Raw genomic sequence first — 56,733 nt, 5'->3', positions numbered from 1 at the left:
GAACACGCCATGTCTTATAAGTGCGATGTTTGTAGCAAGGGTCCACAGGTCATTAACAAGGTCAGCCACTCGAACATCAAGACCAAGCGGCGGCAGCTGCCGAACCTGCAGCGAGTGCACGCCCTCGTCGCCGGAGTCGCGACGCACCTTCGAGTCTGCACCCGCTGCCTCCGGAGCGGCAAGATCACCAAGGCGGCGTAGCACGCCGCGCCCCGAGCGGGCCTCCTGACCAAGCAAGGGTTCAGCATGGGCTTGTTTAGCAGCTCCCAGGGCTCGAACCTTCGGGCCACCACCAAGATGGTGGAGGCCGTGATCAGCGAGCTCGGGCTCTCGCCGGAAGGCAACCGACTGCAGACCGAAACCGGCGAGCCGGCGTGGGGCCTGATGAGGGGCTCCGCCGAGGTCTTCATCTTCCTGCACCAGGGACCATCCGGCGACGAGGGGAACCACCTGCGCGTCGTCTCGCCCGTGCTCACGCTTCCTGCCGACACCGCGGCGCAGCTCCGTCTCCTTCGACGGCTGCTTCAGCTGAACGCCACAGAGCTCTCGGGCGTCGCCTTTGGCCTGAAGGGCGAGACCGTAGTCCTGACCGCCGACCGAACCACGGTGGACCTCGACCCGTCGGAGGTGAAGGACATCGTCCTTCGCATCGGGTACTACGCGGACCACTACGACGATGCCCTCGTGACGGAGTTCGGCGGCCAGCGGCACGCCGGTTGAAAGCCCCCCGGGGGGATGCCTCACTCCACGGCCGCGATGGCATCGATCTCGACGCGCGCCCCCTTCGGTAGACCGGCCACCTGAATCGTGGTGCGTGCCGGCGGCGTCCCTTCGAAGAACGTGGCGTAGGCCGCGTTCACCGCGGCGAAGTCGGCCAGGTCCGTGAGGTAGATCGTCGTGCGCACCACCTGCGCGAGACGGCTGCCGGCAGCGCCGAGCACTGCCTCGAGATTCCGCATGACGCGCCCCACCTCCTGCTCCAGCGTCCCCTTCAGGAGCTCCCCCGTCACGGGGTCGAGGGGGATCTGTCCCGAGCAGAAGACCAGGTTCCCGCAGCGGATGGCCTGGGAATAGGGGCCGATGGCCGCCGGAGCGGCGGGGCTTTGAATGGACTGCCGGCTCATGTCTGCTCCATGGCCTCCCCGTAGGGCGGGCCGTAAGAGGGGTCACCCCGCGACGAGGAGCGCGCCGGTGGCGAGCGCCGCGTACGCGAGAAAGGCGATGCACTCGTAGCCGAGAATATCCTTGAACTCGAGACGCGCCACCGCAAGGAGCGGAATCGCCCAGAAGGGCTGGATCAGGTTGGATCCCATGTCCCCGTAGGCGTAGGCCATGGCCAACCGCTCGACGGGCACGTCGAGCTCCCGCGCCGCGCGCAGGAGGTAGGGCGCTTCGATGGCCCACTTGGATCCGCCCGACGGAACGAAGTAGTTGAGCACCGTCGAGTACCAGAAGGTCAGCAGCGGCAGTGTGCGCCGACTGGCCACGCGCGTGAAGGCTCTCGCGATCCTCTGCGCCAGGGCGGTCCCCTTGATGATGCCGAACATGCCCGCGTAGAGCGGGAACTGCAGCACGATGCCGTGAAGGGGTTCGCTCGCCTTGACCGCCGCGTGCCCGAGCGCCGCCGGTCGTCCGTGCAGCAGGATCCCGAGGGCGAGAAAGGCGAAGTTCACCACGTCCAGGTTCACCGCGGAGAGCCCTCCTCCGGCGCGTAGATGCAGGACCAGCCATGCGAGCCCGAGGGCCCCCAGGATCCCATTCACCAGGAACGAGTGCTCCAGCCGTTCGGCCGGCGTAGGCCGCGCGGGGCGAGGGGGCGCATCGAACGCGGCCAGTCGCTCGGCGGCCTCGGCGTCGGCGCGGACCCGATCCTCGGGACGCGGATGGAGTGCACCGGCGAGCAGCGTGAGCGCCAGGGTGACCCCCGCTGTGAAGAGGAGATTGAAGGGGCTCAGCAAGGTGCGTTGGATCGGGATCACCTCGTCGAGGAGCCCCTGCTGGATCATGAAGTTCTGCGGCGTAGCGAGGAGCAGGGGCACGGACCCGCTCAGGCCTGCGTGCCAGGTCGCGCCGAGGCCGAAGTACGAGACGGCGACGAGGAGGCGGTAGTCGGCTCCCGGGTGCCGGCGCGCCATGAAGCCCACGAGCACGGCGCCCGCGATGAGGCCCATCCCCCAATGGATCCAAGCCACCACCATAGCGATGAGGGCGAGCGCCATCACGGCGCCGGTGTCGCTGCGTGGAATGGACGCCAGGCGATCCAGGAGAGCCCGCACAGGAGCCGCGACCGCGACGACGTAGCCCGAGAACACGACCAGGCACATCTGCATGCCGAAGGAGAGGAGGGTCCAGAACCCGTCCCCCCAGGCCCGGGTCACCTCGAGCGGTGAGGCCTCCCCCCAGGCGATCCCGAGCACGAAAGCCAGGACGGTGAGCAGGACAGCGATCGTGAAGGCGCTCGGGACCCACCGGGAGGCGAGCCGCGTGAAGAAGAGAGCCAGCCGGGCAATCACGGCGCGACTATACCATTCGCTTCCGCCTGCCGACGCCGCCCCCGCGCCCATGTCGCGCGAGCCCCGAAGGGGTTGCATTGCCGCCTAGCGCATGCTAATAGCCTGCTCCGCGTTGGGCGCATAACTCAGCGGGAGAGTGCCATCCTCACACGGTGGAAGTCGCAGGTTCAAATCCTGCTGCGCCCACTCCTAAGGATCACGGTGCGCCGGGTCGGTTGGCCCGGCGTTTCCTTTTTCGGATGGGCGCGGCGAGGGCTCCAGGCTCGCCAGACGCTCCAGGTAGGCCTTCACGGCCGCCCTCCCCCAAGCCCTCTGCGCCGCACACTGCGCCGAACGTTCGAGGCCCTGCCGGAGGATCCGCTCGCTGCCCGGCACCGCCTGCGTCCGGAAGAAACGCGCCGCGGTCGCGCTGTCCGCCTCGGAACACAGGTAGCCCACGACACCCGGGAGACGCGCCGCCGAGCGTCCTCCGAACGCCGGCAACCGCCCCACGAGCCCACGTAGATTTCTCTGCACGAAACGCATGGCCTGCGAGCGGCTTTCCGCCCGCTCGAAGGGCGGCGAGAGCAGATACCACATATCCTGCACCTTTACCTGGTCGGTGAGCACCAGCGAGAGCGCCTGATCCAGGGCGCTCCCCTGCGGCAGGCTGCCGAGCGCGCCCAGGACCGCCGCCCGCTCGGTGGAGGAGACGGCAACACCCAGGCGCCGCGTCAACTCCTCGAGGGGCAGGTGTCCCTCGGCCGCCGCGACCTCGAGGACCATGGGAAGCAGGTCGGGCGGCAACGGCCTGGCGCCGCGCAGGTGGCCCTGCGCCATCGCCCGAACACCGTCGAGGACCCACGCCGAGCGACCGTCGCGTGCCAGCGCACGCAGCACGGCGGGTCGCAGGATCGCGTCGTCCTCACTCTCCCCGCGCCGGGGAGCGAGGCCCAGCCGCCTGCCCTGCGCTTCGAGCACCCGTCGCACATAGGCCGCATACGCTGGATCCGGGCCCCCGTCTCGATACCGCTCGCGAATGCGACGCAACACCCCGAGCTGCTCTTCGACCACGGCCCGCGCCGAGTCGCCTTCGAAGGCGGCGACGGTGTCCAGCAGCGCCGCCGGTCGAAGGCTCCCGGCCGACACCATGGCCGCCGCGTGATTCAGGATGCTCCCCCGCAGGGCGGGGCTCAGGAACCGGCGCCCGTGCCGCGCCAGCGCGACGAGCGCCCCCTCCGCGAGCCCCCAGCGGTAGTAGCCCTTCTCGCCGGCATTGGGGTGGATCCACGCCGGACAGGCGCGGGCCTCCTTCAGCGGCACGACGGACACGGCCCGGTCGAGCAGCACGCACTGCGTGGTCAAGCGCTCCCCGGCCGGGTACATCACGCACACGGGGATCTTCCATGGCTCGCCCCCCGGGAAGCCCTCCGGGATCCACGCCCCGAGCGGCCGATGTCGGCGCTGTTCGAGCCGCACCTCGGCTCTGCCCTTTTCGCAACGCAGGGTCGCGTTGACCTCCGGGACCCCGGGACGATCGAGGAAGCTGCTCGCCACCGCACCGACCTCTCGACCCGATTCCCGATCCAGCGCCGCAAAGAGATCCTTCGCCGTCGCGTTCTCCCACATGTGCCGGCACATGTACCCCTGAACGGCCCGCTGAAAGGTGCCGCTCCCGAGCCACTGCTCGAGCATGCCGAGCACCGCCGCTCCCTTGCCGTAGGTGATGCCGTCGAAGGCACCCTCGGCCTCTACGACGCTGCGTATCGTCTGACGCACGGGGCGCGCGGCGGCGAGGGTGTCCGTGTCGAAGACCCAGCCGCGCCACTCGAGAAACTCGTCGGCCGCTCGATAGGACGGCCGCCACGCCTCGACCGTTCGCACGCCCATCCAGGTCGCGAACGCCTCGTTGAGCCAGAGGTCATCCCACCAGGCCAAGGTCACCAGATTCCCGAACCATTGGTGCGCGAGCTCGTGCGCGATCGTCCCGGCCACTCGACGGAGCCGCGCCACCGAGGTGGCCCGTGGATCCACGAGCAGCGCCTCTTCCCGGAAGGTGACGAGCCCCGGGTTCTCCATGGCGCCGGAGGCGAATTCCACCAGGAACGCGAGATCCAGCTTTCCGTAAGGGTACGGCAGCCCGAAATACGCCTCGAGGCGAGGCAGGAGCTCGCGGGCCATGCCGAGTCCGATGACCACCTCGGCCCCACGTCCCGGAGGCACGACACCGCGGATCGGCACCGGTCCCGCCGGGCCCGCGACGAGCTCGAGCTCCCCTGCCACGAACGCGACCAGGTAGGTCGGCATGGGGCGCGAGGGAGCGAACGCGATCTCGTCCCAGGAGCCGCGCGTCCGACGCGACGCCTCGGCCGTGTTGCTCACGGCGGTCATCCCCCGCGGCACGCTCACCGTGACCTCGAAGGGCACCTTGAAGCCCGGCTCGTCGAAGCAGGGAAAAGCCTTGCGCGCGTCCGCCGCCTCGAACTGCGTGTAGGCGAACCAGCGGGATCCGGAGCGCGCTCGGTAGAGTCCCGCGAGCCGACGATCGAAGCGCCCCCGGAAGCGGAGCTGGATCCGCGCGGTCCCCGTCCGGAGCGGAGCGGCGAGGCGCAGCATCCGCTCCCCCGCCGCGGGCTCCGCCCGGGGATCCTGGGCCGCCTCGACGAGCACCTGTTGCCGCCGGCCGCCCTGCTCGACGACGCCGTCCAGGGCGAGCTCCCGCGCGTGAAGGTGGATCCGATCCGTCCCCGCCATCACGCGCACGTCGATGGCGACCTCACCGGTGAACGACTCCTCGCGCGGGTCGATCCGCCAGTGCACCCGATAGCGAGCCGGGACCACGTCGCGCGGTAGCCTTCCCGGGGCCGGCCGCGCGAGCGACGCGGGCGAGGGACTCGCGAGCGCGGTGGTTGAAGGCGCGACGCCGTTCGGCGCTCCCGGGGGTCGGCCGCAGGCCAGCGAGCCAGCCGCCAGGGCGAGGATCCCGACTCGCATCGCGCATCGCATGAGGCGCGCACCATAGCTTTGCCGCGCGAGATCGACAAGATCCCCTCCTCGCGTTGACACGCCGCGCGCGATCCGCTACTTCGCAAGGATGTCCCGCACCTCGGATCCCCCGCGCATCTACTTCGTCGGTAGTCACGCCACGGGCAAGACCACGATGACCCGGTGGGTCAGTCAGGCCTACGGCTTGCCCATGATCACCGAGGTCGCGCGGGCCGTCCTCGCCGAGCTGGAGACGACGCTCGAGGCGCTGCGCACGGACATCGAGCTCGTGAATCGCTATCAGACGCGCGTCTTCGAGCGACAGATCGAGGTCGAGCGGCTACAGGTGGGCGGGTTCGTCTCGGACCGGGCGTTCGACAACCTGGCCTACACCGCCGAACACGCTACCGTCCTCGCCGACCTCATGTCCTCCGATCGCCTGCGCTCCTACATGGACTGGGTCGGTGGCGGCATCGTGTTCTTTCTGCGCCCCGATCCCTGCATGCTCCGCCACGACGGCGTTCGCGCGTCGGTGGAGTGGGACAGCGTCGTGCGCATCGACGGCATGATCAAGCTGATGCTCGAACAGCACCGCGTGCGCTACCTGCCCATCGACACCCCCAACATGCAGGAGCGCGTGCGCGCCGTCGAGTTCGTCCTCGGGCGGGCAGAGGAGATCTCCCAAAGCGACGTGGATCGAAGCCGGCAGCTCGTCCTCGCCTCGGTACGCCCCTCCTAGATCCTCAGCAGAGGCAGAGGAGCTCGCTCTGCGGCCGAGCACCGAGCTCCGGTCCCCCCTTCCCGAGGTAGACGTTGACCTCGGAACGAACGCCGAAATCGTCGAGGTAGATGGCCGGCTTCAAGGAAAAGCAGAGGCCCTCCTCGAGGCACCGCGTATCGTGCGTCTCGAGGTCGTCGATGTTCGCTCCGTCGCCATGGCCGTGCAGGTCGCCGATGTTGTGGCCGCTGCGATGGGGGAAACAGGGTCCGTACCCGGCCCCGTCCACCACCTCTCGGATGGCCCGGTCTACCTCCCAGCCGAGGGGTCCGAGGCCCGTGGCCCGGTCGTAGCGCTCCGTGATGAAGCGCAGCCCAGCGTCCCGGGCGCGAACGACGATCCCGAAAACCTCCGTCACGGCCGACGGAGGAGACGCCCCGGTGTAGATCGTCCACGTCAGGTCGGCGTACGCACAAACGGGGCGGTCGTGGCGGGCCAGCAGGTCCAGCAGCACCACCTGATCCGGCCCCACGGGAGTCGGCCGGTCCTGGGACGGGAGGTAGTGCGGATCGGCCGCGTTCCGACCGACCGCTACCGTCGGCGGATAGTCCGTCACCAGGCCTTCGGCCGCGAACCTCTGCATCAGGAACTGCTGCAGCTCGAACTCCGTCACCGGGCGGTCGGCGGCGATGCGCTCGCGCACCAGGCCCACGGCCAGGCCCTTGATCCGGTCCAGCTCGGTGGCGACCTGACGGTGCGCCTCCGCCTGCGCCGGGGAGAGCCGGCAGAGGAAGTGCTGGACGAGCTCGGCCGAAGGGAGCACCTCCAGCCCGAGCCGGCGAAGCCACTCGAGCGTCCCGGCGTCGATCCGCGACAGGGAGGGGATCGCCCCGTCGGGGAAGTACTCCATCGCTACCCTGCGAACCCCGCCGCGAATCAGGCGCTCGAGGTGGGCGGACAGATCGCGCCAGCCGGTGTAGGTGAGGTGCTTGCCGGGCAGCGGGGGAAGCGCGCCGCTGTCGATTCGGTGGCAGAGCACCGTGGGCACCCCCTCCGCCGGGATCAGATAGAAGAGCCGTCGACTGAGCATGAGCGCGTCGAGCCCGAGCGCGTGCCGCGCCGTCGGGTTCGACCCGGCGAAGTCGTACAAGAGCCAACCATCCAGCCCCGCCCTCCGGAGCCGTTCCTGCACCGCGCCCACCGATTCGATCAGCACCATGGCCCGGGAGCATACCGCGCCCTCCCCGTCGGTCAACGTCGGCACCGTCCGGCGCCAGAGGGCGACGCGCAACCCTCTCCACGCATTGACAGTCTCGCCGCGAGCCTGCTACAGAGCCATTCTTCCTCGGCGGAGCGCTCCGGCCCATGCAGCTGCGAACCTTCAGCTACATCGACATCCTGCAACCGCAGTTCACCGGCTTCATGCAAACGGTGTGTCCCGGCTTCCAGCCGCTTGAGAACCAAGCGGCCCTGTTCGTCGAAATCGCCCCGGGCATTGCCATCAACGCGCTGACCGACGTGGCCCTCAAACGGACCCAGGCCATCCCCGGCATGTTGATCGTCGAGCGCGCCTACGGCCTGCTGGAACTTCACCACTTCGATCAGGGGCAGGTCCGCGAGGCCGGCCGAGCGATCCTCGAACACCTCGGACTCACCGAGGAGCAGCGCCTCAAGCCGAAGATCGTGTCGAGCGAGATCATCACGGGCCTCGAGGGCTACCAGTCACAGCTCATCAACCGCATGCGGCACGGCAACATGATCGGGGAGAACGAGGCGCTGTACATCCTCGAGGTGCAGCCCGCGGGATACGCGGCAATCGCCACCAACGAAGCCGAGAAGGCGGCCGCCATCAACGTCCTTGAGTTTCTCTCGTTCGGTGCCAACGGGCGCGTCTGGCTCGGAGGATCCGAGGAGAACATCCGCGAGGCAGCGAAGGCGGCGGAACGGGCGCTTCGCGAGCTCCCCGGCCAGGGCTAGCGGGCCGCTGCGCCTCACCTCCGCCGCAGCACCGACTCGCCGTCGCACGACGTTCCGACCACCGCCACGCCGCAGCCGCCACAATTGCGTCGCTGGCGGCGGTGCGTTACCATCGCCTCATCATATTCGCCGCTTAAGGTACTAGCGTGGAGGTCTCGCGGATCATGGCTCGTCCCTCTCTGCTCCTGGTGTCTGCCGCGCTGCTCGCGCTCGTCGGCCAGGCTCACGCGAATCCGACGCCCTCGGATCTCGAGCTCGCCAAGAAGCACTTCGAGCTCGGGCGCATCTATTACGACCAGGCGGCCTACGACCGAGCCCTCACCGAGTTCAAGGAAGCGTACCGGCTGAGCAAGAAGCCGGCCCTCCTCTACAACATCGGCAAGTGTCACGAGTCTCTCGGCCAGCTGAAGGACGCAATAACCCAGTACGAGAAGTACCTCGCCGAAACGGGGCAGGAGGACGCGAACCTGAAGGCCCGGGTGGCCAATCTCCGCTCGCGACTCGAGGCACAGGAGAAGGCCTCGCCGAAGGCGGGTCCCACGCCGCGGCCCCAACCGGAGCCGACGCCTCCAAAGGCTGATCCCACTGCTGGGCCGACCCCGGATCCGTCGGCGCCGGTCCCCTCGACGCCGGGGCAGCCCGAGGCCCCACCGAGCGGACCGGCGGAACGACCGAGCCGGTGGATGTGGTGGACCGGATGGGCGCTCGCCGGCGCGGGCGTCGCGCTCGTGGGAACGGGCATCGGCCTCGGTCTGGCATCGAAGAGCAAGGCGAGCACCGTCGAGGACGCCTACCGCATCGGTCGCTACGAATGGTCCGCTATTCAGCCCATCGAGCAGGACGGCAAGCGCCTCCAGTCGGCAATGATCGGCACCGTGATCGTCGGTGCCCTCGCAGCCGCCGGCGGAGTAACACTCCTCCTGCTGAGCCCGAGGGCCACCAGCCGCTCCGTCAGCCTCGCTCCGCTGCTCGGCCCCGACGCGTTCGGGGTAGCGAGCAGCCTCTCCTTCTAGCGCGCCCGGAGGGCCATCATGCGTAGCCCAGCCGCACCCTTGCTCCTCGTGACTCTGCTGTTCGCCGGCGGGCCCTGGTCCTGCTACAAACCGGACCTCTCCGGCACGGGCGGCTTCAAGTGCTCCGACGGCACCTGCCCTGAGGGCTACGTCTGCTCGGCACAGAAGACCTGCGTGAAGGGCAGCGCGCCGCCCAAGACCGACGGCGCTGCCGTGGATGGAATGAAACGCGACGGCGCCGGTTCGGATCAGCGCGCGCCCGACCGAGGTGTGGGGGACGGCGCCGCTCCGCCGCGGTGCACCCTCGGAGCCACGGCGCTCGTCACGCCCGACTACGTTCAAGGCGGCGAGCCCGCCTTCGGACTCGGGTACGACGAGCCCAACGGGCAGGTGGTCGTCGTCTACGGCACGGCCGGCACCCCCGCCGCGCTCTCCATGGCCGTCACGAACAAGGGGCAGTGGCAGGCCCCGATCGCCTTTGGCGCCGCGGCGGGGAATTTCATGTCCGTGTCGTCGAACAGGGGATCCGTAGTCGTGGGCTTCCAGGACGGCGCGAACCAGCGGAACGCGCGGGTCTTCTTCTCGGCCACCAAGATGTTCCACGACCTGGACGGCGCGCCGGGTTCCGGCGCGTTCGTCACCCTCCACTCGGCCGGCAACAAGGACGAGGTCGGGGCGCTCTATCAGTCGCAGGTGCCGAGCGCGCCGGGCTCGACGACGATGATGCCGGGCCTCAAGCTGCAGGTGTTCTCGCGCACCGGCCAGCCCGCGCCGAACCCGTCAGGTGGTCAGCCCGTTCCTACGCCCGCGGGCGTCAAGGTCTTCGGCCCGATGGCGGCGCTCGCGCTCGAAGCCGGCGCCACTCCCGCCGCACACGTCGCCTATCTCGGGTTCACCGGCCCGGCCCCAGCCGGCGGGGCCGTGTACTACGACCTCCGACCGATGAACGGCAACTGGGCCGGCTCCCGGCGCCTGGCCGTCGTGGACAAGGTTCCGCTCGACCATCAGGGCATTGGGTTGGCGCTTCGAGCTGGCCATCAGGGCTTGCAGGCGGCTCAGCTCGTGTTCCCCGTGTGGGACGACAAGGCGTCGAACACCCTCCTGGCGTTTCAGCCCGCGGCCGGAACCGCCGCGCCGGTGGAATTCCCCGGCCCGACCCCCAGCCAAGGCGCGCAGCGTCCTACGCTGGTGACCCAGGGGCAGTCCCAGGTCATCGCCTACGTGCGCGGCGGGGACGGGGCCGTCGTGGTCAGCGGCCGGCGCAGCGTCGGAGATCCCTGGGAAGCGCCCCTCCTCGCCCACCTGGACCCTGCGAACCGCGCGGAGCGCGTAGCTCTCGTATCCGGCGGCACCGCGGGCACCACCGCCCTCTTCGAGATCGTGTACCGCCACCGGGAGGGCTCGCGGTATCGGCTAACGCACCGGAACCTCCGATGCATGACCAATCCGTGAGCGCGAGTTCGTCGTAGGGGGGAACGGCCCTCGGGTGGGGGCGGTCTCGCTAGAAGGACATCTGCCCGGCGACGCCGTAGGCTCCGGGGGCCAGGATGGGGGCGAAGGAGACTCCCCGTCCTTGCGGCGTAGAGGGCGCCTCCGCCTTGCCCCGCGTGGCGTCCACGATGAAGAACGTGATGGCAGCCGCAGCGGCGACCCCGCCCGTCACGAAGAACGCGATCGACGTGGTGCGGTTCTGCTTGAAGCTCTCCTGCAGGTCGTGGTGCTCGGGACGGTACGGCACCTTCGGGTGCGCCAGGTCGGGATTCTGGACCGCCACGGCGGCCTCCAGATCCGACGCCTTGCCAGCCGCCATCCGGTTGAAGACGATCCCCAGCGTCAATCCCGTCACCGCCACGCCTGTCGAAATCCACTTGAGCCAGGTGAAGACGGCGCCAGGACCGGCGTGCCCTTCGCCGCGCGCCGCCTCGTCCGCTGCGCGGCGCTGCGCCTTGATCGCATCCGGCACCTCGCGGTCCTCTCCCGTGGGCATCAGGTCAGGGGACTGGGCCTTGCCCCCTGCCGCCGGACGCGACGGGGACGGTGCGACCGGCAACGGCGCCGGGGCCGGAGCTGGCGCCGCCGCTCCCGGCTTGTCCTCCTCTGCGCCGAGCGCCATCTCGAGCTCCCGAACCTTGGCCTCGATCTTCGCCTTGTCGGGCGCCTGCGGCGCCTCCTTGAGGTACCGCTTGTAGTGGTCCACGGCCTGACGAGGCTTGTCGAGCTTCTGGTAGGTCTGCCCGAGGTACCGCAAGAGGGCCGGGTGCGGCTTCAGCGCATACGCGCGATTCAGCTCCTCCGCAGCCTTCTCGTAGCGTCCCGCCTGAAAATGATCACGCCCCTTGCGGAAGGCCTCGCGGGCCGTCGCCTCATCGTCGGCAAGGGCTACCCGCGCGCCAAACGGCACCAACACGGCGATCAGCGTCGCCCACAGAATGCTGCTTCTCATCAGACGCCTCGTCGAGCTCGAAGGTGTGCGCACGCCGCGAGAGGACGCGCGAAGGACTGGAGCTACCGCTCGGGCGATCACTGATACGGATCGTCCCACTCGCTGCCCCCCGACGCTTTCCCCTCAGCGGCTACGGGCTTCGCGGCTGCACGGCGAGCCTTGCTGGCCCGTGCCATCTTCGGCGCCTTGCCTCGCGGCGAGGAGAGCCGTGCCGGCTTGCGGCTCGGTTTGGGGGAGGCCGCCACCGCCGCGCGGCGAGGCTCGCCCTGCACTGGCTTGGCCGCCTCCGCGCCGGCCTCCACTGCCAGAGGCTCCACGCGAACCCCCTCGTGCCGGACACGTGCCGACGCCTCCGCGGACGCGGCCGACGCGGCTTCGGCGGAGGCCCCACGGACGGCGGCCGGGCTAGCGCCCTTCCCCACCGTCGCGGCAGCCTCGTCCTTGATCGGCTCGACCCGCAAAGCCTCCTTCGCCTCGGGGCGCGCCGGCTGGGCCTGGGGCGCGGCGACCGCCGCCCCCTTCAGCACGGCGGCCGCACCAGCTCCGGTCGACGCGCTCGACACCGGGCCGGGATCGCCCCCGGCAACCGCGCCCGACGCCGCGGCGCCCGTCCGTGGTCCGGCCATGATCGCATAGGTCACCGCCCCGCCCACGACCATGGCGACCGCCCCGGAGAGGACCCAAACCCAGGGTTTGAAGCCACCCTGCGCAGTCTCGACCAAGGGCTTGGTCGAGGCCCCCGTCATCATGGGGAGCGGGATGCCCGCCGTGGGCGCGCTCCCCATCGCCTGCTGCGGAGGAACGAGCACCAGCGGCGGCGCGAGGTCTTCTTCCAATCGAGGCACAATGGTGGACAGCCGCCGCACCACGCTACCTAGCGCCCGATCGAACTCCTGCTCAGTGTCCGCCCGCTTCGGCAGCGGCGGCGGCAAGCTCACGCTGGCCGGCGGCGGCAGAGTCTCGTCTGAGCGGATCCTGGGATTCGTCTGCATACATACACCTCCCGTTGTCCGGTCGTGCCGAAGCTAGCGCGCCTTCTGTTGCCGTTGCAAGCAGATAAACGGCTGAAACGGGTGAGAAATCGACGCACAGTATCCCACCTCGGCGGTCAGGTGCGAGATGGGTTCACCTGAAGGTCGGCCAGAACACCGTAGTGATCCGAGCACCACACGCCTCGCGCGTCCGGCGCGTCGAGCACCACCTGACTGCCGAGGATCCGGCCAGCGCCGTTCGCTCGCTCGGGCGTGACGAAGACGTAGTCCAGCCGTCGTCCCGGCGCGAGCCACCCGAGTTGCGCGGTATACGGGTTTTCCTTGGCCCAGGTAGCCTTCTCCACCCCCGGGTTGCAGAGCGCGAACGCATCCTGATAGTAGGTTCGCTCGCCCTCGATGGACGTGAGCCCGCGCAGGTAGCGCATCTCGTCCGCCTCCGGCGTCGCGTTGAAATCCCCGGCCAGCACCGCCACCGTCTGCGCGGCGTCACCGCGGGAGCGCACGAAGGTGTCCACCGCACGAACCTGCTGCTCGCGGATCGCCCCGTCCTCGAGGCGAAAGGTGAGGTGCGTCGTGAAGACCCACGTCAGCGCCTCGGGGCACGCGATGGCTGCGCCGAGACAGATCCGTCTCTCTCGGTGAGGAGGCCTCGGCAGGTCGCAGCAGCGGCGCTCCACGATCGGGTGACGGCTGAGGATCGCGAGCCCTTCGTCGCCCCCCCCCCAGGGCTGCGCCGGCTCGAATGCGCACGCGTAGCCCAGCTTCGCGGCGAGCGTCTCGGCCTGGTTCGGCACGCGTCCCGGCACGTGCCGCACCTCTTGCAGGCAGATCACGTCCGCGTCGAGAGACGGCAGTCGTTCGGCCACGAGGTCGAGCCGCTCGGCCCACGGCCCCTGCTCCTGCCACAGATTCAAGGTGAGGACGCGCACTACTCCCCTCCCCGGTAGACGCACGCCGCGTCGCAGGTTTCGTCCACGCGCACCTCCACGAGCGGCAGGTCCTCCCGCAGGCGCTCCCAGATCCAGCGCGCGAGGTTCTCGGACGTGGGATTCGCGAGGCCCGGCACCTCGTTCAGGTACCTGTGGTCCAGCGCCTCGTGCACCGCGGCGAAGGCTCCGTCCATCCTGTCGAAGTCCATCACCCAGCCCTCCACCGGATCGACGGGCCCCTCGACAGTGACCTCCACGACGTACGAATGCCCGTGCAGCCTCCAGCACTTGTGCCCCTCGGGCAGCCGCGGAAGGCGATGGGCGCATTCGAGACGGAATTTACGGATGAGTCTCACGGCGGGGCCTCGTTTATCGCGAAGGGCGCGGCGCGGCAACTGCTTTCACCTTGACGTCGCCCGAAACCTCATTACCTTTCGCGCGGGATCGTGCACGGAGAAGGATCGATGGCAAGGCTTCATGGTGGACGCGTCGTCGCGCGCGCGTTGAGAGCGGAAGGCGTCAGCCACCTTTTCACGCTGTGCGGCGGACACATTCAGGCGATCTACGATGGCTGCCTCGACGAGGGGATTCGCGTGGTGGACTTCCGCCACGAGCAGTCCGCCGCTCACGCTGCCGACGGCTGGGCGCGCGTGACCGGGCGCCCGGGAGTCGCCGCCGTGACCGCGGGACCCGGGGTCACGGACGCCGTCACGGCGGTCGCCAACGCGCAGCGCGCGCAGATACCGATGGTCCTCGTCGGCGGCCAGGGTGCCCGCCTCCTCGGGCCGCTCGGCGGGCAGGACCGCGGTGGGCTCCAGGACATGAACCACGTGGAGCTGCTGCGCGCGGTGAGCAAGTGGTCCGTCTCCGTGCCCGAGACGCGGCGCCTCGGCGAGTACGTCCAGACGGCCTTCCGCGTGGCGACGAGCGGGGTCCCGGGGCCCGTCTTCCTGGAGATGCCGCTCGACGTGCTGATGGGCGGTTGCGAGGACGCCGAGGCCGTGGCCTACGAAGGCTACCGGACGGAAGCGCGGCCCATGGGCGACCCGGAGCATGTGGAACGCGCGAGCGCGCTCATCCGCGGCGCCGAACACCCGCTGCTGATCGTCGGCAGCCAGTGGCGCTGGTCGAAGCACCCGCAGGCGCTGGCGCGGTTTCTCGACGCCGTCCCGATGCCTGCCTTTCTCAACGGTCTGGCCCGCGGGGCCCTCCCGCCCGACCACCGGTGCTACCTCAAACACGCGCGCTCGAAGGCGCTCAGCCGCTCGGACTGCGTGATCGTCTTCGGCACGCCGCTCGACTTCCGCCTGGGGTATGGGGACAAGATCCCGCCCACGGCGAAGGTGATCCAGGTCGACCTCGACGGCGCCGAGATCGGGCGCAACCGGAAGGTCGACGTGGGCATCGTCGGGGACACCGGGCACGTCCTCGGGCAGCTGGCGGGCGCCCTCGACGGCTGCCCGGGCTGGTCCGCGTGGCTCGGCGAGGTGCAGGGCATCGAGTCGGAGCTCGTCGCCAAGATCCGCGCGGAGTGCGCGCAGGAGAGCGATCCCATCAACCCGCTGCGGCTCTGCGCCGAGGTGAACCACTTCGTCGATCCGAAGACGATCGTCGTTGGCGACGGCGGGGACTTCGTGGCGACCGCGGCCTACGTCCTCGATGTGGAGGGTCCTGGAAGCTGGATGGACCCCGGGCCACTCGGTACGCTCGGTGTCGGACCCGGCTATGCGATGGCGGCGAAGCTCGCCCTACCCGAACATCAGGTCGTGATCATGTTCGGGGACGGCTCCTTCGGTCTGAACGGCATGGAGTTCGAGGCCATGGCGCGCCAGGGGATCAAGGTGGTCGGCATCGTCGGAAACGACGCCTGCTGGACGCAGATCTATCGCGGCCAGAGCATGATCTATGGACCGACCCGCACGCCCGCCACCCGCCTCAGCTACACGCGGTACGACAAGGTCGTGGAGGGGCTCGGAGGCCACGGAGAATACGTGGAGCGCCCGAATCAGCTGCGGCCGGCGCTCGAGCGCGCGTTTGCCGCCGACAAGCCAGCGCTCGTGAACGTGAAGATGGGACAGAGCGACTTTCGCCGCTACGCCGTCAGCGTGTAGCCGCGTCGGCAGGTCCCGTGAAGATGCCGTGCAAGACGTAGGTCAGGATCTCGCGAACCAGCTCCTCACGATCCATCGGCTGCTCGGCGGCCAGAAACCGCAGCATGGCCTCCTTGAGACTGCCCAGCACGAGATAGGACACCAGGCGTACGTCGCACCGACGCACGAGCCCCCGCGCCTGCCCGTCGACGAGACCGCTCTGGATGAGCGCGCAGATGCGGTCGTAGAACCGGTCCAGCTTCCGATCGAAGTCCGCGTCGATGCCCCCCGCCTCGCGAAGCAAGATGACCGTGAGCTCGCGGTGCGTCTCGACGGCGTCAACGAGTCGCCGGACGTTCCAGTACATCTGCTCGAGCGGCGGTTCGGCACCAACCTCGGTGCTCACGCGACGGACGGCCTGTGCGATGTGCACGAACATCTCGTCGAGCAACGCTTCGAAGACGGCCCGCTTGCTCGGGAAGTATAGGTAGAAGGTTCCCCGAGCCATCCCGGCGGCCGACAGGATGTCGGCCACCGAAGCGGCGTGGTAGCCCAGCTCGCTGAAGACCTTGCGGCTGGCGCTCATCAGCCGGGAACGGCTCTCCTGCCGACGGCGCTGAGCCCGCGTCACGCGCCCATCTTCGTCGGGGGGATCCGCCACGGACGCCGCTCTTACCACGCGCCGAAGGCGGCGTTCAACGCCCTTCCCCGGGCCCGGCTTTCTCTGCGACGAGAGTCAGGCCGACGCATGCCGTGTGGGCTCAACTTGACACCCCCGCTGACAGACGCTTACAATTTCGCACACGTAACGAACCAGGACTCACCTGGCCACCCAAGCTCGAGGGCAAGCGCATCATGGCTGGATCGGACAAGAGGAAACAGAGCCTGTACTTTCCCGAGGAGATGCTGAAGGAGATCCAGGAAGAGGCAAACCGCCAGGACCGGTCGTTGTCCTGGATCGTGCAGAAGGCCTGGAAGATCGCCCGCAAGGAGATCATGAAGTACCCGTCGGTCAACGAATTCCCCGGCGCCGAGGATGAGAAGGAAGAGCACGGCGACTGATTGACCGCTCGAGGCTCGAGGTCCCGTCCGCTGAGCCCAGCAGGGTTCGGAACGACCGCCCTCGTCGCTTGCTTTGTCGCGGGAGGTCTCCGCCCGGCAGAGCTCCGGCCGGGGATGGCCTCCTTTGCATACCACGACACACGCGACTACACTGAAGCCGCCTCGCCAGCATAGAGACGGGGTTGGGTGAAGCATGGACGACCGCCGGCTCGCCGAGCAGCTCCACGCCGCGGGCCTCGTGACCGACGAGCAGTATCGAGCGGCGCACCTCGCCTCCCCCGAGGATCTCGCCTTCGGCTTGCTGAGCACGGGTGCGATCAGCGAGACCGACCTGCTCAAGTTCCTCGGACTGCAGTTCCAGACCCGCTACGTCTCGACGGAGAAGCTCGGCTCCGCCACCGTTCCGCAGTGGGTGCTTGACCTGTTGCCGGCGGAGCTGTGCGAGCAGCTCCACGTGCTCCCCGTGCGGTGCGACAAGGAGCGACTGGTTCTCAGCATCGTCACGCCCGACCCGGGCGATCCGCGCGTGCTCGAGGCCGTCCGCCGCGCGTCGATGGCCCAGGAGGTTCGAGCTCACGTCGCCCTGCGCCACGCCATCGAAGCGGCGATCCGGCGCTTCTACAAGGGTGACATCCACGCCTTCGCGCGCATGGAGCAGGCTCTCGGCGCCCACTACGGCCAGCTGCTCAACATCTACGACCAACGCGTGATCGATCTCGGCAGCGGCGCGGGTGCCCCGGCCGACCTGGACCGCCTACCGACCGGAGAGGTGAGCGCGGTGGGCGCCCCTCCGGCGCCGACGGACGCAACGGCATCCCCGAACGACAAGGACGCATCGCGCTCGAAGCGCCCGTCGTCGGCAGTCGCGGGAACGCTCGTCCCGCCGGCCGACGGAATGGGGGTGCTCGACCAGCTAGCAGGTCCCGATGCGACACCTCTCGGAGAACGGCAGCTCGCGCTCGACGACGACGAGCGTCTGCGCCCCGAGGCCTTCGTCCGCACGGTCGCCGTCCTGGTGAATGTGCTCGAGATGGGGCACGGGTGGCGCCAGGGGCACTCGGCCGAGGTCGCCCGTCTCGTCCAGCTCCTGGCGGAGAGAACGACGCTGCCCAAGGAGCAGTTCTTCAGCCTGCAGCTGGCCGCCTACCTCCACGACGTGGGGCGCCCGACCGACCCGCATCTATCGGCCCTCTCCACGGCCTCCGCGGCCCCCTCCGCCGAGCCCGCCCCTCGCGCCGGCGTCGACCCGCTGAAGCTGCTCGAGGGAATCCATCTCCCGGCCACCACGACCAGCATCCTGGTGGCGCAGCACGAGCGCCCCGACGGTCGGGGCATCCCTGGAAAGCTGGCAGGGCGCGGCATTCCCCTCGGAGCTCGCTTGCTCGCGGTGTCGAACGCCTACTGCGATCTCCTGGCCAACCCGCGCGCCCCCGGAGGGCGCGTGACCGACCCGCTGCAGGCCCTCGCACGGTTGCGCGACGCAGCCGAGCGACGAGTTCTCGACCAGTACGCGGTGGACCGGCTCGCCGAGGTTCTCACGGGAGACGCGGCCGAAGGCGTGGCGGTGGGGCAGCGCCCGCGGGTCCTCGTCGTGGACCGGGACATGGAATCGACGGCACTGCTGGAGCTGAAGCTGGTGGGCGCCGGACACGATGTGCGGGTGGTCCAGACGACGGCCGAGGCGGCGCGCGAGATCCTGGCGAGCCCTATCGACCTCATTCTCTCCGAGGTTCGGCTCGACCCCGTGGATGGCTTCGACTTCCTCAAGCGCATGCAGGCCGACGCGCGCACCCGCCAGATACCACTCATCTTCGTTTCCGAGTGCGCCGATGCGGAGGACGTCAACCGGGGCTTCGAGCTCGGCGCCCTCGACTACATCGTCAAGCCGTACGCCCCCGAGCTCGTCGTGGCCAAGGTGAAGAACATCGTCGCCCAGCGCCCCGGCGCGCGGCGCGCGCAGCAGGGCTAGGCCGTACCCGGCAACCGAGGCATCCAACGCACGCGGCACGCCCGGAGAGACCGCTGACGGGACCCGCAGCCTGTGCTAGGGTCCCTCCGCTCGAACGCCCTCCCCAGGTTTCACTTCTCCTTTCCACCGCGAACCGTGGCGGGTGGCGCGAGCTGAACGTCAAAGAGGTGCAGCATGCGCATCGCGAATCAATGGGGTAGCTCCCGGCAGCTGTTGTTCGCCCTCCTCGCGCTCGCCGCGGCGAGCTGTGGCGGCTCGTCGCAGGGTTGCAGCCTGCAGCCGATCTCGGGGGGCTTCCCGCAGGCGGAGCAGATCCCTGGCGGAATCCAGGCCCGCTTCAGCTCGGACGGGCTCGACTTCGTGGAAAAGAACAGCGGCACCCTCCTCGCGCAGGTACTCCCCCAGGGACTCAACTTCGACGTGCCGCCCACCTGCGGCCTCTCGGTGCCCGTGGTGGGCGATATGAACATCTGCGCGACGAAGAGCGGCAGTGGCCCTTGCCAGGGGAAGACGCCTCCTTGCCAGATTCAAGCCTCGCTGACCGGGGTGGCCCTCGAGCCCCAGAGCACCTCGGGCGACACGCTGCGCCTCGTCGCACGCGTTAAGGCCAGTACGCCCGCAGGAAACCCGATCACCACCTCGGGGGTGGCCTCGTGCACGATCGCGCTCGACACGACTCGGGCCGGCAAGGGGGACATGGCCTTTCAGGCCGACCTGCGCTTCAGCGTGGACCCCGTGAGCAAGCGCACCCGCATCGCGCTCAAGGAGGCGACGCTCACCGACCTCGACAACGGCGACCTCTCCGTCAACGGGGGCGCCCTCTGCTTCCTCGCCGACGTCTTCTTCAAGGGCTTCCTGATCGACCAGGTCAAGAACGCGGTCGGAAAGCTGGTGGGCCAGCTCCTCGACACGTCTCTCTGCTCGAAGTGCGACACGACCCCCTGCCCCGGTGGCGCCACCTGCGACGCAAAGACGCAGCTCTGCATGCAGGGTGCGAGCTGCGTGCAGCGCCTCGGCGTCGAGGGGCGCATGCCGCTGGCGAGCCTCCCGTCCCGGGATCCGAGCGCCCTCGACCTGCTGGCCTGGCTGGGCAGCCACGTGGGGATGCACAACAACGGGGTCACGCTCGGGCTGCTCGGCGGCGTGGCGCCCGGCACGGGTCCCGCTAGCTGCGTCAAGCCACGCCCTGAACTCCGACCCAACCCGACCACCCCTCCGCTGCCCGTCTTCGCCGGTCTCACCGGGAACACCACCCCCGAGGGGAAGCCGTTTCACCTTGGCGTGGGCATCCATCAGCGCATGCTCGACATGGCCGGTTGGAGCGCGTACACCGCCGGAACGCTCTGTCTGGAGCTCAGCACGCAAGCCATGCCGCTCCTGAATTCCGACGCCTTCAGTCTGATCATGCCATCCTTGGGCATGCTGACCGGCGGACAGTCGGCTCCCGTCAAGCTCGTCGTCCTCCCCGCCTCGCCGCCCCGCTTCAGCCTCGGCAAGGGGCAGATCGTGGATGCAGGCAACGGCAACTACACCATTGTGGATCCCCTCCTCACGATGCGCTTCGACGACCTGTCGCTCGACCTCTACGTGCTCGCGGACCAGCGCTTCGTGAGGGTCATGCGCCTCACGGCAAACGTCTCGATTCCCGTGGCGCTGGTACTCGACGCGAAGGGCCAGGTGCGACCCGTCCTCGGGGCACTGGACAAGGCCTTCGACAAGTTGAAGGTCACCGACAGCGCGCTCCTCGGTGAGACGCCGGCAGACCTCGAGGCCAAGTTCCCCGTCCTGCTCAAGCTGGCGCTGGGATTTCTCCCCGAGCTCCTCAGCAAGGGGTTCGCGCTGCCAGAGCTCGCGGGGTTGAAGATCAAGAACGCGACCTTCACGAGCACCGACGCCAACAGCGTGCTGGCGCTCTTTGGAGAGCTGGCCCCGGCGAGCGCGCCGCAGCCACCGCCCTCTCCGGCGCTGCCGGCCCCCTCGCCCCTGCCCGCGGGAGCCGAGGTGCCGCAAACGCGGCTCCGGCTGGTCCGGGTCGAGCTCCCCCGCCGGCGAGAGACGCTGCGCCTCCGCGCGCTCTCCCATCTAAAGGAGGGGCCCGAGGTGACGGTACGGGTGGACAGTCCCCACGGCCCGCAGGCCGAACTCTCCTACCGGCTGGACGGCGGCGATTGGTCGCCCTTCCTGGCTGGCACCGAGCTGCACCTGCGTAGCCCCATCCTCTTTCTCCTGGGGCGCCACCTGCTCGAGGTTCGCACCCGACCTCGCGGCGAGATCGACGCCGTCGACAGTCACCCTGCGCGCCTGGAGTTCGAGATTCGCGACCCCGCGCCCCCGGCCGTTCGGGTCGGCGTCCCGGCGCGCGCGCCGATGGCGGCGGTCGAGGAACGGGGCGGGTGCCAGGCCGTGCCAGAATCGGTGCCGTCGCGCAGCGTAGGGCTCCTCGTCGTGCTGGTGGGGCTCGTGGCCCTTGCGCGCCGATTCCGCCGTGCGGGTCGCTTCCGGGCGCTCGTGGTCCTCGCGCTACCCCTCCTGCTCGCGGGCTGTCCGAGCAGCGTCCCCGTCACCCAGGACAGCGGCCCGGCCGGGGACAGCGCGGTCCCACCCAGTTGCGGTGCCTGTTCGGCAGGGACCTACTGTTGCCAGAAAAGCGGAAAGTGCGAAAAAGAGCAGCTGTCCTGCAAACCAGGGAAAACATGCGGACCCGGCTTCACGGCGGTCGCCCCGGACGGCGCCAAGACCATGGACGAGGCGACCTGCACCGCGCTCCCCGTCGACTGCGAATGCAAGGAACTCACGCCGCTGCAGCCCGGCCTGCTCGGCCGGTTCTCGGCCCTGACGGCGGCGAAGGAGGGATTGCTGGCCAGCGCCTACGAGAGCAAGTTCGGCGACCTCGTGGTGGTGAGCGCCCCCTACGGCGACCTGACCAAACAGCAGCGAGAGCTCGTGGACGGTGTTCCTGCGGCCCAGCCGACAAACGCCCCGAGCGGCTGGCGTGGCGGCGTATCCGAGCCGGGGGACGACGTCGGGCTCTACAGCGATATCGCCCTCGCCGCCGACGGAACGGCCATCGTCGCCTACCACGACGCGACGGCGAGCGCCCTCAAGGTCGCGGCCCGGCGGGGCGGCAAGTGGACTGCACACGTGGTCGCAGCGCCCGCGGCGAGTTCGCGCGAGGTGGTCGGGCGCGCCGTCTCGCTGCTCGGCGGGGAGAAGCCCGCGGTGGCCTTCCTCGTGCTGAACGTCGAGGCCAAGAAGGGCCAGTTCCGCTCCGAGCTTCGGTGGGCCGCCGCCAAGAATGCCAGCCCGGCGGCGAAGGACGACTGGACCGTCACCGTGGTGGACAGCGCGCCCATGCCCTGCCGTAACCTCTGCGGGAGTGGCGAGGCCTGCGCGGTCGCGACCGACGGAAGCAGCGAGTGCAAAAAGAAGGACACGACCTGCAACCCGGCCTGCAGCACGACGCAGGCTTGCATCGCGGGGAAGTGCGAAACGATTCTCCCCGACCAGAAGCTCGCCGAGGTTCCGCCGGTGCTGGGGCTATGGCCCAGGGCGCTGCGAGCCGGAGCAAACGCCGTGCTCGTCTATCACGACGCGGCGCAGGGGACGCTCAAGGCCGCGCCGGTGGATGGCGCTGGCGGCGCAGCGAAGAGCGTCGTGGTAGGGGGGGGGGCAACGGACCGACAGGGCGCTTTCTGCGCCGCGGTTGCCGACTCCGGAGGAAAGACGATCCACGTCACGTTCCAGAAGGAGCCCGCTCTGACGCTTCACTACCTGACGATCGACGCGGGCACCCTGAAGCCCGGCGCGACGGAGACCGTGGACGACGGCATTCGGCCTGATGGACGACACTATGTCGGCGCAGACAGCGCCCTCGTCGTGGATGGGGCCGGCGCAGTCCGGGTCATCTACCAGGACCAGCAGAACGCAGATCTCCTGACGGCGCTTCGTACGGGGCCGGGGACCTGGACCCCGAAGACGGTCGCCGACCCTCATCTCGGGCGCCTCCTCAAGGGCGGGCCGCGCGGCTACGGCTTCTTCAGCGACCTGGCGACCTCGGGGGGGGGCCAGGTATACGGCAGCACCTTCTTCTACGACCCCACCCTGACCCAGAAGGGCGACCTGGAGTTCTTCGGCGTCAAGTAGTCCGCACCCAGTAGCCCGCCGCGTCCGAACGGCGCACGGCTCCGGACCGGATTCCGGACGCGTGGCTCGTCGTAGCCTCGGAAAGCCACGAAAGCGCGTGCTCGACGGGCAGGCACAGCCCCTGCAACTCGACCCTTCATGCCTCGCCACGCCGCGCCCCGTCCACGTCGCCGTCTATGCCTCCCCCTCTGCCTTCTAGCGCTTCTCGGAGGCTCGCCGCCTGCACGCGGCGAGGTCCGCGGGCTGCGATGGCCCGTCCGACGCGAACCGTCCCTCGACCGCTTGGCCCACGCCGCCTTCGAAGTGGCGGGACTCGGAACGGAGGAGGCGGAGCGTCGGATGCGTCGGCGCCTCGCCTGGTCTCCGCTCGTCCCGCGTTTCTCGGTGCGCTTCCTCTACGGGCAAACCCTCGGGGAGTTCTGGGAGCAAGGCGGTCCCCGACCGGCGGGACTCGAACTGAACAACCATGTTGCCCTTCGCTGGGAGATTCGGGCAACGTGGGATCTGGAACGGCTCGTATTCGACGGACGGGAGCTTCGAGTGACCGCGCTGCGACAACACCTCGTGCGACAGCGACAGGACCTGCTGGAACGGGTCGCCCGCGCATACTCCCAATGGAGGAACGTGCGGGCGCGCCTGGCCGCCGACACCGGCTCCCTCTCGGTCGACCAGAGGGACGAGCTCAAAGAAGAGCTCGCGCAGCGTCGGGCGCTGCTCGAGGTACTCACAGGTGGACTGCTCGCGCGCGAAGGCATTCCATGACCCGCCCTCCTGACCAGCGGCGCGAACGTCGTTTCGCGGTCGAGCTCCGGACCCACATCCGCAACAGCACGCCACCCCTCGAGGTCGTGACGCGCGATGTGAGTCGGGGCGGCATCTGCATGATCTGCCCCGCGCCGATCGTCGCCGGAACTCCGCTCGAGCTCGCGCTCTGCCTCGCGCTCGGACGGTCCTCCTTCTCCGAAGAGCTCGTCGTCGAAGGCCGGGCGATATGGTGCACGCCGCTCGGACCGCGCACCTTCCAGGTCGGCGCCGCCTTCGCACCGCTGTCGCCCGCGACAGAGAGCCACCTGGACATGTTTCTGCGGTTCCTGCAGCAAGAGGTAGCCCCCGACTCTCAGGCCCGGCAGGAAGCGGCCAGCCCGTTCGACGTGGACGGCGAAGACGACCTATGAGGGAGTACGCATGCCGAACCGGCGCCTGAGTTTCCGGTACGAGATCGCTGCCGCCGCGGAGATCCGACTCGATGCGGAGGAGGTGCCTGCCCAGGCGAAGAACCTGAGCCGTGGGGGCGTTGGGCTCACGATGGGCCGGCGGCTCCCCGAGGGTGCCCCGCTCGGACTGTCTCTCTTCCTCGTCGAGGATGGAGTGGAGGACGAGATCTCCTCGCCGCTCGAACTGGTGGGAGAGGTGATCTGGCAATCCGCTCATGCCGACGGGGAACACGAGGCGGGGATACGGTTCGCGGCGCTGGATACGGCCCAGTGCGAGCGCCTGGAGCGGTTCCTGTCCAGGCTGGGTTCCTGACCCCAGGCGCAGGCTGGCGAGCGACCGGAGAGCGTCAAGTGGTCGCGCCCGCCGGGTCAAGAGATCCGGTTAGATCTCCGAGGGCTGGACCGCCGCGACTGCATACCGGCCTACGCAGCGCGGGGCCACGGGCCGGTCCGGTGCGCACCGCCCTACGCACCGGGGGACCCCGCCGCCGGCGAAATCCCGAACGATCACGCACAAAGCAGCCCGTGGCATGCAGCTTGCTCACGGTCTACGGCAGTTTACCCAGGAAGGGCGCCCATGGCACCACTGCTAGCTCAAGCCAACGCTGCACCGGGCAACGATAAGGCCCTGAAGATCATTGCCCGTTCGCTCTTCAAGGAACTCAAACAGAACGGCTACGACAGCCGACAGATCGTCTCGCTGAGCACCGAGCTCATCAGCCTCGTCACCTCCGACCTTCGCGGCGAACAAAGCAACGTGAACCCCCAGTAGCCCTACCTTCGGCGCGACTCCCCCCTTTCGGCCTTCGAACCCATGGTGTGTAGGACCGGTGGCGTGTGCGCCCCGAGCACAGAGCGGAGCGGCCGCCGCACGCCTCCTGCGCGGCATGACCTCCGTAGGCTCCAGTTGCATTGGGCCCCAGGTGGGAAGTAGAGTTCTGCGCGCCAAGCGACCCAGGGCGTCCTTAATGAACCCCGAGTCGCGCGTTGCAGGTCGTCACACCTCACAGGGAGGGGACCATGGGAGTTCGCGTCGCTATTAATGGGTTCGGGCGAATCGGCCGGTGCGTGACCCGCATCTGGGCCAATGACACCACGGGCGCCGAGCTCGTCGCGGTCAATGACCTCACCGACGCCGCCACACTGGCGCACCTGCTGAAGTACGACTCCATCCATCGGCAATTCCCTGGCACCTCCGTGGCCAAGGACGGCGCCATCGTAGTCAACGGTAAGTCCGTTCAGTGTTTCGCGGAATCCGATCCGAAGAAGCTCCCGTGGAAGGATCTGAAAGTGGACGTCGTGCTCGAGTGCACCGGTCGTTTCACCAAGCGCGACGAGTGCGCGATGCACCTCGAGGCCGGCGCCCGGAAGGTCATCCTGAGCGCCCCCGCCAAGGGCGCCGTCGACGCCACGCTGTGCCTTGGGATCAATACCGCGACGTACGACCCGGAGAAGCATCACGTCATCAGCAACGCCTCCTGCACCACGAACTGCCTGGCCCCCGTGGCCAAGGTCATCCATGAGAACTTCGGTATCGAGTCCGGCCTCATGACCACGGTGCATTCGTACACCAACGACCAGCGCATCCTGGATGCACCGCACAAGGACCTCCGCCGGGCGCGTGCGGCGGCCACCTCCATGATCCCCACCAGCACCGGTGCAGCCAAGGCCATCGGGCTCGTCCTCCCGGCGCTCGTGGGCAAGCTGGACGGGATCGCTATCCGCGTTCCAACCCCCAACGTCTCGCTGGTGGACCTGACCGTCAACCTGGCGAAGCCGGCCACTCGCGACGCGATCAACGGCGCGCTGCGCGCCGCGGCGGAGAAGGAGTTCCGCGGGATCATGCTGGCGGTAGATGAGCCGCTGGTCTCGATCGACTTCCTCAGCCAGACCCATTCGTCGTGCGTCGATCTGCCCTCGACCATGGTCCAGGGCGACAAGTTCGCGAAGGTGTTCGCCTGGTACGACAACGAGATGGGCTATTCGGCCCGCCTCTGGGACATGTGCAAGCTCGTCGCGCAGAGGCTGTAGCCATGGCCATCAAGCGCGTCGACGGTCTACCGATCACAGGGAAGCGGGTCTTCTGCCGGGTGGATTTCAACGTTCCCCTGGACGACCAGCTTCGCGTAACGGACGACACGCGCGTCGTGGCCTCGCTGCCCACCATCCGCCACGTCTTGGATGCGAAGGGGAAGCTGATCCTGGCATCGCACCTCGGACGCCCGAAGGGCAAGCCGAACCCGAAGTACCGCATGGAGCCGGTGGGCGCCGTGCTGGCCAAGCACCTCGGCGACGGGTACCGCGTCCTGGCCATCGACGAAGTCGTGGGCGACGGCGCCCGGAAGCTCGTCACCGACATGCGTGAAGGCGACGTGGTGCTGCTCGAGAACCTCCGGTTCCACCCGGGCGAGGAGGCGAACGACGATGCGTTCTCGCGCCAGCTCGCCTCGCTCGCGGACGTCTACGTGAACGATGCCTTCGGCACCGCCCATCGCGCGCATGCCTCGACGGTGGGGATGGTGTCGCAGCTCGCCGCGCGCGGGGCCGGATTCCTGATGATGCAGGAGGTCGAGGCGCTCGGCCGGCTCCTGAAGGACCCGCCGCGCCCCTTCGCCGCGCTTCTCGGCGGAGCGAAGGTCGCGGACAAGATCGGCGTGCTCGAGAACCTGATCAAGCGGGTGAACGTGCTCCTCGTCGGCGGCGCCATGGCGAATACGTTCCTCAAGGCCCGGGGAGGCCTCGTCGGCGCATCGCTCGTGGAGGACGACTACCTCGACGTGGCCCGGCGGATAAGCGCCGCTGCCGAGAAGGCGGGAGTGGCGCTCCACCTCCCCGTCGACCTGGTATGCGGGACCGGACTCGACCAGCCGGCCCAGGCCACCGTCCCGGCCGGCGAGGTTTCCGGAGACCTGATGGCGCTCGACATCGGGCCGAAGACGCGCAGTCTCTTCGAAGCGCAGCTCGGACAGGCCAAGGCCATCTTCTGGAACGGGCCGATGGGCGTCTTCGAGCGCCCCGCCTACGCAGAGGGAACGCTGGCCATGGCGAAGGCAGTGGCGGCGAGCGGCGCCTTCAGCGTCGTGGGCGGCGGCGACTCGGTGGCTGCGGTTCAGCAGAGCGGGCTCGCCCCCCGGATTACGCACATTTCTACCGGTGGAGGTGCTTCCCTCGAGTTCATCGAGGGGAAGGCGCTGCCCGGAATCACGGCCCTCGAGAGCTAGGCGCGACACTCGAAGACGCGGACAAAGCATGGCCCTGAGCAAGCGGCGGCCGATCATCATCGGCAACTGGAAGCTGAACAAGACCGTCGCGCAGGCGCTCGAGCTGGCGTCTTCGATACGTAACGTCCTCGGAGGTCTCTCTGCCGACCTGGAGGTCGGCATCGCCCCACCGTTCACGGCCCTGTCGGCCGTGGCGCGTCGGGTCGAGGGGTCCCGGCTGATCGTGGCGGCGCAGAACTGCCATCACGCCGACGAAGGAGCCTTCACCGGCGAGGTCTCGGCCCCGCTACTCGCTGACGTAGGGTGCACGCACGTCATCGTGGGCCACTCCGAACGGCGGCAGCTCTTCGGAGAGGACGACGGAACCGTCAACAACAAGGTCCACGCCGTGCTGCGGAGCAGCCTCGTGCCCGTGCTCTGCGTGGGCGAGCTGCTCTCCGAACGGGAGGCGGGCCGGACCTTCGACGTCGTGTCGCGGCAGCTCGAAGGGGCGCTCGCCGGCGTCTCGCGCGAGGCGGGCGCGTCGGTGGTGGTGGCTTACGAGCCGGTGTGGGCCATCGGAACCGGAAAGGTCGCTTCGACGGCCCAGGCGCAGGAGGTCCACGGCTTCCTGCGAACTCGGCTCGCGACGCTCTTTGGGGCCGAAACGGCCGAACGGATCCGCCTCCAGTACGGCGGGAGCGTGAAACCGGACAACGTTCAGGGCCTGATGGCCCAGCCGGACATCGACGGGGCCCTCGTCGGGGGGGCGAGCCTGCAGGCCGAGTCCTTCATCGAGATCTTGAAATACACCAGGGAATGAACTACACCCCACCGGCTGTTCCGCCTCGACGCGAGCAGGCAGGGGAAACGGACGATCGATGTTTACGCTCATCACAATCCTTCACGTGATCATCTGTGTGTTCCTCATCCTCGTCATCCTGCTTCAGGCCGGCAAGGGAGCCGGGATGGGGATCGGCATCCTCGGCGGCGCCAGCCAGACCGTCTTCGGCGGCCGCGGGGCAGGCACCTTCCTCGGCAAGATGACGGCCACCATGGCGGTGCTCTTCATGCTCACCTCCATGAGCCTGGCCTGGAAAGCCAGCCAGCAGGAAGACGTCGTGCTCAAGAAGCGCGCCGAGGAGAAGGCCAAGCGCGACAAGGACCGCAAGGACAAGGAAAAGAAGCTCCAGGAGGCGGCCAAGAAGGCCGCCGAGAAGGTGAGTTCGTCCAAGGCGCCCGTGCCGGCCAAGGCCCCTGCCGCGGTATCCGCCCCCGGCGGAGCGCCCTCTCCTGCCCCGACCAAGGCCCCTGCCGCGGTGCCCGCGCCCTCGAAGGCCCCGGCCCCCGCCGCGGAGGGCGCGGACAAGGCGGCGGTCCCGGCGCCTCCCGCAAAGAAGCCTGCGGCCAAGAAGCCGGCCGCCGACAAGCCGGCCGCCGACAAGCCCGCCGCCGACAAGCCGGCTGCAGACAAGCCGGCCGCAGACAAGCCGGCCGACGAGTAGGACCTCCCGCTCCGGGCGCCAGGGTAAAGCCGATCATGCGCGTGCCCTTCCGCAAGCTCCACGGTCTAGGAAACGACTTCATCGTCGTGGACGGCCTCAGCCGCTCCGCCCCCGTGGATCTCCTCACGGCGCGCGAGACCGCCGTCCGGCTCTGCGACCGCCACCGCGGCATCGGCGCCGACGGCGTCCTCCTCGTGCTGGCCTCCCCGTCTCCGGACGCCCTGGCGCAGATGCGGGTCATCAACTCCGACGGAAGCGAGTCGGAGATGTGCGGCAACGGCATTCGCTGCGTGGCCAAGCTGCTCCATGACCACCTGGAAGGCTTCCGCCACCTATCCGAGATCCCTATCCTCACGGGAGCCGGGGTGCTGCGGTGCGCCCTCACGCGCGGGGACGACGGGCTCGTGCGGTCGGTGCGCGTAGACATGGGACGCCCCGGCCTCGAGGCACGGGAGCTCCCGATGCAGGCCGAGGGTCGCTTCGTGGACCAGCCCATTCAGGTGGGCGACACGACCCTCCGCGCCACCGCCGTCAGCATGGGCAACCCGCACCTCGTGACCTTCGCGGAAGCGACGGCCGACGTGACGGCCCTCGCCGCCGCCCTCGGGCCGAGCCTCGAGCGTCACCCCCGATTCCCGCAGCGAACCAACGTGGAGTTCGCACGGCCTGCCGCGAACCGCGAAGGGTTGGATCTCGCCGTCTGGGAGCGGGGCTGCGGCCTCACCCTCGCGTGCGGCACCGGCGCCTGCGCCACGGCCGTGGCTGCCACCGTGACGGGCCGACATCCCGCAGGTCGCCCGCTCCCCATTCACCTGCCCGGGGGGACGCTCGACATTCTGGTCGCCGAGGATCTGTCCCGCGTCTGGATGGAGGGCCCGGCGACGATGGTCTTCGAGGGCGAGGTTCAGGTCGCGGACTGAGCCCTCTTCCTCCCGACGGGCGCCTACTGCGAGAGGGTCCCGTCTTCCTGCAACCGCTCGTGCTTCACCGTCAGCTTGGTGGTCCCCTTCACTCCCGCAGCCTCGGCCGTGATGGTGACCTCGCCCTCCTTCACCGTCTTCACCGTCCCCTTGTCGTCGATGGAGGCGACGCTCGGGTCGCTGCTCGCCCACCGTATCCCCCCGCCAAACATGGCCTGGTCTTGGTCGTTCAGGACCGTGGCCTTGAACGCGCGGCGCACGCCGACCATCAACACGGGCGCTTCGGGGTCGATCTCGACGCGCTTGGGGATCTGCACCACCACTGGCACTTCCTTGGTCACCTCGCCCGCCTGGACGAGCAGTTTCCCGCTCCCCGAGCGCAGGGCCTCCATCTGCCCCTTGTCGTCCACCGCGAAGAGCGTGGGATTCAAGCTGCGGTAGACCACCGCCTGCGCGGGCATGACGTTGCCCTCCTTGTCCTTCACGGTGGCCTTCGCCTGGACTCGTCCTCCTCGGCCACCGAGCACCGGCTGGTCCGGAGTGACCTCGATGGACGAGGGTTTGGCAGCACAGCTCGCGAGAGCGAGGAGGGCAGAGAGCAGGAGCGCGCGTCGCTTCATGGTTCTTGGCGTCTCGGTGCGAGGGTTGCTGGACGGGACTGCGGTGCTGTCAGCCGCGCGGCAGGCGGCGGCCCCGTGGGGGCGTCGGGCAGGTACTACTCGGCGGCGGCTTCGCCCCCCCCGCCCTTCGCCTTCTGCGTCACGGCGAACATGAGGTTCGTATAGCCGGCGATGCCCGCCGTATACATCACCTTCTTGATGATCTTGAAGTCCACGTTCTGGTCCACCTGGAGGATGAGATCGCCGTTGAAGCTCTCGCTCGGGTGGGTGACCTTCCAGTTGTTCTTGAACACCTCCAGCTGTTCCTTGAGGCGCGAGATGTTCCAGTCCGGGCTGTCGTCATCGAGGAGCTCCTTCGCCGTCGAGACGGCGTTACCCTCGAGGATCACGACCCCGCCGGAGGGATCATCCTTCGGGAAGGAGACGGCCACGACGGGGGCGCGCTGGATCGCGTCCACCTTCTCGGCGAAGGGGAGCTTGATGTCCTTGGCCACGCGCCCGAGCTCGCCGGTGGCGGAGAAGCTCATCAGCAGGAAGATCACCATCACGATGAACATGTCGATGAGCGGCGTGAGCTGGAGGTTGGCGAAGGTCGATTTCCGTCCCCGACCGTGCGAACCGTGACCGCCGCCCTTGTGTAGACCGACGCTGCCGAGGAGGTGCGCCGCAGGCGGGTGAATCATGTGCGCCTCGGCGTGGGCCGGGGAATGCGCCCCCTGCTGCCGCGCCGCCTGCTTCCACATCCGGAAGGCCTTGAGAGAAAGGTGGTTGATCTCATCGAGCAGGCCCTGGGTCTTCCCGTTCAGCACGGAGAAGAAGAAGAGGGCCGAGATGCCGCTCAGCAGTCCGAAGGCCGTGCAGTTCATGGCCTCGGAGATACCGGCGGCGAGCATCGTGGCCTTCTCGCCGACTCCGGTCTTCGAGACCGCGCTGAAGGAGTGGATGAGTCCGATGATCGTGCCGAAGAGGCCCATCAGCGTCGCCACGTTGCCCATCAGGGCCAGGTAGCCGGTGCGGATCTCCAGCTTCGGAAGCTCGCCGTACGCCACCTCGTCCATGGCGTTCTTGACCTTCTTCTCACCGAGGGCGCTCGCGCGCAGGCCGGCCGCCACGATGCGCGAGAGCGGCTTGTCCACCTGCTCGCAGTACTGGACCGCACCGTTGATGTTTCCCGACGAGAGGAGACCCTGCAGGGTGCTATTGAACTCCTGCGCGTTGAGCGACCCGCGAACGAGCACGATCGCCCGGTCTAGCGCCAACCACGCGCTGACAAGGAAGCTGAAGAGGATGGGACGCATGCCCCAGCGACCACCCTCGAAGGCCTCGCGGAGAAAGGTCGGCAGCACGTTGAACGGCAGGAAGATCGAAATCAGCGCCGCCACAACGACTACGATGATGCCCGTCGCCTTGCCCATCAGGGTCTCTCCTTGCGCCCTACAGCGCCGCCGATGCGTCGCTGACGCGGATGTCGGTGAAGTGCTGGTTCAGGGCCACATCCATGGCGCGGATGATGTGCTGGTACTTGACGCCGTCCTCGACGGCCACGGTCAGGTCGTTCTTCTCCGGCCGCTGGACCTTGATCTCTCGGAGCTGCTTGCCGAGCTTCTCGGTGTCGTAGAGCTCGCCTTGCTTGGGGATCACCAGACGCTCGGCGCCCGCCGTGATGGTGTACCCGTCGTCCCCTACGAGGAGCACGACCTTGACCTGAATTTCCTGCGGCTTCTCTTCCACCTTCTCGGCCGCCGATCCCTTCTTGTTCTGGCTCACCTTGATGCGAGCCATCTGCGACCAGACGGCGGTGATCAGAAGGAAGCAGATACAGCAGACCAGCAGGTCGATGAAGGGAACCAGGTTGAGCTCGGCGTCGAGGGGCTTCTTGCCGCCTTTTCCGCCGCCAGTATCAATTGAAACGCCCATTTCGCCCTCGTTGTGTGGTGGGCCCCGGGGATCTTGCTACATCGCCGGCGGAGCGGCCTGGCGCGAGCCACTGATCAGGTTCATCACCTGCGCCGACACCTCGTTGATGTCGTCGATGCGCGACTGCGTCATGCCGTTCAGCACGGAGAAGGCCAGCAGCGAGACGATGCCGACCAGCAGACCGAAGGCGGTGCAATTCATGGCCTCGGAGATACCCTTGGCGAGCAGCGTGGCTTTCTGCGAGGGGTCGATGCCGGCGACGCCGGCGAACGACTTGATGAGACCCACGATCGTCCCGAGGAGTCCCATCAGGGTCGCCACGTTGCCGATCATGGCCAGGTAACCGGTCCGCTTCTCGATGAGCGGCATCTCGCGCAGCGACATCTCGTCCATGGCCGCCTGAACCTCGGCGTCGGACTTGTTGATGCGCATGAGCCCCGCCTGGATGATGCGGGTCATCGGCTTGGAGGTGCCGCTACACACCTTGATCGCCTGCGCCACGTTTCCCTGGGCGATGAGCTTCTGCATCAGCCCCATGAACTGGCGCTTATCGATCCCGGCCCGGATAAGATACACGGTGCGGTCGATGATGAGTCCCACGGCGAAGACGGAAAGGATGAGGATCGGCCACATCCCCCAACCGCCTTCCTTGAACGCCTCATTGATGACCTGAATGAAGCCCATGTTCTGAAACCTCCTGGCCTGCCGGCCACGTCGAATGTCGTTCGCTACCTGCCCGATCCGGATGGCGTGCCTTCGTGCACCCCTAGGCCTTCAGCGCCTTCCGGTGGCTCACAGCGAGATTGAGGATTTGCGTTACGCCGTCGTTGATGTCGTCGAGCAGGTGCTGCGTTCTGCCGTTGAGGACGGAATAGGCCAAGAGGGCCAGGATACCGACGAAGAGGCCGAAGGCCGTGCAGTTCATGGCCTCACTGATCCCCTTGGCCAGAATGGTGGCCTTGTTTTGCTTGATGCAGGCCACGAGGGCCTTCCCGCTCGCGCCCTGACACGCCGGAACGAGGTGCGCGTACTGCTGGGCCCTCGCCTGCGATGCCGGGTCATTCTCGTTCTCGAGCGAGACGCCCGCGAAGGAGGTGATGAGACCGATGATGGTGCCGAGCAGACCGAGCAGCGTGGCGATGTTTCCCATCATGGCCAGGTAGCCCGTGCGCTTCTCGATCCGGGGGAGCTCGTAGAGCGCCGCCTCGTCCACCGCCTCCTGCACCTCGTCATTCGTCTGCCGCAGGTTCGACAGGCCCGCGCCGACGATGTGCGCCATCGGCGTCCCGGCCTGGCGGCAGTACGAGACCGCGGACGCCACGTCTCCGGCCATGAGGTGCTTCTGCACCTCGGCCACGAGCTCCCTGCGGTGGCTCGTAACCCGGAAGTACAGGTACCGCACGCGGTCCACGGTCAAGATGATGAAGAGCAGCGCCGTGGCGAGGATGGGCCACATCCCCCACCCGCCCAGCTTGAAGAACTCGGTAACGGCGCGGAGGAAGAAACCGACGCCGAGCCACACCACCACGAACCCGATGAACAGACCGACCTTCAACCCGACGGGGGTAGTCTTCACCTCTTCCTGCATGCCGTCCTCTCCTCGATCCTTTGGCGACTAGCGATCGGCGCTACGCACCGAGCGACGAGCACCAGGCCTCGCGCGAAACCCTATCGGCAGAGGTCTGTCGTAGGGTCGTAGATGGCGCGGAGCAAGATTCGTACCGACGGTGTCGTATGTGGGAACGGGAGATTGGCCCCGTCCCAGGCGCAGCGCATGTGGCGGCTTGCCCCAGTCTGGGTGAGAATGCCACATTCATTCCGCCTCCCGGCCGAGCGGAGATCTACGTTGCCTGACGGCCCGTGCGCCGCGCCGAGGCCGAGAGGACTGCCACGGCGAAGCCCGGCGGCGCGGGGTGACCGCGCAATTCCTTTACTGACCAGAACCCTTATGGTAGACACGTTGGGTCCGTTCAGACGTCAGGGCCACTGACTCGACTCGAGCCACCATCGCAATAGGCTGTCGAAACACAGCGCGGGTGTTCGCGGGGCGTGTCGCGTTGCGGATAGAGCTAGCGGAGGCGCCATAGCATGCAAGGACTTGCGAAGTTCATCAGCCACGGCGGTTTCTTCATGTACGTCAACGCGGTGTGTCTCATCACCGTGTTGGCCGTCGTTGTCGAACGCTTCATCTTTTTGCTCTTCAAGGGACAGATCAACGCGAAGGGCCTCCTCGAGCAGCTTCGAAAGCTGATTCAGGCGAACAACGTAGACCGCGCCATCAGGCTATGCGGCTCGACGAACGCGCCGCTGCTGCGCGTGGCGAAGGCCGGCTTGGTCCAGGTGCATCGCGGCGAGGAAGCGATCGCCACCTCGGTGGAAGAGGCGCTGGTGGAAACCACTCCGGACGTGAAGAAGCGCATCCCGTCCCTGTGGTCGCTCGCCAACATCGCCACGCTGGTCGGCCTCCTCGGCACGGTGCTCGGTCTCATCAAGTCCTTCGCGGCCGTGGCGGCGCAGGACCCGGCGAAGCAGAAGGAGGAACTCGCGAAAGGTATCTCCGAGGCCCTTCACCACACGGCCCTCGGTCTATCGATCGCCGTGACCGCCATCATCTTCCATCTGATTCTCACCGGCATGGCCAAGAAGGTGGTCGCCGATCTTGAGCTCTTCTCCATGAAGCTCGAGAACTTCCTCGTGACGCAGGTCCGCGGCGGTGGAGTCGCGGCGCCAGCGCCGGCTCCGGGCCCGGGTCCGGTCGCGGGGGCGAAGAAGTGAGCGCCGCCAACACGGCGATGGCCAAGGTTCGAGCCCGCATTCGCCGCGAGATCGCGGCAGCGGAGGAGTCCGAGCACGAAGGGGGCGAGATCAACCTCGTTCCCTATCTCGACATCATCACCAATACGGTGATCTTCATGTTGGCCACCACGGCGCTCAGCATCACCCTGGCCAACATCAACGTCGCGGCCCCACGTTACGCAGAGCCCGCGGCGGGGGCTGCATCGGCCGAAGACGACGACACGCCCAAGCTGAACCTCACCGTGGCCGTCACGGACACGGGGTTTCGCATCGGTGGCAGCGGTGGCATCTTGCCGCTGATTCCCTGCAAGGGGGCGCTCGTGAAGGGGCGCTGCCCGGCGGCCCCCGTGACGCGCGCGAACGACCGCGGGGATACGGAGCTCGTGTTCGTCGACCAGTACGACTACCAGGGGCTGGCCAAGAAGATCGCCGACGTGAAGAAGAAGTGGGTCGCGGAGCGGCAGGCGGTCCTCACCGCGGACCGTGCGATCCCGTATCAGGTCGTCGTGAAGACCATGGACACGCTGCGCGGGCGGTCGACCAAGAAGTGCACGGGAGACGACGGGTGCATGTTTGACCAGGTGATCCTCAGCGCGGGGGTCCAGTAGCGATGCTTTCTCCGCGCGTTGCAGCCCGCAAGAAGTACCGAGAGCTTCGGCGACAGATTCCAGAGGGAGAGGAGGTCTCCCATCTGAACATCACGCCAATGATGGACATGATGACCATCCTGCTCATCTTCTTCCTCAAGAACTTCGCGGTCAGCGTGGAGAACGTGACGCTGAGCGAGGACATGCTGCTGCCTCGTTCGAATTCCCAGGTGGAACCCCACAAGGCCGTTCAGATCACCATCACCAAGAAGGCGGTGATGGTCGAGGCCGGCGACCGCGACGAGACCGTGGCCGCCGTGAAGCGCGGCGAGGTGGATGCGTCCATCAAGCGCGACGGGCAGAGCGGCTACGTCATCAACCCCCTCCTCGCGATCTTGCAGAAGCACGCCACCCGCCTGAAGAAGATCGAGGCCAGGACCCGGGGCAAGATGAAGTTCGAGGGCGAGGTCGTCGTGGTGGCCGATCAGATGACCCCGTATCGCCTCGTGAGCGAAGTCCTCTACACCGCCGGGCAGGCTGAATTCGGCAAGTATCGCCTGATGGTGCTGAAGGTCGGCGACTAGCGCGTCGACGAGCCCGCCGGCTCGCATCTCCGTGGAGCCCCCCAAGCGTCAGCTCTCGCTCTTCGACCTCCTCTGTCTCGGGGTCAACGCCATCGTCGGCTCGGGGATCTACGCCTTCCCCGGGCTTCTCGCGCAGCTCCTTGGCCCCGGCGCGGTGCTGGCTTTCGCCGGGTGCGGCGTGGTGAGCCTGCTCATCGGTCTTTGCTTCGCCGAGGCTGCGGGGCTCTTCGACCGCTCCGGGGGCCCCACCGTCTACGCGCGCGCCGCCTTCGGGCCGCTCGTCGGCTACCTCGTGGGATGGACCTGCTGGGCGGCAGCGGTCCTGAGCTGGGCCGCGGTGACACGGGCCCTCGTCCCCTACCTGGCCGAGCTCGTCCCGAGCCTGCGCCACCCCGCCCTGGGAGCGATCGGCGCGGCCGCCGTCACGCTCGCCCTCGGCGCGATCAACTACCTCGGAGTGAAACCCGGGGCCTACGCCATGGAGCTCCTCACGGTGGCCAAGCTCGTGCCCCTGGGAGTGCTCGCGGCGCTCGGCCTCGTGCGCGCCGAACGCCAGCGCCTGCGTCCCTTCCTTCCCCACGGCCTCCGCCCGCTGCCGCGTGGCATCTTCCTCGTCTTCTTCGCCTTCCAGGGCTTCGAGGTAGTCCCCGTTCCCGCGGGGGAGACCGCTCGCCCGAGGCGCTACGCGCCGATCGCCGTCCTCGGATCCCTGGCCCTCGCGACGGCTCTCTACATGGCGATCCAGCTGGCGGCCTCCGGGACCACCGAGAACCTGGCGGGCTCGAAGGAGCCGCTCGCGCTGATGGGGCGCGCGCTCCTCGGCACGGTCGGCGGCCAGATGGTCTCTGCCGCGGCGGTCGTCTCCATGCTCGGCTTCTGCGCCGGAGTAGCGCTCGCGAGTCCGCGCTACCTCGAGGCCCTCGCTACCGACGGTCACCTCCCGACAGCGCTCTGCGCGCGGCACCCGCGCCACGGGACGCCGCACCGCGCGATCCTCGTGACGAGCGGGGTCGTCGCGCTGCTCGTGCTCTTCCTGGACTTCGCGCGCCTCGTCGACCTGTCGGTGCTGACGGTAGGGGTGCAGTACCTAGCCACGTGCGCTGCCGTGCCGATGCTGCGAAAACGTCTTCCGAGTCAGCCTCGGGCCTTTCACCTTCCCGGCGGCGCCACGATCCCCCTATTGGCCACGATCGTGCTCGTTTCGCTCTTCGGCCTCCAGCTCACGCAGACCGACGGCGGCCTCCGTATCGTCCTCAGCTTCTGCGGCATCGTGGCCCTCGGCGGCATCCCCTGGCTGCTCTTCCGCAAGAAGCCGCCCGGCGGGCCGGACGCTCCCCCCCGATGACCCGCCGGAACGGGGCATACCGTCGACGAAGCCGCCACGGGTGACGTAGACTGCCGCCCGCCATGAGCGACCGAGGAGAGCGCCGCACGATCTACGAGCGACTGACGAACGGCGCGCTCCGCCTGAGCCGGCGGCATCGCCTCGTCACCCTCCTGGCGCTCGGCCTCACCTGCTGGGCCCTGCTCACCGCCAGACGCCTCTCCTTCAACACCGACCTCGCCGCGCTGCTACCCGAGGACCACCCCGATCTGAAGGCGCTCCGGCGCGTGCAGGAGGTCTCCGGGGGCGAGACGGGCTTCATGGTCTTGCTCAACAAGAACTACCTCTTCGCGGTGAGCGACGACGGCACGGCGCACCGCTACGACGGGCGGCGGTGGCATCGCGACGCGCTCGGCGTGCCGCTCCACGCGGTACACGGCGCCTCCCCCCTCGACGTCGCCGCAGGAGGCGCGCGAGGCGCGGTGTTCCTCTGGAACGGATCGCGCTGGACCGAGGAACGTGCGGGCCACGCGACGGTCCGCGGCCTCTGGGGCACCCACGCCAAGCAGCTCTGGGCTGTCGGGGACGGAGGCGCAGCGTGGCATCGCGACAGTCAGGGGTGGCGGCCTCACGCCACCGGCACGCGGCATCACCTTCGAGCGGTGACGGGCCTCGCGCCAAGCGAGGTCTACGCCGTCGGAGATGGCGGCACCATCCTGCGCTTCGAGAGCGGGCGCTGGTCGCGCGAGGAGAGCGGCACGCAGGTGGACCTGCACGGGGTCTCGGTAGCGGCGGACGGCACCGCCTTCGCAGTCGGCGGAAACGGCCTCTGGCTGACCCGCGACCGGACCGGAGGGTGGCGCCGCCTGAAGACGCCGGCGACGGTCACGCTCCGCGCGATCTGGGCCAGCTCGGCCGAGCGCGCCTGGGCTGTCGGAGATCGCGGCACCATCCTCGGCTACGACGGCGACGCCGTTCGCGCCGAGCACTTCGGCCTCCCCAACCAGCTCCTCGGTGCGTCCGGCGCGGGGGAAGACCTCGCGTGGACCGTGGGCGAGAGCTGCGCCATCGTGCGACGGCTGGAGGTCTGGCGCGCCGGTCCCGCCGACGATCCGCGCACCCCTCTCCCGCCCTGCACCAGCCGCCTGACGGCGGTCTTTCGCCCCGCCCCGCAGCTCGACCCCGTCTTCGCCCGCCTCCCGGCGCTCGCCGCGGCCCTCGAGCGGTTGCCGCTGGTGAGCCGCGTGGACTACCGCAAGCCGGTCCAGTTCTTCTCCGACCGCGCACTCTACTGGGCCAGCCCCGAGGAGCTACAGGAGGTCGCGGACCTCCTCGAGGAGACCCTCGATCGCGAAGCGGCAGGACAGAGCGGGCTCTACGTCGAGGTCGACGAACGGGACCAGAGCCGTCGTCGCGAACGCCTTAAGACCCTCTTCGGTCAGCACGCCGAGCTCGTATCGCGCTTCGGTCGCAGCGAATGGTACCTGCACCCGGACCAGGCCTCGGTGGGACTTGCCATCTTCCCCAAGCAGGGCTCCGCCGACGTGGTCAGCCTATCTCGGCTGCAGCGAGACATCGAGGGCGTCATCGCCCGCGAGAATCTGTCGCAGGTCGACGCCGCCCTCCGCGTCGAGATCAGTGGGGACGCGCCGAACAAGATCAAGGAGCTCGGGGCCGCCACGCGGGACATCCTCGGGGTGACCTGGCCCGCCATCGCGGGGATCCTGCTCCTCATCGCGCTCTACGTGCGAAGCGGTCTGGGGATGCTCGTCACCTTCGTCCCCCTGGCGCTGAGCGTAGCCTGGACCGCCGGGGTCACAACCGTGGCTTTCGGCGCGCTCAACGCGGTCACGGGCTATCTCTTCGCTGTCGTTTTCGGCCTCGGGATCGACTACGGCCTCCAGCTCTACGGCCGCTACGTGGAGGAGCGCAGCGCCGGCCTCTCCGTCGAGGAGGCGATCGATCGCACGGTCGCCGAGACGGGACGCGCCATCCTCACCTCGTCCAGCAACACCGCGGCTGCGCTCTACACCCTCTGTCTGATGGACTTCAAGGGATTCTCGGAGTTCGGCTTCATCGCCGGCACGGGCATCCTGCTCTCCCTTTTCGCCTATCTCGTCCTACTGCCGGCGCTGCTCCGCTTCGGCGAGGGCACGCGCCTGCTGCGCCTCCCCGCGCGGACGCTCCGCCCGCCCCTGTTGCGAGCCTCCTTCCTCGGGCGCGTGATGCAGCGCTGGTCGCGGCCCATCCTGCTGGTCTCCGGCGCGGCGACCCTTTTCGGGGCGTGGGGACTCTTCCGCCTCAACTTCGAATACGACCAGAACGTCCTCCGCCCCGTGCAGCCCTACGACGAGGTCCAGGACCGTTCGGCCCAATCCTTCGGCGAGTCCTTCACGCCGACGCTCCTCCGCGCCGCGAGCCGCCACGAGCTGGTCGCGGCCCTCGACGCGATAGAGCGCCGCCGAGCCGAGCTCGGGTCACGGAGCGCCGTGCGCCGCACTGTCTCCATCCTCGACCTCGTGCCGACGCGCCAGCCGGAGAAGCGCGCGCTCCTGGACCGCATCGGCAAGCTCCTCAGGGACTCGCGGTGGCGCCTCGTGGACGAGAAGACCAAGCGGCGGGTGAAGCTGGAGTCGCTGCGCCAGCGGACGGGCGCCAAGCCCTTCGACGTGGCGGAGCTCCCCGAAGGCGTCCGCCGGATCTTTCGCGGGCCCGGCTTCGGAGACGCCTGGGTCGCCATGGTCTACTACGGCGTGAACCTTAGCGACACCCGCGAGGCACGCCGCTTCAAGCAGCAGGTCGGCACCATCACCGGCACGCCGTGGGTCCACGTGGGGAGCATCCTTCCGCCCGGCGCGCGCGCCGTCGCCGAGCAGCGGCGACTGGTGGTCGCTTGCCCGCCCACCGACAGCCGGTGCGCCGACGTCGTCGCCAAGCGACTCAGGGACTTCGCCGTGCGCGGGCAGCGCGTCTTCGACCCCGTCCTTCTCCGCGACGAGGCGGAGGAGCGAGGGCTCGCGGTGCCCGGGGGCCTTGGGGGGGACGTCCTGGCGATCGCGCGACCGGGATGGCTCCCCCGAGCCGAGCCCGCGACGCCCGCGGTCGTTCCGTCGGGGACCTTCCACGTCGCGAGCGGAGAGCTCGTCCTCACCGAGGTCGTAGACCTGCTCCTCCGGGAGGGGTGGTGGGCCATCCTGCTCTCGATGCTGGTCGTCCTTGGGAGCTGCTGGTTCGACTTCCGCAGCGTCTGGACCACGCTCCTCGCCGGACTTCCGCTGCTACTGGGCTTCCTCTGGACCTTCGGGCTCATGCATTTTCTGGGCATGCGCATCAACATCTACAACTTCGTCGTCCTGCCCGCCCTCCTCGGCATCGGCGAGGACTACGGAGTGCACTACCTCCACCGCTACCACGAGCGCGGGGCGGGGGGCGTGGGGGCCGTCCAGCGCAGCCTCTTTCGCGTGATCTTCTATTGCGCGGCGACGACCGTGCTCGGCTTCGGCAACATGGCCTTCGCCAGCCACCCGGGGCTGCGATCGCTGGGCCTCCTGGCCATCATAGGGCTGTGCGCGATCTTCATCGCTGGGACGTTCACGCTCCCGGCGCTGCTCCAGGAGACCGAACGGGCCCGGGCGCGGCGGGAGCCGCCTCCCGGCGAGAGGGACGACCGGCGGCGGGCTACTTCTTCTTGATCAAGGCCACGGCCATCTTGTCGTGCGTGGCGAGGTCCGCCCCCAGAAACTTCACCGGACGCTTGCTGTCCTTCGCGGCCAGCTCCTCCAGCATGGCGATGAGCTGCGTGTCCTTGCCGTTGCCGATGCGCATCGCCGACTGCAGGAAGAAGAGCCGCAGGATGGGCTCGCGCACCGGGAGGGCCTTGACCAGGTCCGCCAGCGCCTTGCGCCCGTCGGGCAGGATCCCGATCATGATCCCCGCCTTTTCGCGTTGCGCGAGCGACAGCTTCTCGTCGGTCACCTTCTTCCCGTAGCACGCCGCGTCGTCCTGACACTCGAGCGCCACCTGCACGCGCTCGAGGGCCTCCTTGAAGGTGCCGACCACCCGAGGATCGCCCTTGATCTTGTCGTCGGCGATCATGGCCTTGATCTTGGCCACGCCCTGCCCGGCCTCCTTGCCCACGATGCGGCTGTAGGCCATGGCGCACGCCTCGCGCAGGTTGCTGTAGCCGCCCTCGACGTACCCCTTCTCGGCGACCTCCAGGAGCGGGGCGATGGCCTTCTTCGAGCCGAGCACCGTGAGAGCCTGCGCCGCCTGCTGACGGATCTTGTAGTCGACCTTGCCGTTCAGCAGCAGCTTCACGAGCGGCTCCACGGCTCGCTCGTCCCCGATCTTCCCCAGCCCCTCGATGACGCCGGCCACCTTCGTTTCCGTCGGGCTCGCCTTGCCGAGCTGCTCGAGCAAGGCAGGAACGGCGTCCTTGGCGCCCAGGTCACCGAGCACGATCGCCGTCTTGTTGAGAACGACCCCGTCGGCGAACTTGAGCTCCTTGGCCATCCCCTCGAGAGCCCTGTCCTTGCCTTGCATGGCCTCGAGGAGAGGCTTCACCGCCGGCTGTCCGATCCGCACCAGCGCCACGCGGGCCATGGGGAACGAGGTCCCCTGGAGCGTGCTGGAGGTGAAGAGCGCGCGGATGAGCACCGGGACCGCTTGGGGGTCCCCGAGCTCGCCCAGGGCCTCCGCCGCCTTCTTGTTGAGCAGGAAGTCCTGCTGCTCGGGGCGTCGCTCGAGGGTCTTGATGAGCGCTCCCACCGCGCGCTTGTCGCCGAGCTGGGCCAGCGCCTCGATGGCCGCAAGCTTCGCGAGGTTGGCGCGCGACCGGATGCTGATCGCCTTGTCCAGCACCTTCGTGAGCGGCTCGACCGCCTCGGTGGCCTTCATCTCCGCCAGCGTCGCGGCGGCGAGCGTCGCGTTGTGATACTTGTCCTCGGTGAACTCGAGGGCCGCGATGAGGGTCGGGATGGCGCGCTTGTCCTTGAAGGAGATGATCGCTTTGAGGATCGTGGGGCTCTCGAAGTCCTTGTAGAGCTCGCACAGCGGAGGCACGGCGGCGGGGTCTCCGATCCGCTGGAGCTCCTTGATCGCCTGCGTGGCGTACTCCGGATCCCGCAATCGCTTGATCCAGGTTTGGGGGTTATTGGGGTCGTTGCAGGCCGCGAGCCCGAAGCTCAGGCCCAGCGCAATCAGTGCTACCCTCGACATCGGTTCCTCCCGCGCACGAATCCGCTGACATATCGACCGAGTGGCCGTACGACGGCTTCAGCGGCAAAGATGACGACGAGCTATGGGTCCTGGGTGACCGCTCGAGACCGTAGCCCTTCGGCCCCCGTCGTGTCAACGGCGCCGGCCCGTCGCCAAACACTCCGCAGAGGGGGCTGTTATCGAGGCTGCGACGCCGGCGAAGGCGCCCGGGGGCTCCCCCCATCGCCTGCGCCGCTCCCCTTCCCCGCGGCGGCGCGTTCGACGGGTCGGGCAGGCTTCAGCAGCTCCCCGAGGAGGGTTGCGGCGGCCTGAGGGTCTTTCCGCGCGTCGATCTGCCGCGCCATGAGCTGCTGCCCGAACTGGACCAGGACCTCCAGCTTGACCTTCAGCCCGGTGGTGCAGCGGGCGCCTTTGCAGGCTGCGTGCGCGGCATTGAGGACGCGCAGGCCGTCGGCGTTCTTTCCCAGCTCGAAGTAGGCCAGGGCGAGCCGGAGCCGCCACGCCGGCTCGTCGCCCCCGCTCTTCTCGGCGTTCTTGAGGGCGTCGTAGGACCACGGAAACTCCCCCGCGCGGTCGTAGAGCCGGGCCAGTTCGAGCGCGCTGTCGGTGGCGCCGGGGTCGCGCCCCAGCTTCGCCTCGAGCTGAGCGATCCGCGCCGAGGTGTTCGGATCCGTCTTGACCAGCGGCTGCACCTTCTCGGAGTTGGCGCGGGAGACGAAATAGAGCGCTACGATCACCACCAGAATGGCATTCGGCACGATGATCGCCGCCTGGACGGCCCGGGAGCTCGACCGGGAACGAAGCGACGGGACGGGCTCCTGGGTCATGTGCGTGCCTTCCATCTCATGCTTCGACCCCCAGGCTAGAACAAAGTTCCCTGCGGCCTGGCAGGCTCGGACAGCCCGAGGTGCTGATAGGCCCGAGGCATCGCCATCCGCCCACGCGGCGTGCGCTGGATGAAGCCTTCCTGAATGAGGTACGGCTCGATCTCGTTCTCGACCGTCTCTCGCTCCTCGCTGAGCGCCATGGCCAGCGCGTCCACGCCTACCGGCCCACCTGCGTACTTCTCGATGACGGATCGAAGGAGCGCGCGGTCCGTGCGGTCGAGCCCCGCGTCGTCGATCTCGAGCGCCGACAGCGCGCTGCGGGCCACCGCCAGGGTGATCCTGCCGTCCCCTTCGACCTCGGCGAAGTCGCGCACGCGCGAGAGCAGCCGGTTGGCGATGCGAGGGGTGCCGCGGGCCCGCCGCGCCATCTCTCGCGCTCCGTCTCGCTCGACGGCGACCGCCATGATGCGGGCCGAGCGCTCGACTATCTGCGTCATGTCGTCGGGCCCGTAGTGCTCCAGCCGTTCCACGATGCCGAAGCGGTCGCGGAGGGGCGAGGTGAGCAACCCGCTTCGCGTGGTCGCCCCGATCAGGGTAAAGGGGCGCAGCGTCAGGCGCAGGGTCTGCGAGAACGCGCCCGTGCCGCTCGGCACGTCGATGGCCAGGTCCTCCATGGCCGGGTAGAGGTACTCTTCCACGGCCGGGTTGAGGCGATGGATCTCGTCGATGAATAGAATCTCGCGCTCGCCGAGCTGCGTGAGAAGCCCCGCTAGCATGCCGCGGTGCTCGACGGCTGGACCGCTCGTCGTATGCACCTGCACGCCGAGCTCGTGGCCCACGATGCAGGCCAGCGTGGTCTTGCCGAGCCCGGGCGGTCCGCAAAACAGCACGTGGTCGAGCGCTCCCCCTCGCCGCCGCGCCGCCGTGACGTAGACCCTCAGGTTCTCCTTCAGGCGCGTCTGTCCGATGAAGTCTTCGAGCCGGCGGGGACGGAGCGTCGTTTCCGCCAGGAGCTCCTCGGGCTCTCGCTCGGGCGAGAGCTCGCTGTGGCGATTGGACATCTCAGAACCTCGCCGCCGTCATCGCAACTCCCCGATGGCCGACAGCGCGTGGCGCAGGAGCTGCTCAGGCGGCGGCGCGGCGCCTTCCGTCTTGAGGACCTTCTGCACGGCCCGTTCGGCCAGCGGACGCTTATAACCCAAACCCACGAGCGCCTCCACCACCTCCGTGCCACGGGGATCCTCGGGGCGGGCGCTCACCGGCTGGGCCATGGCGAGCTGTGCGCATCGGTCCTTGAGCTCCATCACGAGGCGTTCGGCTGTCTTCTTGCCCACGCCGGGGATGCCCTGCAGCCGGCCGTGATTGCTCTCCGCGATGGCCACGAGAAGCTGCCCCACCGGCATGCCCGAGAGGATGCTGAGAGCCAGCTTCGGCCCGACCCCGGAGATCCCGATCAGCAGCTCGAAGGCCTGTCGCTCCTGCTCCTGGAGGAACCCGAAGAGCTGCAGCGCGTCCTCGCGAACATGGGTGTGACAGAGGATAGAGAGCTTTTCCCCCTGCGGAGGCAGCTCGGCCAAGGTCTGGAGCGAGACGTTCACCAGGTAGCCCACGCCACCCACGTCGACCACCACCCGGTCGAACCCCTTGTGCGCCAGGATCCCCGTCAACGCAGCAATCATCGACGTTCTCCCACGGCGCGAAACTCCGAACGGACCACGGCTCGGCGAACGGAACGGTCCATCATCGGCCGGCCGCAACCATGGAGCGCTGCCGATGGCACAGTCCGTGGCAGATCGCCACCGCGATAGCATCGGCCTCGTCGGTGCGCGGCAGCTCGGCCAACGACAAGAGCACCTGCACCATCCGCTGCACCTGCCCCTTGTCCGCCCGGCCGTGGCCGGCGACGGCCTGCTTCACGGTAGCGGGCGGGTACGCGTGCACGGGAAGGCCGCGCCGCCCCGCTGCGGCGAGCACGACGCCTCTCGCGTGGCCGAGCAAGAGCGCGCTGCGCACATTCTTGGCGAAAAAGACGTCCTCGACCGCCACCGCCTCCGGTCGCACCCGCTCGAGGATCTCGTCCATGCGCACCGAGAGGAGCGCGAGCCGCTCGCTCAGGTTCTCCTCGGCGTGGACCACGATGACGCCGCTCTCCACCACACTGAACTGGCGGCCGCGGTGAACGAGCGCCGCATACCCGGTGATCCGGCTCCCGGGATCGATGCCCAAGATGCACGGGGCGGTAGGGGCGTTCACCCGGCGAGCTGCTCCAGGAGGGCGTCGTCGATGTCGAAGTTGGCCCAGACGTTCTGCACGTCGTCGTGATCCTCGAGGCCACCCATGAGCTTGAGCATCACCTCGGCGTCGCGCCCTTCCAGCTTGACAGTGGTCTGCGGCACCATCTCGGCCTTGGCCGAGGCGACCTCGAACTTGGCCCCCCGAAGCGCCTCGCCCACCTGCTCCACCGCCGCCGGAGCGCACAGGACCTGGAAGAAGTCGCCCTCGCGCTGCACGTCGTCGGCCCCCGCTTCGAGAGCCGCCTCCATCAGGGCATCCTCTTCCACCTTCTCGGCGGGCACGGCGACGATCCCCTTCTTGTGGAACATCCAGCCCACGGACCCCGTCTCGCCGAGGTTTCCGTTGTGCTTGGTCAGCATGTGGCGGATCTCACCCACCGTGCGGGTGCGATTGTCGGTCATCACCTCCACCAGCAGGGCCACGCCGCCCGGTCCGTAGGCCTCGTAGGTGATCTCCTCGTACGAGATCCCTTCGAGCTCGCCGGTGCCGCGCTTGATGGCTCGGTCGATGTTGTCGGAGGGCATGTTGTTCGACCGCGCGGTCGCCACCGCCGCCCGCAGCCGCGCGTTGCCGGTCGGGTCCCCCCCGCCGATGCGCGCCGAGATCGTGATTTCCTTGATCAGCTTGGTGAACAGCTTCCCGCGTTTCGCGTCGGCCGCTCCCTTCTTGTGCTTGATGGTGCTCCACTTGCTGTGGCCGGACATGCGCGTCTCCTGCGATCGGCTCTACTCACCTAGCACACCGTCCGAGGCCCCCGCAATAGCAGGAAAACTTCCGTCGGGCGCCCCGGCGTCACCGACCCCGGGAGAGCGTGTCGCGGAGGACGGCCGCGAGCAAGGTCCGACGCTGTGAAGGATCCGCCCGCGTCACCGCGAGCTTCAGCGCCTGCGGGCTGCAGACCAGGACGGCCAGCGTCTTGGCCCGCGTCACCGCGGTGTAGAGCAGATTCCGCTGCAGCAGCACGTAGTGCTGGGTCAGCAGCGGCACGACGACGGCAGGGTACTCGCTTCCCTGCGACTTATGGATGCTCACGCAGTAGGCGAGCGCGAGCTGCTCGAGCTGGTCGGCCCGATAACGCACCCGCAGACCGTTCAGCTCCACCTCCACGTCCCCGTCCTCGAGGTCGAGCGAGGCGATCCATCCCACGTCGCCGTTGAAGACGTCGCGCTCGTAGTCGTTGCGCACCTGCATGACCTTGTCGCCCACGCGGAGCTCGTCCCCCGCGCGCTTGATCCCGCGTCCCGTCCGATTCAGTCGCTCCTGGAGCAGCCGATTCAGGGCCGTCGTGCCGACGCTGCCCCGGTGCATCGGTGAAAGCACCTGCACGTCCCGCGAGGGGTCGAGGCCGAAGGCCTTCGGTATCCGCTCGCAGCAGATCTCGAGGATCAGCGCCTGCGCGCGATCCGGGTCCTCTACCGACACGATGTGGAGGTCGCCTCGCTCATGCGACCCGGCCGGGCTCGCTTCGGGGAGCTCCCCCTCCCGGATGCGGTGCGCCCCCACCACGATCCGGCTCGAAGCCGCCTGCCGGAACACGACCGTGAGCCGCTGCACCGGCACGACCGCCGACGCGATGAGGTCGGCCAGCACGTTCCCGGGGCCCACCGAGGGCAGCTGGTCGGCGTCTCCGACGAAGACCAGCCGGGAGCCTGGACTCAGCGCCTCGACCAGACTCCGACCCAGCGGCACGTCCAGCATCGACGCCTCGTCGAGCACGATGGTCCCGGCGGGCAGGCGCTGCGTCCGTCCGAACGCGAATCGCCCCCCGCCAAAGCCGAGCAGGCGATGTACCGTGCCGGCCGGACGCTCGGCTGCCTCGGAGAGGCGCTTCGCCGCTCGCCCCGTCGGGGCGCAGAGATGTACCGCGTCCCCCAGCGCCTCGAGGACCTTGACCAGCGCGCGCACGACGGTGGTCTTGCCGGTCCCCGGTCCCCCGGTGATGACAGTGAGAGAACCCCGGGCCGCCGCACCTACCGCGGCCCGCTGTTCCCCGGACAGCTCCACGGCCGCGCAGCGCTCCACCAGTGCATCCGGCACCTCTCTCGCCGGCTGCGCCCCGAGCTCGGCGAGGCGCCGGGCCAGGGTCTCCTCCGACCGTACGAGCGAAGCGAGACCAACCCTCACGTCGTCGGGCCCCGGGCGCTCCGCCAGAAGCCCCCTCGCGATCGCTCCGTCCAGCACCGCCTCGAGCGCCAGCTGCTCGCAGCCGAGGAACTCCGTCACGCGCCGGACGAGCTCCTCCTTGGGAACGACCGTGTCGCCCAGGTCGCGGGCCTGCCCCACGAGGTGCAGCAGCCCCGCCGCGAGGCGCGACGGGCTGTTCTCCGTCACTCCGAGGCGACGCGCCAGGGCATCCGCCGTCGCAAACCCCACCCCATCCACGCGCTCCACGAGCTGGTAGGGGTCGGCCTTCAGGAGCGACACCGTCTGCTCCCCCATCGTGCGGTAGATCCGCGCCGCGAGAGCAGGCCCCAGCTCGAGCCCTTGGAGGAAGACCATCACATCGCGGATGGCCCGCTGCTCGGCCAGGGCCCGCGCCATCGACGCCGCGCGCTTCGAGCCGATCCCCTCCACCTCGCGGAGTCGATGCGGCTGGGATTCCGCCACGTCGAACAGCTCGGCCCCGAAGCGCTCCACGAGTCTCGCCGCCAGGCCAGGTCCGATCCCCGCTACCGCGCCCGAGGCCAGGTACCGCAGCAGCCCCTGCTCGCTCTCGGGAACCCGCGCCTCGAACCCGGCCGCGCGGAACTGCTCGCCGAAACGCGCGTGCCGCGTCCACGTTCCCTGGACCTTCAGGGTCTCGCCGGGCTGGACCCCCGCGAGGCTCCCCACGACGGTCACGGGCAGGAGCCGCCCCACGACGGTGAGCTCCAGCACCGTGTATCCGTCCGGGTCCCGGAAGATGATCCGGCCTACCGTGCCCTCGATGAGCTCCATGTCGCGGCGCATGATAGCAGGGACGCGCCGGGAGGAAGCCGCCCCCGAGACGGTCTCGACCTCTCCCGCGGTCAAGGAAGCGCGCCCGGCGTCGTCGGCGCTCGTCCGGGCGTTCCGTGCCCCGAACCGCTCAGTCTCCAGCTCTCGCGCAGGTCACACGAGGTGGCGGGGACGCGCTCCACGCTGCGCCCCTCCGCTCCCGCGCCCTCGAGGACCTGGTGGCCTCCGTAGGTGGAGACCAGCCGTCCCGCCTGATCCCGCAGGACGAGACGCTCGCCGCGGTTGCCGATCCCGTGCGCCCCGATGGTGCCGGAGAGTCTCACCAGGGCGGCCCCCGACGCGATCCAGCTCGCCGGGCTGCTCGGAAGCTCGAAGCCCGGCCCAACGAGCACCGCCACCTGCCCCGGAGCCAGCCGCACCCCCGGCAGCTGCACGGCCCCCACTCCGTCGTCTCCGTCGTCGATCGTCCAGCCAGCGAGGTCCACGGGGTCCGAGGAAAGATTCGTGAGCTCCACCCACTCCTGGTCCGGCTCGCGCCCCGCCGGGTTCGGCATGACCTCGGTGATCGCAACCCGCTCTGGGCTCTCGCCACGCACCCACCGGAGCTGCGGCTCGGCGAGGTTCCCCGCCGCATCGCTGGCCTGGGCCAGCACGAAGGCCTCGGTCCCCTGCGGCAGCCCGACCGCGAACTCGTGCTCGGCCTTCGCGAGCGAGACCAGACGCCCCTTGCGTCCGCCCACGGCCAGCTCGACGTCCACGGGCTCGTCGCTCCAGACCTTCACCAGGACGCAATCGTCCGCGTGCTGCGCCAGCAACGCCAGCACGGTCGGGGAGCGCCCGTCCTTGCCCGCCCCGGTCGCGAACCACTGCACCTCCCCCGTCAGCACCGGCAGGCCACGATCGTCCGTGATGATTTCGGAGGCCACGACGCGCACCGATCCGTTCGGCGGCAGCGTGCGCCTCGGACGGAGGAGCCAGCACCGCGACGGCCCGACGTTCCCACAGGCCTGGTCGGACGCCTCCACCGCCGCTGCGTGCCGGCCTCCGTGGTCGTCCTCGAGCCACAGAGACCCCTCGGCAACTCCGCGAACGGGGCGCGAGAAGAGCACCGCCACCCGGGCGAGGTTCGTCGGCACCTCGGCTTGCCCACGTCGCGGAGCGACGAGCTCCACGGTCGGCCGCGCCAGGTCGGCCCCTCCCGTGACGAAGGTCCGGATCAGGGCCAGCCCGGAGGGAGTGCGCCGGGGAAGGCGTCGCCCCCTCCGGTCGGTGATCCCCGGCCCGAGCAGCAGACTGAAGCGCCGATGGGACGGCAGCGGGCGCAGAGGGTCCACCGCCAGGACGCGGCCCTCCTCCTCCAGCCGCGTGCGGACAAGAGCGCGCTCGGCGCCTCGCTTGGCGCTCAGCGGAGGATGGGCGAAGTCCGAGATCCACCCCGCGTCCAGCTCGCGGGGCTGGCACGACCCGCCCACGCAGGAGGCCTCGCCGCAGCTCCAGGCCCCGGCGCAGGCCGCACCGGCGGTGTGCGCCACGAGCGCCACACTGTCGGCCGTGACGGTCCCCGGATCGAGCGCCTGGTTGAAGCGCACGCGGAGGGTCTGCGTCGGACTGACTCCGTCCGAGGGGCCAAGCTCGGCCGCAACGACCTCTGGCTCCGGGGTCTCGTCCAGCTCTGGGACCGGCGCTCCCCGACAGCCAGGGCCGACGAAAAGCGCCCCGCAGCAGGCGAGCGCTGCCCCTGCGCGGAAGGACCGTCGGAGCCTCGTCTCGGGGGACCCCTGCCCATCAGTTCGGCTGCGCATCGATTGCGGCATGCTGCACCTCCATGACCGATAGCGAGAGCAACCGGCGCGCCAGCGCTACCGGCCATCTGATTGCGGACCGTTACGGAGTCCCAGCGGCGTTGCCCGCCCGCGCCGTCCGGTATCCGGTCCGGCGCGGCCGGAATCCGCACCTTTGCGTCGCAGTGGACTTGCCGAGCCGATCGATGCTCTATATGTCTTGCTCGGGGCCAGAGCGCTGCCCCGCGTCGAGGCCCGGAGGAGATCATGACGGTCGCGCGAGGGATCCAGCAGGCGCTGCAGCACAGCTCGTGGATCCGACGCATGTTCGAGGCTGGCGTCGCCCTCAAGGCTCAGGTGGGCGAGGACGGCGTGTTCGACTTCAGCCTGGGCAATCCCATTCTGGAGCCGCCGCAGGTCCTCCAGCAGGCGCTCCGCGAGCTCACGGCGCACCCGCCGCCCGGCCTGCATCGCTACATGCCGAACGCCGGGTTCCCGAGCACGCGCAGGGCCGTGGCGCACCACCTCTCCCAGCAGGAGGGCGTGGACCTCGACCTCGAGGACGTGGTGATGACCGTCGGGGCCGCTGGAGCTCTGCACGTCGCGCTCCGTTCCATCCTGGACCCCGGCAACGAGGTCATCGTCTTCGCCCCCTACTTCGTCGAGTACCCGTCGTACATCGAGGCACAAGGGGGGCGGCCGGTGCTGGTGGAGACGGGTCCCGACTTCGACCTGGACCTCGAGGCCCTCGCCCGCGCGGTGACCGGACGAACGAAGGCCGTCCTGGTCAACACGCCGAACAACCCGACCGGCCGGATCTACTCGCAGGGGCGCATCGACGCGCTGGGGGAGGTGCTCGGGGCCGCCGAGCGCCGCCACGGGACGACCATCTACGTCCTCTCCGACACCCCCTACGCACAGCTCACCTACGACGGGCTGAAGAACCCCCGCTTCTTCACCGCGCACCCGAGCACGCTCCTCGCCCACAGCTTTTCGAAGGACCTCGGCCTTGCCGGCGAGCGCATCGGGCTCCTCGCCATCTCGCCACGAGCCCCGTATCGGGAGGACCTGCGCCGCGCGACGATCTACAACAACCGCGTCCTCGGCTTCATCAACGCCCCCTCGCTCATGCAGCTCGCCCTCGAGCGATCCCTCGGCGCTACCGTGGACCTCGGCTACTACCGCGACCTGCGAGAGCGGCTCTGCGGAGGGCTCGTGGCCGCGGGGTACCGGCTCTCTCCGCCGCAGGGGTCCTTCTACGTCTTCCCCGAGACCCCAGAGCCCGACGACGTCGCGTTCTGCGCTCGCCTCCTCAAGCACAACGTGCTCGTCGTTCCGGGCAGCGGCTTCGGCCGGGCCGGGCACATGCGCATCGCCTTCTGCGTCAAGCCGCAGACCGTCGAGGGCGCGTTGCCACACTTCGCGGCCGCCCTGCGCGAGGCTCAGGCGGAGCGCGCATCGTGAGCTGCGACGACGGCTCGTCGAGCTCGCTCATCCTGGCGTCGGCGTCTCCCCGTCGACGGGAACTTCTCGCCGCCTCCGGTCTCACCTTCGAGGTCTGCCCGAGTCAGGTCCCCGAGGTGCAGCTCCCGGACGAGAGCCCCGAGGCCTTCGTGCGGCGGCTTGCCGCGGCCAAGGCGCGCGAGGTGGCCACGAGCTATCGCGCCCGGGGAGACCTGCGCCCCGTCCTGGGTGCAGACACCGTAGTGGTGATCGACGGCACCACTCTCGGGAAGGCGGCCACTGTCGAGGAGGCCCGCGAGATGCTCGCGACGCTTTCCGGGCGGGTACATCGCGTGGTCACGGGGGTCTGCGTCCTCTCGGCAACTGGCACGGAGGAGGTGCAGGCCGTGGCGACCGAGGTCGAGTTCAAGACGCTCACCGCGCGCGAGATCGCCACCTACCTCCGCACCGACGACTGGCAGGACAAGGCGGGGGCCTACGCCATTCAGGATCGGGCGGCCTACATGGTGCGCACCATTCGTGGCTCCTACACCAACGTGGTCGGCCTCCCCCTCTGCGAGGCGCTCGAGGCCCTCGGTCGCGCCGGCGTGGGCGCCCTCGCGGCGGGGTAACCGAAAAGTGAGCCCGGATTCCATCGCCACGCGCCTGGACGAGGTGCAGCGACGCGTGCACGAGGCCTGCGTCGCAGCGAGCCGCCCGGTGGAATCGGTGACGCTCCTCGCGGTCAGCAAGGGGCAGCCCCCCGAGGCGATCCGCGCGGCGTACGAGGCCGGACAGCGCGACTTCGGCGAGAACTACGCGCAGGAGCTCGCGGCAAAGGCGGAGGCGCTCGCCGACCTACCCGGCCTACGGTGGCACTTCATCGGCCCGCTCCAGCGCAACAAGGTCAAGCTGGTGGTGGGCCGCGCCACGCTCGTTCACAGCGTGGACAGCGTGCCCCTCTTGGCCAAGATCGACGCGCGTGCCGGCGAGCTCGGGCGCCCGCAGGACCTCCTGCTGCAGCTCAACCTGAGCGGCGAGGCCACCAAGTCGGGGTCGGCGCGCCACCATCTCCCCGAGCTCCTGGGCGCCCTCCGGGCAGCGCCGCACGTGCGATGCCTCGGACTCATGACCTTGCCCCCGCCGGTGGACGACCCGGAGGACGCCGCCCCCTTCTTCGCCGAGCTCGCCGCCCTCGCGCCTCTCGTCCGTCCCCTCCTCCCGTCGCCCGACGCGCCGGTCGTGCTCTCGATGGGCATGAGTCACGACTTCCCGGCGGCCATCCGGCACGGCGCGACGCTCGTACGGGTGGGCACGGCCATCTTTGGCGAGAGGCGGCCGCGGGCAGCTAGCGAGCCGGCGCCCTGATAAACGACGCTCCCGGCGGGCTCGCAACCACGCCAGGATGCGACGTTTTCCATTTATTTCGGATGAAGGCTTTACAAGCCCCCCACCTCCTCGGTGTGATGGAGGAGGGAACGGCGGATGCGGGAACTGGCGAAACAAGGGGGACTGGCGCTGTTGCTGCTGACCTCCTCTGCGCGCGCAGAGGGCCCCGCCCCGTGGATGCTGTCGCCTTCCCGCGCCCGGCTGCTGCTCCTCGACGCGGTGCTTTCCCTCGAACGAACGATCCAGGCCGCAGACCGAGCCCTCCGCCGGCTGACGCTCGCGGAGCAGCTCAATCCGCTCGGGGACAGCCCGGCCGGACCACCAGGGTCCACGCTCGCCCCCCCCGGCAGCGCGCCCCGGCGGACAGGCCCCGAGGCCTTCCGCGAAACCCAGCACGGGCCCTTCGACGACCTCATCCTCGCCGCCGCCCTCCGGTTCGAGATCGATCCTTTTCTCCTGAAGGGCCTCATCGCCAACGAATCCAAGCTGGAGCCCGTCGGGTCGGGCAAGCGGCAGTACGCGCAGCATGCCGAAGGCCGCGTACTCGTGGCCGGCGGCGCGATCGGCATCGCCCAGTTCACCGGCGGCGGCATTCGCGCCGTCAACAGCCTGCGCGGCATCCGGGCGCGCCGGTCCAGGACGGTACCCCTGCGCTTCGACGGCGAGCAGGCGCGGGTCCCCTGTCAGGCCATCCCCGCCGCGGCGGAGTTCCTCTCCTTCCTGGTGCGCCGGTATGGCCGCGACGGCGGTATCACCGCCTACAACACCGGCCTCGGCGGCGGCTACGCGGTGCGTCGCATGGGGTTCTGGAAGGCCCGCCGCGCGGGGATGCTCGACCGTCGCGGGATCTATCTCCTCCAGGGGCACCGCTTCCTGCTGAACGTGCTGCGGCGGACGAACCAGTACCGCGTGCGCGCGGGCCTCTCGCCGCTCCCCCTCCCGGTGGACACCGAGCTCCCCCGCTCCCGTGCCCCCCGCGTGGCTCAGCGCGAGCTCGGCCCCTCGTCGCTCCGAACCATCCCCTTCACCGCCCGCTTACTTCAGCACCGCCACGCGCTCGCCGAAGAGTCGCTCTAGCTTGAAGAGCAGCTCGTCGGTCGGCGCCACCGAATAGCGCTCCGACAGCACGAGGCGCGTCGCAGACCGGTCGGGGATCGCGACGTGAACGTACGTCCTGCACTCCCCTACGTGCGCCAGCAAGATTTGCTTCAGTTGCTCGATTTGCGTCTCTTGCGCGATATCACTTCGCAGGTGCAGATGCACCTGCGTCGTTTTCTGCTTTCTCAGATCTGCAAGCGTCACGGCCGACTTCAGGTGCAGGCGCTGGACCTTGCTCTCCTCCTCCCCTTCGTGGGCCAGCCGTCCCTGCACCAGGATCGGCTCGCCGCACTTCAGCACGCTCTCGTGCTCCTCGAAGGGCTTGGAGAAGACGACCACCTCCACCTGACCGCCCTGGTCCTCGAGCATGAAGAACGCCATGCGCCCCTTGCCGCTCTTGAGCGGGCGCTCCCGGTACTCGGTCACCAGACCACCCACGCTGAGCTCGGTGCGGTCCGGCAGCTTGTCGAGCTCGCCGACGGTCGTCGACGCGTGCCGCCGCAGGTCCTCCGCGTACCGATCGAGCGGGTGACCGCTGACGTAGAAGCCCAGGCTCTCCTTCTCGAAGGCCAGCCGCTGGCGCGGCTCCCACTCGGGCAGATTCGGATACTCCTCCGCGCTCGCCGCCTTGACGCTGGCCGGCGCCGCGCTCCCTCCGCCGAGGAGCCCGAAGAGACTCGTCTGCCCCGACTCCCGGTCCTTCTGGGCCGAGAGCGCACGTTCCTGCGCCGCATCCAGGGCCCCCATGAGCTGCGCGCGCCCCACCTTGCGCGCCGCCGCGATGTCGTCGAAGGCCCCGCTCTTGATGAGCGCCTCCATCACGCGCTTGTTCGCGCGTCGCGCATCCACGCGCTCGCAGCAGTCGAAGAGCCCGTCGAACGGCCGTTCGCGCCGAGCCTCGACGATCGCTTCCACCGCCTGTCCCCCCACGTTGCGCACCGCCCCCATGCCGAACCGGATGTACGGCACTCCGTCCTGCGCCAGCACCGAGAAATCGGCGAGCGACTCGTTCACGTCCGGGCGCAACACCTGGATCCCCATGGCGCGCGTCTCGGCGATGTACTTGGTCAGGCCGTCGAGGTCGTCTTTTTCGGCGGTGAGCACCGCCGCCATGAACTCCGCCGGAAAGTGGCACTTCAGGTACGCCGTCTGGTACGAGATGAGCGCGTACGCCGCGCTGTGCGACTTGTTGAAGCCGTACCCGGCGAAGACCTCCATCAGGTCGAAGACCTGCTCGGCGATCTGGGCGCTCACCTCTTTCTCCGCCGCGCCGCGCAGGAAGATCTCCTTCTGCTTGGCCATCTCTTCGGGCTTCTTCTTGCCCATCGCGCGCCGGAGCAGGTCGGCCTGGCCGAGGCTGAACCCCGCCAGCGTCGAGGCGATCTGCATCACCTGCTCCTGATAGACGATGACCCCGTAGGTCTCCTTCAGCAGAGGCTCGAGCCATGGGTGCAGGTAGGTGACGGCCGTCTGCCCGTGCTTGCGCTTGATGAAGTCGTCCACCATGCCGCCCTCGAGCGGTCCCGGCCGGTAGAGCGCCACCGCCGCCACGATGTCCTCGAAGCAATCGGGCTGCAGCTTCTTCAAGAGCTCCTTGAAGCCCGAGGATTCGAGCTGGAACACCCCCGTGGTGTTCCCCGCGCCGATCATCTCGTAGGTCGCCCGGTCGTCGAGCGGAACGCGCTGGAGGTCCAGCACGGCGCCGTCGCGGTTGATCATCCGGACCGCGTCGTCGAGGATGGTGAGCGTCTTCAGGCCGAGGAAGTCGAACTTGACGAGGCCGGCCTCCTCCACCTCCTTCATCGCGAACTGGGTCACCAGCTCGCCCTCCTGCCCGCGAAAGCACGGCACGTACTCCCAGAGAGGTCGCTCCCCGATCACGATCCCGGCCGCGTGGGTCCCCGCGTGCCGGTTCAGCCCCTCGAGGGCGCTGGCGATCTCGAGCAGCTCGGCCACCTTCGGGTTCGCCGCGGCCAGCTCCTTCAGGCGCGGCTCTTGAGCGAGCGCCTCGGGAATGCTCACGTGCTTGCCGGCGATGGGCTCGGGGATGAGCTTGGCCACCTGGTCCGCTTCGGCGTAGCTGATCCCGAGGACCCGCGCCACGTCGCGGGTCACGCCGCGCGCCTTGAGCTGATGCATGGTCACGATCTGGCCCACATTGTCGCGGCCGTACTTCTCCGTGACGTAGCGGATCACCTCCCCGCGGCGGTTCTTGCAGAAGTCGACGTCGAAGTCGGGCATGCTCACCCGCTCCGGGTTCAGGAAG

The 56,733-nt window shown here is 68.9% G+C and carries 51 protein-coding genes and 1 tRNA gene (1 of these 52 cut by a window edge); 29 read left to right on the top strand and 23 right to left on the bottom strand.

Annotated elements, in window-relative coordinates; genetic code table 11:
* Positions 1-9: 9 nt before the first annotated feature.
* Positions 10-201, top strand: a complete 192-nt coding sequence (locus IT371_02445) for a 50S ribosomal protein L28 (protein ID MCC6746486.1) — start codon at positions 10-12, stop codon at positions 199-201.
* Between the two features lie 45 nt (positions 202-246).
* Complete coding sequence (locus IT371_02440; protein MCC6746485.1) at positions 247-720, top strand: YbjN domain-containing protein; 474 nt, start codon at positions 247-249, stop codon at positions 718-720.
* Positions 721-740: 20 nt separating this feature from the next.
* Here the strand turns inward: IT371_02440 and IT371_02435 are convergent, their stop codons facing one another.
* Complete coding sequence (locus tag IT371_02435; GenBank protein MCC6746484.1) at positions 741-1,124, bottom strand: RidA family protein; 384 nt, start codon at positions 1,122-1,124, stop codon at positions 741-743.
* A 42-nt stretch (positions 1,125-1,166) separates the two neighbouring features.
* Positions 1,167-2,564 (bottom strand): short-chain fatty acid transporter, encoded by a 1,398-nt coding sequence (locus IT371_02430; protein MCC6746483.1) that lies wholly within the window; start codon positions 2,562-2,564, stop codon positions 1,167-1,169.
* Positions 2,565-2,627: 63 nt separating this feature from the next.
* Between IT371_02430 and IT371_02425 the strand changes: the two genes are divergently transcribed.
* A tRNA-Val gene (locus IT371_02425) sits at positions 2,628-2,699 on the top strand.
* A gap of 3 nt (positions 2,700-2,702) precedes the next feature.
* Here IT371_02425 and IT371_02420 read toward each other — a convergent pair.
* Positions 2,703-5,486 carry an ERAP1-like C-terminal domain-containing protein gene (locus IT371_02420; protein ID MCC6746482.1) on the bottom strand — a complete coding sequence of 928 codons (2,784 nt, stop codon included), beginning with the start codon at positions 5,484-5,486 and terminating at the stop codon, positions 2,703-2,705.
* A gap of 100 nt (positions 5,487-5,586) precedes the next feature.
* Here IT371_02420 and IT371_02415 point away from each other — a divergent pair, with 100 nt between their 5' ends.
* Positions 5,587-6,216, top strand: a complete 630-nt coding sequence (locus IT371_02415; protein ID MCC6746481.1) for an AAA family ATPase — start codon at positions 5,587-5,589, stop codon at positions 6,214-6,216.
* A gap of 4 nt (positions 6,217-6,220) precedes the next feature.
* Here IT371_02415 and IT371_02410 read toward each other — a convergent pair whose 3' ends face one another.
* Positions 6,221-7,414 (bottom strand): aminopeptidase P family protein, encoded by a 1,194-nt coding sequence (locus tag IT371_02410; protein ID MCC6746480.1) that lies wholly within the window; start codon positions 7,412-7,414, stop codon positions 6,221-6,223.
* Between the two features lie 146 nt (positions 7,415-7,560).
* Between IT371_02410 and IT371_02405 the strand changes: the two genes are divergently transcribed.
* The 3 genes from IT371_02405 (at position 7,561) to IT371_02395 (ending at position 10,637) form a co-directional block, all read left to right on the top strand.
* Positions 7,561-8,172, top strand: a complete 612-nt coding sequence (locus IT371_02405) for a hypothetical protein (protein MCC6746479.1) — start codon at positions 7,561-7,563, stop codon at positions 8,170-8,172.
* 164 nt (positions 8,173-8,336) lie between these two features.
* Positions 8,337-9,185, top strand: a complete 849-nt coding sequence (locus IT371_02400) for a hypothetical protein (protein MCC6746478.1) — start codon at positions 8,337-8,339, stop codon at positions 9,183-9,185.
* 18 nt (positions 9,186-9,203) lie between these two features.
* Positions 9,204-10,637, top strand: coding sequence for a hypothetical protein (locus tag IT371_02395; GenBank protein MCC6746477.1), 1,434 nt, complete (start codon positions 9,204-9,206; stop codon positions 10,635-10,637).
* A 49-nt stretch (positions 10,638-10,686) separates the two neighbouring features.
* On the opposite strand, the gene IT371_02390 is transcribed toward IT371_02395, so the two are convergent.
* The 4 genes from IT371_02390 to queD form a co-directional block, all read right to left on the bottom strand.
* Complete coding sequence (locus IT371_02390) at positions 10,687-11,628, bottom strand: hypothetical protein (protein ID MCC6746476.1); 942 nt, start codon at positions 11,626-11,628, stop codon at positions 10,687-10,689.
* 77 nt (positions 11,629-11,705) lie between these two features.
* A complete protein-coding gene (locus IT371_02385; GenBank protein ID MCC6746475.1) occupies positions 11,706-12,620 on the bottom strand; it encodes a hypothetical protein in 915 nt (304 codons plus the stop codon).
* 116 nt (positions 12,621-12,736) lie between these two features.
* Positions 12,737-13,549 carry an endonuclease/exonuclease/phosphatase family protein gene (locus IT371_02380; protein MCC6746474.1) on the bottom strand — a complete coding sequence of 271 codons (813 nt, stop codon included), beginning with the start codon at positions 13,547-13,549 and terminating at the stop codon, positions 12,737-12,739.
* Complete coding sequence (queD, locus tag IT371_02375) at positions 13,549-13,905, bottom strand: 6-carboxytetrahydropterin synthase QueD (protein ID MCC6746473.1); 357 nt, start codon at positions 13,903-13,905, stop codon at positions 13,549-13,551. Before queD ends, IT371_02380 begins: the two co-directional genes overlap by 1 nt.
* Positions 13,906-14,013: 108 nt before the next feature.
* On the opposite strand from queD, the gene IT371_02370 reads away from it, so the two are divergent.
* Complete coding sequence (locus IT371_02370; protein ID MCC6746472.1) at positions 14,014-15,660, top strand: acetolactate synthase; 1,647 nt, start codon at positions 14,014-14,016, stop codon at positions 15,658-15,660.
* Here the strand turns inward: IT371_02370 and IT371_02365 are convergent.
* Positions 15,650-16,270 (bottom strand): helix-turn-helix transcriptional regulator, encoded by a 621-nt coding sequence (locus tag IT371_02365; GenBank protein MCC6746471.1) that lies wholly within the window; start codon positions 16,268-16,270, stop codon positions 15,650-15,652. The genes IT371_02370 and IT371_02365 overlap by 11 nt on opposite strands.
* 224 nt (positions 16,271-16,494) lie before the next feature.
* On the opposite strand from IT371_02365, the gene IT371_02360 reads away from it, so the two are divergent.
* The 12 genes from IT371_02360 (at position 16,495) to IT371_02305 (ending at position 29,652) form a co-directional block, all read left to right on the top strand.
* Positions 16,495-16,701 (top strand): TIGR04563 family protein, encoded by a 207-nt coding sequence (locus tag IT371_02360; protein MCC6746470.1) that lies wholly within the window; start codon positions 16,495-16,497, stop codon positions 16,699-16,701.
* Between the two features lie 193 nt (positions 16,702-16,894).
* Positions 16,895-18,670 carry a response regulator gene (locus IT371_02355; GenBank protein MCC6746469.1) on the top strand — a complete coding sequence of 592 codons (1,776 nt, stop codon included), beginning with the start codon at positions 16,895-16,897 and terminating at the stop codon, positions 18,668-18,670.
* A 174-nt stretch (positions 18,671-18,844) separates the two neighbouring features.
* On the top strand, positions 18,845-22,813 hold the full coding sequence (locus tag IT371_02350; protein MCC6746468.1) for a hypothetical protein: 3,969 nt from the start codon (positions 18,845-18,847) through the stop codon (positions 22,811-22,813).
* A gap of 339 nt (positions 22,814-23,152) precedes the next feature.
* On the top strand, positions 23,153-23,575 hold the full coding sequence (locus IT371_02345; protein MCC6746467.1) for a hypothetical protein: 423 nt from the start codon (positions 23,153-23,155) through the stop codon (positions 23,573-23,575).
* Positions 23,572-23,988, top strand: a complete 417-nt coding sequence (locus IT371_02340; protein MCC6746466.1) for a PilZ domain-containing protein — start codon at positions 23,572-23,574, stop codon at positions 23,986-23,988. The genes IT371_02345 and IT371_02340 overlap by 4 nt, the downstream gene beginning before the upstream one ends.
* A 10-nt stretch (positions 23,989-23,998) precedes the next feature.
* On the top strand, positions 23,999-24,340 hold the full coding sequence (locus IT371_02335) for a PilZ domain-containing protein (protein MCC6746465.1): 342 nt from the start codon (positions 23,999-24,001) through the stop codon (positions 24,338-24,340).
* Positions 24,341-24,604: 264 nt separating this feature from the next.
* Positions 24,605-24,799 (top strand): hypothetical protein, encoded by a 195-nt coding sequence (locus IT371_02330; GenBank protein MCC6746464.1) that lies wholly within the window; start codon positions 24,605-24,607, stop codon positions 24,797-24,799.
* Between the two features lie 248 nt (positions 24,800-25,047).
* Positions 25,048-26,058, top strand: a complete 1,011-nt coding sequence (gene gap / locus IT371_02325) for a type I glyceraldehyde-3-phosphate dehydrogenase (protein MCC6746463.1) — start codon at positions 25,048-25,050, stop codon at positions 26,056-26,058.
* A gap of 2 nt (positions 26,059-26,060) precedes the next feature.
* Positions 26,061-27,248 carry a phosphoglycerate kinase gene (locus IT371_02320; protein ID MCC6746462.1) on the top strand — a complete coding sequence of 396 codons (1,188 nt, stop codon included), beginning with the start codon at positions 26,061-26,063 and terminating at the stop codon, positions 27,246-27,248.
* A gap of 28 nt (positions 27,249-27,276) precedes the next feature.
* Positions 27,277-28,050: a triose-phosphate isomerase gene (locus tag IT371_02315; GenBank protein ID MCC6746461.1), complete on the top strand. Its 774-nt coding sequence runs from the start codon at positions 27,277-27,279 to the stop codon at positions 28,048-28,050.
* Positions 28,051-28,108: 58 nt separating this feature from the next.
* Entirely contained in the window at positions 28,109-28,732 is a 624-nt protein-coding gene (gene secG / locus IT371_02310; protein MCC6746460.1) for a preprotein translocase subunit SecG, read from the top strand.
* A gap of 41 nt (positions 28,733-28,773) precedes the next feature.
* Positions 28,774-29,652 carry a diaminopimelate epimerase gene (locus tag IT371_02305; protein MCC6746459.1) on the top strand — a complete coding sequence of 293 codons (879 nt, stop codon included), beginning with the start codon at positions 28,774-28,776 and terminating at the stop codon, positions 29,650-29,652.
* Positions 29,653-29,675: 23 nt separating this feature from the next.
* On the opposite strand, the gene IT371_02300 is transcribed toward IT371_02305, so the two are convergent.
* The 5 genes from IT371_02300 to IT371_02280 form a co-directional block, all read right to left on the bottom strand.
* Positions 29,676-30,272: an Ig-like domain-containing protein gene (locus IT371_02300; protein MCC6746458.1), complete on the bottom strand. Its 597-nt coding sequence runs from the start codon at positions 30,270-30,272 to the stop codon at positions 29,676-29,678.
* Positions 30,273-30,367: 95 nt separating this feature from the next.
* Positions 30,368-31,687 carry a MotA/TolQ/ExbB proton channel family protein gene (locus tag IT371_02295; GenBank protein ID MCC6746457.1) on the bottom strand — a complete coding sequence of 440 codons (1,320 nt, stop codon included), beginning with the start codon at positions 31,685-31,687 and terminating at the stop codon, positions 30,368-30,370.
* Between the two features lie 19 nt (positions 31,688-31,706).
* Positions 31,707-32,189 (bottom strand): biopolymer transporter ExbD, encoded by a 483-nt coding sequence (locus IT371_02290; protein ID MCC6746456.1) that lies wholly within the window; start codon positions 32,187-32,189, stop codon positions 31,707-31,709.
* A gap of 36 nt (positions 32,190-32,225) precedes the next feature.
* Positions 32,226-32,873: a MotA/TolQ/ExbB proton channel family protein gene (locus IT371_02285; protein ID MCC6746455.1), complete on the bottom strand. Its 648-nt coding sequence runs from the start codon at positions 32,871-32,873 to the stop codon at positions 32,226-32,228.
* Positions 32,874-32,955: 82 nt separating this feature from the next.
* Positions 32,956-33,777 (bottom strand): MotA/TolQ/ExbB proton channel family protein, encoded by an 822-nt coding sequence (locus tag IT371_02280; GenBank protein ID MCC6746454.1) that lies wholly within the window; start codon positions 33,775-33,777, stop codon positions 32,956-32,958.
* Positions 33,778-34,277: 500 nt separating this feature from the next.
* On the opposite strand from IT371_02280, the gene IT371_02275 reads away from it, so the two are divergent.
* From IT371_02275 to IT371_02255, 5 genes are all read left to right on the top strand, one after another.
* Positions 34,278-34,964 carry a MotA/TolQ/ExbB proton channel family protein gene (locus tag IT371_02275; protein MCC6746453.1) on the top strand — a complete coding sequence of 229 codons (687 nt, stop codon included), beginning with the start codon at positions 34,278-34,280 and terminating at the stop codon, positions 34,962-34,964.
* Positions 34,961-35,593 carry a biopolymer transporter ExbD gene (locus IT371_02270; GenBank protein ID MCC6746452.1) on the top strand — a complete coding sequence of 211 codons (633 nt, stop codon included), beginning with the start codon at positions 34,961-34,963 and terminating at the stop codon, positions 35,591-35,593. The genes IT371_02275 and IT371_02270 overlap by 4 nt, the downstream gene beginning before the upstream one ends.
* Positions 35,594-35,700: 107 nt before the next feature.
* Entirely contained in the window at positions 35,701-36,156 is a 456-nt protein-coding gene (locus tag IT371_02265; protein MCC6746451.1) for a biopolymer transporter ExbD, read from the top strand.
* A gap of 31 nt (positions 36,157-36,187) precedes the next feature.
* A complete protein-coding gene (locus IT371_02260) occupies positions 36,188-37,501 on the top strand; it encodes an amino acid permease (protein MCC6746450.1) in 1,314 nt (437 codons plus the stop codon).
* 62 nt (positions 37,502-37,563) lie between these two features.
* Complete coding sequence (locus IT371_02255) at positions 37,564-41,172, top strand: MMPL family transporter (protein ID MCC6746449.1); 3,609 nt, start codon at positions 37,564-37,566, stop codon at positions 41,170-41,172.
* Here the strand turns inward: IT371_02255 and IT371_02250 are convergent.
* From IT371_02250 to IT371_02215, 8 genes are all read right to left on the bottom strand, one after another.
* Entirely contained in the window at positions 41,159-42,697 is a 1,539-nt protein-coding gene (locus tag IT371_02250; GenBank protein MCC6746448.1) for a HEAT repeat domain-containing protein, read from the bottom strand. The genes IT371_02255 and IT371_02250 overlap by 14 nt on opposite strands.
* A 176-nt stretch (positions 42,698-42,873) precedes the next feature.
* Complete coding sequence (locus IT371_02245) at positions 42,874-43,539, bottom strand: hypothetical protein (protein MCC6746447.1); 666 nt, start codon at positions 43,537-43,539, stop codon at positions 42,874-42,876.
* A 20-nt stretch (positions 43,540-43,559) separates the two neighbouring features.
* Positions 43,560-44,585, bottom strand: a complete 1,026-nt coding sequence (ruvB, locus tag IT371_02240) for a Holliday junction branch migration DNA helicase RuvB (GenBank protein MCC6746446.1) — start codon at positions 44,583-44,585, stop codon at positions 43,560-43,562.
* An 18-nt stretch (positions 44,586-44,603) separates the two neighbouring features.
* Positions 44,604-45,203, bottom strand: a complete 600-nt coding sequence (gene ruvA, locus IT371_02235; GenBank protein MCC6746445.1) for a Holliday junction branch migration protein RuvA — start codon at positions 45,201-45,203, stop codon at positions 44,604-44,606.
* Positions 45,204-45,264: 61 nt separating this feature from the next.
* Positions 45,265-45,753 (bottom strand): crossover junction endodeoxyribonuclease RuvC, encoded by a 489-nt coding sequence (gene ruvC / locus IT371_02230; protein MCC6746444.1) that lies wholly within the window; start codon positions 45,751-45,753, stop codon positions 45,265-45,267.
* A 20-nt stretch (positions 45,754-45,773) separates the two neighbouring features.
* Positions 45,774-46,523 carry a YebC/PmpR family DNA-binding transcriptional regulator gene (locus IT371_02225; protein MCC6746443.1) on the bottom strand — a complete coding sequence of 250 codons (750 nt, stop codon included), beginning with the start codon at positions 46,521-46,523 and terminating at the stop codon, positions 45,774-45,776.
* Between the two features lie 88 nt (positions 46,524-46,611).
* On the bottom strand, positions 46,612-48,756 hold the full coding sequence (locus IT371_02220; GenBank protein MCC6746442.1) for an ATP-dependent RecD-like DNA helicase: 2,145 nt from the start codon (positions 48,754-48,756) through the stop codon (positions 46,612-46,614).
* Positions 48,757-48,827: 71 nt separating this feature from the next.
* Entirely contained in the window at positions 48,828-50,570 is a 1,743-nt protein-coding gene (locus tag IT371_02215) for a lamin tail domain-containing protein (GenBank protein ID MCC6746441.1), read from the bottom strand.
* Positions 50,571-50,804: 234 nt separating this feature from the next.
* On the opposite strand from IT371_02215, the gene IT371_02210 reads away from it, so the two are divergent.
* From IT371_02210 to IT371_02195, 4 genes are all read left to right on the top strand, one after another.
* Positions 50,805-52,001, top strand: coding sequence for a pyridoxal phosphate-dependent aminotransferase (locus IT371_02210; protein MCC6746440.1), 1,197 nt, complete (start codon positions 50,805-50,807; stop codon positions 51,999-52,001).
* Positions 51,998-52,612, top strand: a complete 615-nt coding sequence (gene maf / locus IT371_02205; protein ID MCC6746439.1) for a septum formation protein Maf — start codon at positions 51,998-52,000, stop codon at positions 52,610-52,612. The genes IT371_02210 and maf overlap by 4 nt, the downstream gene beginning before the upstream one ends.
* Before the next feature lie 7 nt (positions 52,613-52,619).
* Entirely contained in the window at positions 52,620-53,348 is a 729-nt protein-coding gene (locus IT371_02200) for a YggS family pyridoxal phosphate-dependent enzyme (GenBank protein MCC6746438.1), read from the top strand.
* Between the two features lie 117 nt (positions 53,349-53,465).
* Positions 53,466-54,446, top strand: coding sequence for a transglycosylase SLT domain-containing protein (locus IT371_02195; GenBank protein MCC6746437.1), 981 nt, complete (start codon positions 53,466-53,468; stop codon positions 54,444-54,446).
* On the opposite strand, the gene dnaE is transcribed toward IT371_02195, so the two are convergent.
* A protein-coding gene (gene dnaE, locus IT371_02190) for a DNA polymerase III subunit alpha (protein ID MCC6746436.1) crosses the window boundary here: on the bottom strand, positions 54,405-56,733 show its 3' portion. It continues 1,172 nt past the right edge of the window; only the last 2,329 of its 3,501 coding nucleotides appear in the window; its start codon lies beyond the right edge, outside the window; it ends in the stop codon at positions 54,405-54,407. The two genes, IT371_02195 and dnaE, sit on opposite strands and share 42 nt — an antisense overlap.

Source organism: Deltaproteobacteria bacterium (genome assembly GCA_020848905.1).
GTDB lineage: Bacteria > Myxococcota_A > Polyangia.
This window is presented reverse-complemented; position numbering and strand designations above follow the sequence as displayed.

Excerpts from the sequence above, each read along its gene's own strand:
- IT371_02215 (MCC6746441.1), bottom strand. The coding sequence starts at position 50,570 with ATGCCGCAATCGATGCGCAGCCGAACTGATGGGCAGGGGTCCCCCGAG.
- IT371_02385 (MCC6746475.1), bottom strand. The coding sequence starts at position 12,620 with ATGCAGACGAATCCCAGGATCCGCTCAGACGAGACTCTGCCGCCGCCG.
- IT371_02430 (MCC6746483.1), bottom strand. The coding sequence starts at position 2,564 with ATGGGCGCGGGGGCGGCGTCGGCAGGCGGAAGCGAATGGTATAGTCGC.
- IT371_02265 (MCC6746451.1), top strand. The coding sequence starts at position 35,701 with ATGATGACCATCCTGCTCATCTTCTTCCTCAAGAACTTCGCGGTCAGC.
- IT371_02345 (MCC6746467.1), top strand. The coding sequence starts at position 23,153 with ATGCGTCGGCGCCTCGCCTGGTCTCCGCTCGTCCCGCGTTTCTCGGTG.
- IT371_02370 (MCC6746472.1), top strand. The coding sequence starts at position 14,014 with ATGGCAAGGCTTCATGGTGGACGCGTCGTCGCGCGCGCGTTGAGAGCG.
- IT371_02435 (MCC6746484.1), bottom strand. The coding sequence starts at position 1,124 with ATGAGCCGGCAGTCCATTCAAAGCCCCGCCGCTCCGGCGGCCATCGGC.
- IT371_02300 (MCC6746458.1), bottom strand. The coding sequence starts at position 30,272 with ATGAAGCGACGCGCGCTCCTGCTCTCTGCCCTCCTCGCTCTCGCGAGC.
- IT371_02405 (MCC6746479.1), top strand. The coding sequence starts at position 7,561 with ATGCAGCTGCGAACCTTCAGCTACATCGACATCCTGCAACCGCAGTTC.
- IT371_02340 (MCC6746466.1), top strand. The coding sequence starts at position 23,572 with ATGACCCGCCCTCCTGACCAGCGGCGCGAACGTCGTTTCGCGGTCGAG.
- IT371_02220 (MCC6746442.1), bottom strand. The coding sequence starts at position 48,756 with ATGGAGCTCATCGAGGGCACGGTAGGCCGGATCATCTTCCGGGACCCG.
- IT371_02280 (MCC6746454.1), bottom strand. The coding sequence starts at position 33,777 with ATGCAGGAAGAGGTGAAGACTACCCCCGTCGGGTTGAAGGTCGGTCTG.
- IT371_02245 (MCC6746447.1), bottom strand. The coding sequence starts at position 43,539 with ATGGAAGGCACGCACATGACCCAGGAGCCCGTCCCGTCGCTTCGTTCC.
- ruvA (MCC6746445.1), bottom strand. The coding sequence starts at position 45,203 with ATGATTGCTGCGTTGACGGGGATCCTGGCGCACAAGGGGTTCGACCGG.
- IT371_02355 (MCC6746469.1), top strand. The coding sequence starts at position 16,895 with ATGGACGACCGCCGGCTCGCCGAGCAGCTCCACGCCGCGGGCCTCGTG.
- IT371_02195 (MCC6746437.1), top strand. The coding sequence starts at position 53,466 with ATGCGGGAACTGGCGAAACAAGGGGGACTGGCGCTGTTGCTGCTGACC.
- IT371_02250 (MCC6746448.1), bottom strand. The coding sequence starts at position 42,697 with ATGTCGAGGGTAGCACTGATTGCGCTGGGCCTGAGCTTCGGGCTCGCG.
- IT371_02410 (MCC6746480.1), bottom strand. The coding sequence starts at position 7,414 with ATGGTGCTGATCGAATCGGTGGGCGCGGTGCAGGAACGGCTCCGGAGG.
- IT371_02400 (MCC6746478.1), top strand. The coding sequence starts at position 8,337 with ATGGCTCGTCCCTCTCTGCTCCTGGTGTCTGCCGCGCTGCTCGCGCTC.
- secG (MCC6746460.1), top strand. The coding sequence starts at position 28,109 with ATGTTTACGCTCATCACAATCCTTCACGTGATCATCTGTGTGTTCCTC.
- IT371_02295 (MCC6746457.1), bottom strand. The coding sequence starts at position 31,687 with ATGGGCAAGGCGACGGGCATCATCGTAGTCGTTGTGGCGGCGCTGATT.
- IT371_02335 (MCC6746465.1), top strand. The coding sequence starts at position 23,999 with ATGCCGAACCGGCGCCTGAGTTTCCGGTACGAGATCGCTGCCGCCGCG.
- ruvB (MCC6746446.1), bottom strand. The coding sequence starts at position 44,585 with ATGTCCAATCGCCACAGCGAGCTCTCGCCCGAGCGAGAGCCCGAGGAG.
- IT371_02395 (MCC6746477.1), top strand. The coding sequence starts at position 9,204 with ATGCGTAGCCCAGCCGCACCCTTGCTCCTCGTGACTCTGCTGTTCGCC.
- IT371_02350 (MCC6746468.1), top strand. The coding sequence starts at position 18,845 with ATGCGCATCGCGAATCAATGGGGTAGCTCCCGGCAGCTGTTGTTCGCC.
- IT371_02415 (MCC6746481.1), top strand. The coding sequence starts at position 5,587 with ATGTCCCGCACCTCGGATCCCCCGCGCATCTACTTCGTCGGTAGTCAC.
- IT371_02390 (MCC6746476.1), bottom strand. The coding sequence starts at position 11,628 with ATGAGAAGCAGCATTCTGTGGGCGACGCTGATCGCCGTGTTGGTGCCG.
- IT371_02420 (MCC6746482.1), bottom strand. The coding sequence starts at position 5,486 with ATGCGAGTCGGGATCCTCGCCCTGGCGGCTGGCTCGCTGGCCTGCGGC.
- gap (MCC6746463.1), top strand. The coding sequence starts at position 25,048 with ATGGGAGTTCGCGTCGCTATTAATGGGTTCGGGCGAATCGGCCGGTGC.
- IT371_02210 (MCC6746440.1), top strand. The coding sequence starts at position 50,805 with ATGACGGTCGCGCGAGGGATCCAGCAGGCGCTGCAGCACAGCTCGTGG.
- IT371_02315 (MCC6746461.1), top strand. The coding sequence starts at position 27,277 with ATGGCCCTGAGCAAGCGGCGGCCGATCATCATCGGCAACTGGAAGCTG.
- IT371_02320 (MCC6746462.1), top strand. The coding sequence starts at position 26,061 with ATGGCCATCAAGCGCGTCGACGGTCTACCGATCACAGGGAAGCGGGTC.
- IT371_02440 (MCC6746485.1), top strand. The coding sequence starts at position 247 with ATGGGCTTGTTTAGCAGCTCCCAGGGCTCGAACCTTCGGGCCACCACC.
- IT371_02330 (MCC6746464.1), top strand. The coding sequence starts at position 24,605 with ATGGCACCACTGCTAGCTCAAGCCAACGCTGCACCGGGCAACGATAAG.
- IT371_02445 (MCC6746486.1), top strand. The coding sequence starts at position 10 with ATGTCTTATAAGTGCGATGTTTGTAGCAAGGGTCCACAGGTCATTAAC.
- IT371_02255 (MCC6746449.1), top strand. The coding sequence starts at position 37,564 with ATGAGCGACCGAGGAGAGCGCCGCACGATCTACGAGCGACTGACGAAC.
- IT371_02225 (MCC6746443.1), bottom strand. The coding sequence starts at position 46,523 with ATGTCCGGCCACAGCAAGTGGAGCACCATCAAGCACAAGAAGGGAGCG.
- IT371_02360 (MCC6746470.1), top strand. The coding sequence starts at position 16,495 with ATGGCTGGATCGGACAAGAGGAAACAGAGCCTGTACTTTCCCGAGGAG.
- IT371_02285 (MCC6746455.1), bottom strand. The coding sequence starts at position 32,873 with ATGGGCTTCATTCAGGTCATCAATGAGGCGTTCAAGGAAGGCGGTTGG.
- IT371_02290 (MCC6746456.1), bottom strand. The coding sequence starts at position 32,189 with ATGGGCGTTTCAATTGATACTGGCGGCGGAAAAGGCGGCAAGAAGCCC.
- IT371_02275 (MCC6746453.1), top strand. The coding sequence starts at position 34,278 with ATGCAAGGACTTGCGAAGTTCATCAGCCACGGCGGTTTCTTCATGTAC.